Raw genomic sequence first — 55,396 nt, 5'->3', positions numbered from 1 at the left:
CGGGGCCCCATCGCCCAGGGGCGTCTCAAAGAACGAAGGGGTTGTCGATGGGAGACGGAATGGCGGGGGGCGCCTCGGTCACCGGGCTCGGAGCCACCACGCCACTGGGCGGGGACGTGGCCTCCACATGGGCCGGCCTGCTGGAAGGGCGCTCCGGCGTCACCCTGATCGAGGAGGACTGGGCCGAAGGCCTGCCCGTGCGGATCGCCGGGCGGATGCGGGTGGATCCCGGCGAGGTGCTGGGCCGGGTGCGGGCCCGGCGGCTGGACCGCTGCCAGCAGGCCGCGCTCGTCGCCGCGGGGGAGGCCTGGGCGGACGCCGGCTCCCCGGGCGTCGAGCCTGAGCGGCTTGCCGTGGTCATCGGCACGGGAGTCGGCGGGGTGCTGACCACACTCGCCCAGGACGACGTCCTCGAGTCTTCTGGCGCGCGGAAGGTCTCGCCGTACACGGTCCCCATGCTGATGCCGAACGGGCCCACGGCCGTGGTGAGCATCGAGTTCGGCGCCAAGGGTGGGGCTCACACGCCGGTGAGCGCCTGCGCCTCCGGAGCCGAGGCCATCGCGATGGGCCTCGATCTCATCCGTCTCGGCCGCGCCGACGTAGTGATCGCGGGTGGCGCCGAGGCGTGCGTGCACCCGCTCACCCTCGCCGGGTTCGCCCAGGCCAGGGCCCTGTCCACGCGCAACGACGCCCCGCAGGAGGCCTCCCGGCCCTTCGACACCGGGCGCGACGGTTTCGTCCTCGGCGAGGGGGCGGCGCTCGTGGTCCTGGAACGCGAGGATTTCGCCACGGCTCGTGGAGCCCGCCCGCACGCCACGCTGGCCGGCGCGGGCACCACATCCGACGCCCACCACATCACCGCCGGCGACGCGGGCGGGCAGGTGCGCGCGATGCGGCTGGCCCTGGCCTCGGCGGGGCTGGACGCGCTCGACATCGGGCATGTGAACGCCCATGCCACCTCGACCCCGACCGGCGACCTGACGGAGACCCGTTCGATCACCGAGGCGCTGGGGACGCATGCCGCGGTCACCGCCATCAAGTCGATGACCGGGCACCTGTGCGGGGCCGCCGGCGCGATGGGCGCCATCGCCACGATCCTCGCCATCCGCGACGGCGTGATCCCCGCCACCCGCAACCTGGACGACCTGGATACTCAGGTGAAGCTCGACATCGTCACCGGGCGGACGCGCCATGGCCGGTGGGCGGCGGCGGTGGCCAACTCCTTCGGCTTTGGCGGCCACAACGCGTCCCTGGTGTTCACCGCGGCCGCCGCGTGAGCCGTGGGCGGTCGACTTGGCGATGCCCGCTCGTCTGCCCAGCTCGGTGAGGGGCAGGCCGGCGCGGATGTGCCCCCATCAGGAAGCCCGCCCGGAGAACCCCGGGCAGGCTTCCTGATGCCCCCCCCTGATCACATGGCCGCGCGGGCGGAGCCCTCCCCCGGGCGATCGGCGCCGTCGGGCTCCTCAGCTGCCTTCCTGCACCTGGAAGATCTCATCGGCGACCAGCCCGTGGGCCTCACGGTGCACCGCCGCGGCTGCCTCCGCCGAGGGCGCCTCGACCAGGCAGAAGATCTTGCCCTGCCTCTCGTCGACCCAGTACCGCAGGTAGCTGACGTCGTGCTGCGCCTGCTTCTGCAGGTCTGCCTTGTGCGCCTGGGCGACGTCGGCCATCGCGACGCCCTCGGCGATGTTGTGAACGTCCATGTAGAGCGGCATGCCGGCCTCCTGTTTTCGTGGTGAGTCCCGTCAACCGTAAGGACGGGGGCCGGGGGGCCGGATCGGGAGCGGTTCCCTATATTCCGCCGCGCGTTGCCTAGATTTACGCGTCGGCCAGGCCGAGCCGGACGGCCTGGCCGACGGCGGCGTTGCGGCTGGGCGCGCCCAGCTTGGCGAGGATCGCCGAGACGTGGTGGCCGACCGTCTTAACCGAGATGAACAACTTCGCAGCAATCTCGGCGTTGGTGTGCTGCGCGCAGACCAGGGCGAGCACCTCCCGCTCGCGCCGGGTCAGCCCGGAGGGATGCTCCCGCGTGGCCGCGCGCGGCCCGGCCGGGAGCGACCGGACGCCGAGCCTGCGCAACCCCTGCCTGACGATGCGCGCCGCGGGGAAGGCGCCGAGGCCGGTGAGGATCCTCAGGGCATCGCGCAACTCCGGTTCCCCGGCCGCGCTGGAAAGGGCCAGCGCGGCGTCGTAGCGGCAGCCCAGCTCGGTCCAAGCCCGCGCCGCCTCGGCCAGGTCGCCGTCGAGCTCCAGCCGGTACGGCTCGGGAAACTCCCCCTGCGGCACGCGGAGGGACCCAGTCCGCAGCAGCCAGACCGCGACCGCGCCGCGGTCCCAGGCGTCGGACCGGGCTGCGACGTCATGGGCCAACTCCGCCTCGCGCCGTGCCTCGCCCGCCTTCCCCTCCAGCCAGTACGCCTCGGCGCGGGTCAGCCGGACCGGCACGATCTGCTGCGGCTCGCCGGTGCGGTCGGCCAGCACGGCCGCCTCGTCGAGGTGCTCCCAGACACCGGGCTCGCCGCGGCGGGCCAGGACCGAGCCGACCCTCCGCACCGTGCACAACCGGTTGGACGGGGACCGGCCCACCGTGGCGAGGATGCCAGCGCTTATCGCCAGCGACTCCTCCCAGCGCCCGGTGCGCTCCATGATGGTGGACTCCTCACTGCGCAGGCATGTCACGTATGTGGTGAGGTCGTGCTCGGCGCAGTAGGCGATGCCCTCCGTCAGGTACCGCTCGGCCTCGGCGAACTGCCGTCGGCCGTTGTGGAGGGCGGCCAGGTTCGTGAAAGCCCGGCCCGCTTGGTCCTGGTGCCGCCCGGCCAGCGCGATCTCCAGCGCGCGGCGCATCCCGCCCTCCCACTCGCCGCCCCGGACCCCGGCGCACGCGGCCTGGGTGTTGAGCGCGTCGCTGAGGACGTCGGTGGCGCCGAGCCGCTCGGCCAGCGCCTGCGCCCGCAGCGCCAGGCCCTCCGCCGCGTCGAGCTCGTACCGCAGCATCCGTTGGTTGGCGAAGGTGGCGTACGCCCACGCCAGCTCGACGCCGGGCCCGAGCGGCTCCAGAACCGACACGGCGTCCTCGGCGGCGGCCACCTCGCCGTGGCACATGTTCCACATGATGCGCGACAGCCGTCGCAGCGCGTCGCCCTCCCGCAGCCGGTCCCCCGCCTTGCGCCACTCCATCAGCGCGCGCTCGCACGCCTCGGCAGCGTCCTGCCACTGGTCCAGCAGCGCCGCCTCGTCGGCCAGCCCTTCGCACAGCTCAGCCAGGGTCGTGGCGTCCGCCTCGGCGGCGAAGCGCAGTGCCCGCCGGAACTGCGCCGCGGCCTCGCGGTGGGAGGCCAGCCACGCCGCGCGGCGGGCGGCGGCGGGCGCGTGGCGCAGGACCGCGGCGGCGTCACCCGCCGCCTCGGCGTGGAAGGCCATCCGGGCGTCATCGTCGCAGCCCAGGGAACCCAGCGCCGCCAGGACCAGGCCGTGGATCGCGCGGCCGCGGTGCGCGGGCACCGCCCCCTCCACCGCCAGCCGGGCGATCTCGTGACGAAACCGCAGCCATTCGCCGTCCCCGACTACCAGCCCGCACGCGAGCAACTCGTCCACGGCCGGGGCCAGGCACGGGGTCACCGACTCCAGCAGCCGCGACTCGACCCTCGTGCCGGTCAGCGCCGCGACGTCGAGCACCTCGCGGGCCGCGCCGCTCAGGCGCGCCGCGCGCGCCAGCACCGCGTCCCGTGCCGATCCGGGAACCTCGTGCATGCCGGCCTGCACGACTTCGGTCACGTAGAACGGGTTGCCGCCGGTCAGCCGGTGCAGCGCGGAGGCGTCGGCTTCGCTCCCGCCGGCCAGCACGCGCACCGCCTCCGCGGACAGGGGCGCCAGGCCGATGCGCCTCGTCGACCGCTGCGAGGCCAGATCGCCCAGGGCGAGGCGGAGCGGATCGGCCGCCGCCAGGCCGTCGTCCCGGTAGGTGGCGACGAGCAGCAGCGCGGTGCCGCGCAGCCGCCGGCCGAGGAAGCTCAGCAGGTCGAGGGTGGCCTCGTCGGCCCAGTGGACGTCCTCCATCACGACCACGTCCAGCACCCCTGGGTCGCCGACCTCGCGCAGCAGCCCCCGGAACAGCTCCTCACGGCCGGCACCGGCGCGGCACAGCTCCAGCAAGGGGCCGCCCAGCTGATCGGCCAGGTCGAACAGCGGCCCGAGCGGGCGCGGGGTGAACAGCCCGTCACAGGCCCCCCACGACCACCGCGCCTCCGGCAGATCCCGCTGGAACCGCTCGACCAGCGCCGACTTGCCGACCCCCGCCTCGCCCGCGACCAGGACCAGCCGTCCCTCACCACGCCGCGCCTCGGCCGCGTACTCGGCCAGCGACGCCAACGACGACTTCCGCTCCAGCAAGCGCATCTTCGTAGTATCCGCCACCGTCGCGGTGGCGGCCACGCCGTTCCTGCCCGTCGGTCTGCCGGTGCTGCTCGCGCTGGCGGGCCTCGTGCTGGTCCGCCGGCCCGCCGCGACCGTGACCGGTCCGATCGGGGAGGCCCGCCGATGCCCCTGCTCGCCATCGCCCTGCTGGCCGCCGGGACCTACGCGTTCCGGCTGGCCGGGCCGTGCTGGGGGACCGGCTGTGCGGGGTGCCCTGAGCTCCTCCGTCACGGCCGGCCGGTGATGACCGTACGGCCGCGGGTCCGGCGGGGCGGCTAAAGCGCGGCCCTTGCCATCGCCGCCTCGATCCCGTCGAAAAGGATGGCGAGCCCCACCTCGAAGACCTCCCTGGCCTCCTGCTCCAGATAGGGGACGGTCTCGTCCTGGACCCGGAAGGCGCCCTGCCGTTCCAGCCAGGTCACCATCGGGAACCGTTCGGCGAAGTCGGTCGCGACCTCCATCAGCACGGCCGACCGGGCATACCACCAGTCCTCGTCCGACACCCCCGTCGCCTTCGGGGCCTGCCGTGTCTCCGCGATCGTCTGCGCCGCCCCCCGGACGAAGTGGATCAGAGTTCCGACGACCCGCCGCAGCACCCCGGCTTCCAGCCCGGTCTCGTGAAGGATCCGGACAACCGTCTCGAGCATGCCGTACTCGTTGGGCCCGAGGACCGGCCGCGCCTGCGACACCTGGAGCACCCACGGATGCCGCAGGTAGAACGCCCACGTGTCCCTTGCCCAGGACGTCAGAGCCGCCCGCCAGCCGTCTTCGAGGTCGTAGCCGGCGGGCAGCTCCGCGAGGACCCGGTCGTGCATCACGTCGACCAGCTCACTCTTGCTGGGGACGTAGGTGTAGAGCGCCATGGCCGTACGGCCCAGCCGCTCCCCCACCGCCCGCATCGACAGGGCCGCCATCCCCTCCGCGTCGGCGATGGCGATCGCCGCCTCGACGATCATGTCCACGCTCAGGCCCGGCTTGGGCCCCGGGCCCGTCCGCACGTCCGCCGACCCCGGGGCCCGCCAGAGCAGAGCCATGGAACGGCGCGCGTCGCCCTGTCCGGCGTAAACCACCAAGTTGAATCTCCTTACGGCATAAACTAACGTGGTCCAGCTATCTCTTTACACTCTAAAGATATCGGGAGAGACGCCGGTGACCAGTGCTGAGTGCCCCCCTGCCGCGAGCCGTACGCGATCTGATGAAGCCGAGCGCACGATGGCCGGACAGCGGGCCGCGGCGGACAGCCACGACGTCATCGAGGTCCGCGGCGCCAGGGAGAACAACCTGGCCGACGTCTCGCTGGACATCCCGAAGCGCCGGCTGACCGTCTTCACGGGGGTCTCCGGGTCCGGGAAGTCCTCTCTCGTCTTCGGGACCATCGCCGCCGAGTCGCAGCGTCTGATCAACGAGACCTACACGGCCTTCATCCAGTCGTTCATGCCGAGCCTCGGCCGGCCCGACGTCGACTCCCTGCGCAATCTGAGCGCGGCGATCGTCGTCGACCAGGAGCGGATGGGCGCCAACTCCCGATCCACGGTCGGCACGGCGACCGACGCCCACACGATGCTGCGGATCATCTTCAGCCGGCTCGGCACGCCCCACGTCGGCACGTCGTCGGCGTTCAGCTTCAACAATCCCGAGGGCATGTGCCCGGAGTGCGAGGGGCTCGGCCGCGTCTCGGCCATCGACGTCGACGAGCTCGTGGACGTCGAGCGCTCTCTCAACGACGGAGCGATCACCGTCCCCGGGTTCACCGTGGACTCGTGGTACTGGCAGAACCTGGCGCACTCCGGCTTCGTCGACCCCGACGTGAAGCTGAAGGACTTCACTCCCGCCCAGTGGGAGGACTTCCTCCACAAACCCGCCACCAAGATCAAGCTGGGCACGATGAACACCACGTACGAGGGGCTCGTGGTCAAGGTGCAGCGGGTCTACCTGTCCAAGGACAGGGAGTCGATGCAGCCCCACATCCGGGCGTTCGTGGACCGGGCCGTGACGTTCACCGCCTGCCCCGCGTGCGGCGGCGCCAGGCTCAACCCCGCCGCGCTGTCCTCGACGATCGACGGCCGGAACATCGCACAGTGCTCGGCCATGCAGATCAGCGACCTGGCCGACTTCGTCCGCGGCATCGGCGACCCGTCGGTGGGGCCGCTGCTCGGCGCCCTGCGCAACACCCTCGACTCGCTCGTCGAGATCGGCCTGGGCTACCTGAGCCTCGATCGTGAGTCCGGAACGCTGTCCGGAGGCGAGGCTCAGCGGGTCAAGATGGTGCGGCATCTCGGGTCGAGCCTGACGGACGTCACCTACGTCTTCGACGAACCGACGGTCGGCCTGCACCCGCACGACATCCAGCGGATGAACGACCTGCTGCTGCGCCTGCGCGACAAGGGGAACACGGTCCTGGTCGTCGAGCACAAGCCCGAGGTCATCGAGATCGCCGACCACGTCGTGGATCTCGGCCCCGGCGCGGGCCCGTCCGGGGGGCAGGTGTGCTACACGGGCGACGTGGCCGGGCTGCGGACCTCCGGCACCCTTACCGGGCGGCACCTCGGCCACCGGGCGAGACTCCGGGATCAGGTGCGGCAGCCGTTCGGACACCTGCCGATCAGGGGCGCCGCGCTGCACAACCTGAAGGACGTGAGCGTCGACATCCCGCTGGGCGTGCTGACCGTGGTCACCGGCGTCGCGGGATCGGGCAAGAGCTCGCTGATCCATGGCTCGCTCTCCCGCCGCGAGGGAGTGGTCGTGGTGGACCAGTCCGCGATCCGGGGATCTCGCCGGAGCAACCCGGCCACCTACACCGGGCTGCTCGACCCGATCCGGACGGCCTTCGCCAAGGCCAACGGCGTCAAGGCGGCCCTGTTCAGCGCGAACTCCGAGGGCGCCTGCCCCAACTGCAAGGGAATCGGGCTGGTCTACACCGACCTGGCCATGATGGCGGGGGTCGCGTCCGTCTGTGAGCAGTGCGAGGGCAAGCGCTTCACCCCCGAGGTGCTCACGTACAAGCTGCGCGGCAAGGACATCAGCGAGGTCCTGGCGATGCCGGTGACCGAGGCCCGCGCGTTCTTCACCTCCGGTCAGGCACGCGCAATCCTCGACCGGCTCGCCGACGTCGGCCTGGGTTACCTCGGTCTGGGCCAGCCGCTCACCACGCTCTCCGGAGGCGAGCGGCAGCGGCTCAAGCTGGCCATCCACATGGCGGAGAAGGCCACGACGTACGTGCTGGACGAGCCGACCACCGGCCTGCACCTGGCCGATGTGGACAAGCTCCTGGCGTTGCTGGACCGGCTGGTGGACGACGGCAACACGGTCATCGTCATCGAGCATCACCAGGCCGTGATGGCCCACGCCGACTGGCTCATCGACCTCGGCCCGGGAGCCGGGCACGAGGGCGGCAGGGTCGTCTTCACCGGCACACCCGCCGACCTGGTGTCGTCCGGGGCCTCGCTCACCGCCCGGCATCTGCGCGAATATCTCAAGGAGACCGCGGCGTAGTCCGCCGCCCGCCGTCCGTGGCCTCCGCGCAAGCGGTCCCATGGGGGGGAGACCGGCCCGGCGACGCTCGGGCCGGTGCGGTAAGTTCCGGGTGGGGGCCCGGTCCAGTGCCTTCCCCGGACGAGATGTGCGCCGTACCCGGCCTGCCAAGACGACGCACTTTCGGAGGGGCATGTACGGGGACGTCATCTCGGGGGCTCCGGTGCCCCGCCCGCTGGACGTGCGGTGGATCCACGGGTCCCCGTCGGCCAAGCACAACACCGACCCCGACATCCAGGTGCATCACTACGACGAGCACACGGTGATCCTGCGGCAGAACAAGGCGATCAACTATGAGGCGCCCTTCATGTTCCTGCTGTTCGGGAACGACAAAGCCGTCCTCATCGACACCGGCGCCACCGAATCGGCCGAGTTCTTCCCGCTGCGCCAGGTCGTCGACCAACTGATCGAGCACTGGCTCGCCGAGCACCCCCGGGACGGATACGGCCTTCTCGTCCTGCACACCCACCCGCACGGCGACCATGTCGCGGGCGACGCCCAGTTCACCGGCCGCCCCGGCACCTTGGTGATCGACGCGGCACTGGGCAGCGCGTGGGACTACTTCGGGTTCTCCGGCGGCCCGGACGGGGTGGCCCATGTGGACCTGGGCGGCCGAATGCTCGAATGCCTCCCCACACCCGGGCACCACGAGGCGGCCGTCACCTTCTACGACCCCGGCACCGGGCTGCTGCTCACCGGCGACACGGTCTACCCCGGCCGTCTGTACGTCCAGGACTGGCCGGCCTTCCGCCGCACCATCGACCGGCTGATCGCCTTCGCCGGCACCCGGCCGGTCACCCATGTCCTGGGCTGCCACATCGAGATGACGACCGAGCCCGGCGTCGACTACCCCATCCGCACGACCTACCAGCCGGACGAACCGCCCCTGCAGATGACCGTGGACCAGCTCCGGGACATCCGCGCGGCGATCGACGAGATCGACCGGAACGGCGGCACGCCCGGCCGCCACGTCTTCCCGGACGTCATCATCTGCCTCGGCACCTCCTGAGCCGGAACGCTGGCGGAGTACGCCGGGAACCGTACGCCGGACGACCTGGCACCTTGGACGGCGAGCCAGTCGTGAACACGCCCGGATCGCTGACGACCGGAGTCCCGGAAAGTTCTTCAATGAAGTCCGGGAGGGGGTGTCGGATCGGGGCGGTGGTGTTCGTAGGAGGGGTGAGGCCGCCCGCAAGGGGGGCGGCGCCGAGGCAAAGGAACCGCGATCATGAAGCTGACGACCGTGACTCAGGTCACCATCGATGGGGTGATGCAGGGAAACGGCGGTGCGTCGGATGAGGACCGCAGGAACGGATTCGAGCGCGGCGGATGGGCTCGGGGGGCGGGTGACGACGAGACCAGGACGTTCATCACGCAGACCTACCAGCGCGCAGAGGCGTTCCTGTTCGGCCGGCGCACCTACGAGTTGTTCACCTCCTGGGGATCAATCGGCCAGATGCGCGCACATCCCATCGGCGTGGCCTTGAACGAGGCCCCCAAGTACGTTGCCTCGACCACGCTCACCGCGCCGCGTTGGGGGGACACGACCGTTCTCCGCGGTGACCTCGCGGCGGCCATCAGTGAGCTGAAGGCCAAGCCCGGGGGTGAGCTGCAGGTGCACGGCAGTGGCATCCTGACCCGGTGGCTGCTGGAGAACGATCTGGTCGACGAGATGATTTTGATCGTGATCCCGGTGATCCTCGGCCAGGGCGCGAGACTGTTCCCGGAGACCGGTCCAGACCTTGCGCTCGACCTGGTCGAGTCGCGGGTCGACTCCAAGGGCGTGACGATCCAGGTCTACCGGCCGGCCGGGCGCCCGCGGTATGCAACGGCCTGAAGTCCCTACCACCGAACCACGCTGTCTCGACACCACAGGAGATGATCTTCAGATGCGGTACCTGGTTTCCGTGATCGATGACAAGAGCAATCCCGGCAGCACGGACAGGCAGCCTGCCATCAGCGCCTTCAACGAACGACTGATCGCCGAGGGCTACTGGGTCTTCTCCGGCGGACTCGCGGACACCGACGCGGCCACAGTCATCGACAACCGGGGCGAGCAGGCGGTGTTCAGCGACGGGCCTTTCGTGGAGTCCAAGGAGTACCTCGCCGGCGTCTGGGTGTGGGAGGCCCCCGATCTCGATGTGGCGCTCAAGCTCGCCGCCGAGGCGTCGAAGGTCTGCGATCGGAAGATCGAGGTGCGGCCGTTCCAGTGAGCGACGTCGAGGAGGCGATCACCCGGGCCCACCACGACGAGTGGGCCCGGGTGGTGGCCGCACTGACCAGGCGCTTCGGTGACCTCGACATCGCCGAGGAGGCAGCGGCCGAGGCGTTCACGACCGCCGTCGAGCGGTGGCCGGCCGACGGCCTGCCCCCCAACCCGGGCGCGTGGCTGACCACCACCGCCAACCACAAGGCCATCGACCGGATCCGGCGTGAGAACAAGCGCGACGACAAGCACCGGGAGGCTCAGATGCTGCACGACAACACCCCACTCGAGCCGCTGGGCGCCATCGACGACGACCGGCTCCGGCTGATCTTCACCTGCTGTCACCCGGCGCTGGCGGTCGAAGCCCGCGTGGCGCTGACCCTGCGCATGGTCGGCGGCCTGACCGTGCCCGAGATCGCCCGTGCCTTCCTGGTGCAGGGGACCACCATGGAGCGGCGCATCACCCGCGCGAAAGCCAAGATCAAGGCGGCTCGCATCCCCTATCGGATGCCGTCCGCCGAGGATCTGCCGGCGCGCGTCTCCGGCGTCCTGGCCGTCCTGTTCCTCGTCTTCAACGAGGGCTACCTGGCCAGCGGCCCCGACACCGATCCCGTACGACACGACCTGACCACCGAGGCGATCCGGCTCACCCGCCTGATCCGCACGCTCCTGCCGCAGGACGGAGAAGTGGCCGGCCTGCTGGCGCTGATGCTGCTCACCGAGGCCCGCCGCCCCGCCCGGGTCTCGGCCGGCGGCGAACTGGTCCCCCTGGCCGAGCAGGACCGCGGCGCCTGGGACGCGGAACTGATCGCCGAAGGTCATCGGCTGGTGCGCGAGCGCCTGACCGCTGCCGCCGCCGGGGTGGCTCCGGGCCGCTATCAGATCCTCGCCGCGATCAACGCGGTGCACACCTCCGCCCGCGACATCCGCGACACCGACTGGTCGCAAGTCCTCGCCCTCTACGACCAGCTCGTCCGCCTCGACCCCTCGCCGATCATCGCCCTCAACCGGGCCATCGCCGTGGCCGAGCTCGACGGGCCGGAGGTGGCACTGGCCATCGTTGACCGCCTCGCCGAGGCGTTGGCCGGCTATCACGCCTACCACGCCACCCGCGCCGACCTGCTGCGCCGGCTGGGCCAAAGTCAGCAGTCACGCCCAGCCTACGACCGGGCCATCGAGCTGGCCGGCAACACCGGCGAGACCGCCTACCTCACCCGCCGCCGCGACCAACTGCACTAGCGCCCGCGTTTGAAGAGCGCAGTGATACAGCGATGAAAGGCGACGCGGAACGCTGCTCTATGGCCGCGACCGGCGGTGAGGCGAGGGCTGGTGTCACCCCTTGCGTGCCACGCCGCAGATCGCGTCGACCTGTGAGGGATCGCCGCCGCCCGCGTCGCCGAGCTCGGGCCGCCATTGCGTGGTGGCGACCAGGCCGGGTTCGATGAGTTCGAGGCCGGTGAAGAATCGGGCGATCTGGTCGGGACGCCTCAGATGGTAGGAGCTGGCGGAGTTGGCGTTGTAGGCCGCGATCGCCTCGTTCAGCGCCTGATTGGTGTCGGTGCCGTCGCTGAGCGCCAGGTAACTGCCTGCTGGTGCGGCCTCCAGCAGCCGGTGAACGATGGTCTCGGGCTGGTCGGAGTCGGGGATCTGCCCGAGGACGCCCAGCATCATCAGCGCGATCGGCTGGCTGAGGTCCAGTGTCCGGGCTGCCTCGGCCAGAATGCGGTCGGGGTCGCGTACGTCGGCGTCGATGTAGTCGCAGACGCCCTGGGGGGTGGTGGTCAGCAGGGCCTGGGCGTGCACCAGTACCAGCGGGTCGTTGTCGACGTAGACGATGCGCGACTCGGGGGCCACCCGTTGGGCGACCTCGTGGGTGTTGTCGACGGTGGGCAGGCCGGTGCCGATGTCCAGGAACTGGCGGATGCCCACCTCGCCCGCCAGGAACCGGACCGCCCTGGCCAGGAAGTAGCGCTGAAGGCGCGCGATGCGGGCGATGCCGGGGAACATCTGCAAGATCGTGTCGCCGACCTGCCGGTCGGCGACATAGTTGTCCTTGCCGCCGAGCAAGTAGTTCCAGACCCTGGCTGAGTGCGGCAGGTGCGATTGGATCTTGTCGGCCCAGGGCTCTGGCGGGGTGCTCACTCCTCGAGCATCACAGAACGCGTCCTCGGCCGCCGGTGGATCGGGGATCACGGCGGTGACATTGTGATCACAGACATCATCCGCCCGCCGGGGACGGGAGCCCTGGCGCGTGGGCCGTACGGCATGCGGGGTATGGCCTGCCGTACTCAGAACGTGCCTTACTCAGGGTAAACGGGGGGCGAGATGACCCGGTGTCTGGTGACGGGGGCGACGGGCTACATCGGCGGGCGGCTCGTGCCTGAGCTGCTGCGCGCGGGGTACGGCGTGCGGTGCATGGCCCGCTCCCCCGGCAGGCTGCGCGACCACGCCTGGCACGCCCGCGTGGAGATCGGCCAGGCGGACGCCCTGGTCCCCGAACAGACCAGAGCCGCGCTGGAGAGCGTGGACGTCGCCTATTACCTGATCCACACGATGGGCTCGGGGCGCGACTTCGCCGGAAAGGACCGCGCGGCGGCCACCGTGTTCGCCTCTGCCGCGAAGGACGCGGGTGTGCGCCGCATCGTCTACCTCGGCGGCCTTACTCCGGCCGACAAGCCGTCCCCGCACATGCGGTCGCGGGGCGAGGTGGCGCGGATCCTCCTCGACTCGGACGTCCCGACGGCCGTGCTGCGCGCCGCGATGATCATAGGGTCGGGGTCGGTGTCGTTCGAGATGCTCCGCTACCTCACCGAGCGGCTGCCGGTCATGACCACGCCCCGGTGGGTGCGCACGCGGACCCAGCCGATCGCGATCCGGGACGTGCTGCGCTACCTCGTCGCCTGCGCGGAGCTGCCGCCCGAGGTGAGCCGCGGCTTCGACATCGGCGGTCCCGACGTCCTGTCCTATGGGGAAATGATGCAGGGGTACGCCGATGCCGCCGGCCTGCCTCCCCGCGTCATCATTCCCGTTCCGCTGCTCACTCCCCGGCTGTCGAGCTATTGGGTCGGGCTGGTGACGCCCGTGCCGGCCGGTGTCGCGCGGCCGCTGGTGGAGTCGCTCCGTAACGAGGCCGTCTGCCGGGAGCATGACATCGCCCGGCACGTGCCCGACCCGCCCGAGGGGCTCATCGGGTTCCGCCAGGCGGTCGACCTGGCCCTGCGCCGGATCAAGGAGGCGGACGTCGCGACCCGGTGGTCGTCGGCCTCCACTCCCGGCGCCCCGAGTGATCCCCTGCCCACCGACCCCGACTGGGCGGGCGGCAGCCTCTACGTCGACGAGCGCAGCAGGCCCGTCAACGCGGCCCCGGAGGAGCTGTGGCGGGTGATCGAGGGCATCGGCGGCGACAACGGGTGGTATTCGCTGCCCGTCGCCTGGCGGGTCCGCGGCCTGCTCGACCGGCTCATGGGCGGCGTCGGCCTGCGCCGGGGCCGTCGCGACCCCCACAGGCTCCGGGTCGGCGACGCGCTCGACTTCTGGCGGGTGGAGGAGATCGTCCCGGGCAGCCTGCTGCGGCTGCGCGCCGAGATGCGGCTGCCCGGCCTGGCTTGGCTGGAGCTCACCTGCCGGAAGGAGAACGGCAGGACGGTGTACGGCCAGCGGGCGATCTTCCATCCGCGTGGCCTGCTCGGCCATCTCTACTGGTGGGGCATCTCCCCGCTCCATGGGCTGATCTTCGGCCGCATGCCCGGCAACGTCGCCAGGGCCGCCGCGCGTGGCGGCCGTTGAGGAGCGACGCACCCAGGGCGCAGCAGCCGCCGAAGCCTCGGACCCATGGCAGCCAGCACGGCGTCAAGGACCAGCCCGCCGTCCTCGGCTCGTTCGCGCCGGCCAGGCCGGTTTGGTCTACTTAGCGGCGCTGTTCACCCAGAACGCCCTGGGCTTCCAGCGGTGGAGGCGGTTGCCCGATGGCGAAGCTACTTTTCGCGATGACCGGGACGGCGTACTGGACACTCAAGGACGGCACCAGGTATGCGACGGGTTACAGGGCCGAGGAGTTCGCGGCCCCGTACAAGGCGCTCACCGAGGCCGGTCACCAGATCGTGGTCGCCACCCCCAACGGAGTGGTCCCGACCGTGGACATGATGAGTTTGCGCCCCGAAATGGCCGGCAGCGCTCAGATCGCTCTCGATCTGGAGGCGATCATCCGCTCTGCAGAGGTGCTGCGGCGGCCGATCCGATTGGCGGACGCCCGCCTGGAGGATTACGACGCCGTCTACTTCCCGGGCGGCCACGGCCCCATGGAAGACCTGTGCGTCGACGCGGACGCCGGCCCGAGGTGGCATACCTTGTTGGACATGGCAAACCGGTGGTGGCCGCCGGCGATCGGAACATCGCCTGCCGGGTCGGCTCAGCCGAGAGCGACCATCACGGGGGTGAACAGGTGGTCCCGGTCACCGGGAAGGGGCGCACCGTGGACCATGATGGCGGTCGTGAACCGGTGGCTGAGGCCGTGCGCTTCGGCCCAAGTGGCCAGTTCCGGCCACCGGTCGTCCGCGTCGAGGCGCAAAGGGCCCTCGACGGCGGCGGCCAGATCCGAGATCAGCGCGAGCGCGGTGCCGCTGTCCTGGGCGATCACCGGTCCGAGGACGGCGCCGTCTCCATTGCGCCAGGCCCCGCCGAAGCCGGCGACGCCGGACGGGCCGTCCACCACGCGGAATTCCTCGGAGAACGACGGCAGCCGGGTCAGCAGCGCCGTACGGTCAGCGCCGAAGGCGGCCAGATCGAGGGCGAGCACCTCGGGGAGGTCTACGGCGGTCATCGGACGTGAGACCGGCCGCGGGGAGCCGCCGCCGGGCGGGCGGAACGGCCCGCCGTACGTGTGGCACCGGCCGATAGTGCGGAAGCCCAGCCGCTCGTAGAGGGGCCGGCCGTAGTCGGTGGCGGTGAGCCAGACGGTGGTGGTCCCGGCCTCAGCCAGCGCGTGCCGCATCAACCGGCCGCCGAGACCCTGGCGCTCGTGCCGCCGGGCCACGAGCATCATGCTTATGGCGGCGACCGCCCGGCCGTACCGGGTCGCCACTACGGTGCCGGCCAGCCCGCCCTCGGGATCGTCGATCCCGTAGACCGCGCCCACCTCGAACAGCAGCCGCCACTTGTGCTCCTCGGGAAGCCAGTCGCGGTCCTGTGACAGGCGCAGGCAGGCCGGAAGGTCCTCGGCGCCGAGCCGCCGGATCGGCATGCTCCGGGCGGACGGCTGGCCGGCCTGGGTGTGGCTTGCGTTCGGCATGGGCGGTGACGTTAGCGATCTCACGAATCGCACGTCCATCGGTTTTCCGCCGCCGACTCCGAATGGAGGTGCCGTTAACCAACGTGTCATAGGCCGCCAAACCTGGAAGCTCCCTAGGCTTCTGTAATGCCGACGCGCCTGGCACCGCCGATGGCGGATCAGCCGCAGGTAGTTCGGCCCGGACGGGCGCAGCGTCAGCACCGAGCGGGCCAGGCTCGGATGCTCGAACAACAGCCCGGTGTAGGCGTACATCACCTCGATCAGCTCGCTGTGCCACCGGTCGCCCGCGTCCGGATCGGGCAGCCGAAGACCGGCCAGCAGTTCGTCCAGGATCGCGCCGTGCAACTCGGCCATGTTCTGCACGTACACGTACAGCGAGGCCGGACCCGTGTCGAGCTCGGCCGCCAGTCGACGCATCGTCACCCGCCCCAGACCCCCCTCGCGCATGATTCACACCGCCACGGCGATCACCTGGGGCTGCCACGGGTGGACACATGTCAATGGCCACGGGCGATGACGGCTGTCGCAACTCATCCCCTCATATTCGGAGATAGCGTGATTCCCATGAATCGAGAGCTGACTGTGATGGCCGTGCACGCTCACCCTGACGACGAAGTGCTCGGCACCGGTGGCATCCTGGCCCGCTACGCGGAGGAGGGCGTCCGCACCGTCCTCGTCACCTGCACGAACGGCGAGCAGGGCGACGGGCCTGGCGGGGTGAAGCCGGGCGAGCCGGGGCATGACGACAGCGCTGTGGCCGAGCGGAGGCTCGCCGAGCTGCGCGAGTCCGTGGACCATCTGGGCGTGGCGCATCTGGAGCTGCTCGGGTACCGCGACTCCGGCATGGACGGCTGGGACGGCAACGGCCACCCCGACGCCTTCGCCAACATCCCCGTGGAGAAGGCCGCGGCACGGCTGGGCGAGCTGATCGAGCGCTACCGGCCCCAGGTGGTGGTGACCTACGACGAGAACGGCGGCTACGGCCACCCGGACCACATCCAGGCGCATCGGATCGCCGTGGCGGCGACCGAGGCGACGGGCATCCCCGACAAGCTCTACTACACCGCCGTGCCCCGGGCCGCCATCAGGGAGATGTTCGAGGTGATGCGCTCGTCTGGGATGGACGTGGGCGGCGTGGACCTGCCTGAGGACTTCGGCACCCCCGACGAGCTCATCACCAGCGTCGTGGATGTCTCACCGTACGTCGAGAGAAAGGTCAAGGCCCTGAAGGCGCACGAGAGCCAGGGCGAGAACATCTTCCTGCTGCGCATGCCCGACGAGGTCCAGCAGCGGGCCTTCTCGTTCGAGGCGTTCACGCGCCACTTCTCCCGGGTCGCCGCGCCCGACCACGAGGACGACCTGTTCGCCGGGCTGAGGGACTAGCGGCCAGAAACCCGTTCGATCGAAGCCGGCCCCGGGTCGTCATCGCGCTAGTCGTCAAGATCGCGCTGGTCGTCAAGCTCGCCTACGACCAGTTCGCGTAGTGGCCACGAGCGAACCTCATCAGGGCAGCGCCTACCGAGATCCGGTCAGCCGCGGGGGCGCCAGGATCAGACCGTCGACCGTGACCGGGAGCAACCGGGCCGCCACGCCGGATTCGCCCTGCAACCGCACGGGCCCGTTTAAAGTCATGATCACCGTGGCGGGGAAAGGATTGGACGGGATGATGCTCGGGCTTGTAGCTTGCAGTTGACCGTGACACCGCCCGAGGAGGTGAGACCCATGAACGCTGTATCGATGTGGGTGCTCCCCCTTCCCGCCACGGTCGGGCGATTGACGTAGGTGTCGCCGGGAGCGCCTCGCCAACAAGGCACTCCCGAAAGGCAACACCTATGCACTCTCTGCAGTTCACCGCCGAGCCGTCGTCGAACGATATGGTCGAGCGCGACTTCACCGTGGGCGACGTCCCCGGACTCCGGTCGCCGGCCTCCGGCGCCGATCGGGCGCCCCTCACGTTCGACGTGATCATTGCCGGGTGCGGGCCGACTGGTGCGATGCTGGCCGCCGAACTGCGGCTGCACGATGTGCGGGTACTCGTTCTGGAGAAGGAAACCGAGCCCGTGTCGTTCGTCCGCATAGTCGGTCTGCATATCCGCAGCATCGAGCTGATGGCAATGCGCGGACTGCTCGAGCGCATTCTCGAACACGGAAGACAGCGTCCGGCCGGCGGTTTCTTCGCCGCCATCACCAAACCCGCCCCCGAGGGCTTGGATTCCGCGCACGCCTATCTGCTGGGCATCCCGCAGCCGGTCATCGTTCACCTGCTCGAAGAACATGCGATCGAACTGGGCGCGCAGGTCCGGCGCGGTTGTGCGGTCGCCGGTTTCCAGCAGGACGACGAGGGCGTGACCGTCGAGCTGTCCGACGGGAAACAGCTGCGTTCGCGCTACCTCATCGGCTGTGACGGCGCGCGCAGTACGGTGCGCAAACTGCTCGGCGTCGGCTTCCCCGGCGAGCCCTCACGGACCGACACACTCATGGGCGAGATGAAAGTGGGTGTACCGCAGGAGGAGATCGCCGCCAAGGTAACCGAAATCAGCGAGACCCATCAGCGATTCTGGCTCAGGCCCTTCGGCGAAGGGGTCTATAGCGTCGTAGTCCCCGCCGCGGGAGTCAGCGACCGCGCGGAACCGCCCACCCTCGAAGATTTCAAACAACAGTTGCGCACCATCGCCGGAACCGATTTCGGCGTGCACTCCCCGCGCTGGTTGTCCCGCTTCGGGGATGCCACCCGGCTGGCCGAACGTTACCGGGTCGGGCGGGTGCTGCTGGCCGGCGATGCGGCGCACATCCATCCACCCATCGGCGGTCAGGGCCTCAACCTGGGCGTTCAGGACGCATTCAACCTTGGCTGGAAACTGGCCGCACAGATCCGCGGCTGGGCGCCGGAAACACTGCTGGACACCTACCAGGCCGAACGTCATCCGGTCGCCGAGGACGTGCTGGACAACACCCGCGCCCAGATGGAACTGCTGTCCACCGAACCGGGCCCGCAGGCCGTGCGCAGGCTGCTCACCGAACTGATGGACTTCGACGAGGTGAACCGCTATCTGATCGAGAAGATCACCGCGATCGGCATCCGCTACGACTTCGGCGAAGGCCCCGACCTGCTCGGCCGCCGCCTGCGCGACATCGACGTGAAAAAGGGCCACCTCTACGGTCTGCTGCATCGCGGCCGCGGCCTGCTGCTGGACCGCACCGAACGCCTGACCGTCAGCGGCTGGTCAGACCGGGTCGATTACCTCGCGGATCCCACTGCGGGACTGGATGTTCCGTGCGTCCTGCTACGCCCCGACGGCTACGTCGCCTGGATCGGCGACGATCAGCAGGACCTGGACGAACACCTCTCCCGCTGGTTCGGCAAGCCTGCCAACTGACTTCGCCTGCAACCGAAAAGGCCCGTGAGGATGATCGGAACGGCCAGTAGCGACTGACATCGGAAGGCTGGAGACAGCATCAGCCGTGGTCCTCTGGCGGACGCCCGCGCTGCTGGAGGCGCCGTCCCACATCCGCTCACTCTCTGGGTGCCTCGGGTCGGGTAGATGCGATCATGACCGGAATGGACACTCGTTTCCTTGGTATCGCTGATCTGGTCGAGGCCCCGTCCGTGGCGGTCGTAGTCGACGTCATGCGTGCTTTCACCGTGGCTGCCTGGGCCTTTGCCCAGGGGGCGGAAAAGATCGTTCTTGCTGAGTCGCTGGACGAAGCCCTGGCGCTCAAGGCTCGCCACCCGGATTGGGTGGCGCTCAAAGACGGTCCGCCCGCGCCCGGGTTCGACACCGTCAACTCGCCGGGCCTGCTGCGGTCTATTGACCTTGGCGGACGGACCGTTGTGCAGAAAACCACGGCAGGGACAGTCGGCGCCCTTGCGGTCAAGGAGGCGTCGCTGGTGCTGTGCGCCGGCTTCGTGGTGGCGGAGGCAACGGCTCGGCTCTTGCGGACGCGCAAGAGCGACAGTGTCACGTTCGTGGTCACTGGCGAAGATGGGCGGGCCGATGAAGATCTGGCGTGTGCTCAATACATCGCTCGGAGGGTCACCGAGGCTGGGACGGATGCTGCTGAGTTCCTCCGCCGCGCTGCCGAGTCGCGCGCCGCCGCCGAACTGGCGGACGGGGTGCGCCAAGGAGTCCATCCTGATGACGTTGCGCTCTGTCTTGAGGTCGACCGGTTTCCCTTTGCCATGGTGGCGACCTTGGAAGGCTCGCTCATGGTCCTGCGTCCACGGGCGATGCCTTCACCGACTGACAAGGACCCGGTCTGATCGCTGGTGAGGTCTACTTTCAGCATGCGAGAGCGAGCACCCTGTCGGGTATGCGGTATCAACTGCATGTCCCGATGACGGTGGTTCGGGGCGGCGGCAGGCGGCTGACCCGAGTTATTGCGGCGGCGGCCTGGCGGAGCCGGATGATCTCCTCGTGCTGTGCGGCGAGCCGGGCCAGGGCCTGGGTGAAGTGAATCCGCGGAGCGTCGCGACTACGGCTATCGAGGGGTTCTCGCCGGCTTGGCGGCTGCCGAAGCGGCTATCGCCGTGACGGGCGATCCAGCACTGTGAAGCGTAGGTGGGTGGCGTAGGGAGACTCGATCACCCGCGTCCGCTCCAGCCGGATCGGCGCGACCTCCAGGTGCTCGAACAGCCGGACGCCGTCCCCCAGCAACACGGGGACGAGATGGATCTGGATCTCGTCGACGACCCCGGCCTCGATGGCCTGCCGGCCTATGTCCGCGCCGCCGCCGAGGGCGATGTTCCCGTCCCCGGCGGCCTTGCGGGCCAGTGTCACAGCGCTTTCGACTCCGTCGGTCACGAACGTGAACGGCCCTGCGGGCTTGGCCCACTCGGAGGGGACGTGGTGGGTGACCACGAAACACGGGAGCCCGCCCGGCGGGTCCCCGCCCCACGCCTCGGAGACGTCGAACATCCGCCGGCCCACCACGAAAGCTCCGGTGTCCGCGAACAGCTCATCGAGCACCGCGCGGTCGGGCCCGATCGCCGCGAACCCGTCCGCGTCGCCGCCGTGCACCCAGTAGTGCAGGATCTCGCCTCCCACGCCCAGCCCCTGCCCGGGCCGGTCCTCTGGCCCCGCGACGAAACCGTCCAAAGACATCGAGATCGAGAAAATGACCTTGCCCATGAGGTCTCCTCCTGCCCGCATCCGTCCACCGAAGATCCTCCAGAGCAGGCCAGACTTCAAGACCGTTCACGAGCCCGCTTCCCCAGGGCCCTCCCTGCACCGGCACATCGGCGCGGTGCGGTCAGCAGCATTCCTGGCCGAGCCAGGCTTGGCGCCCTTCTTTGACGGCGACGGCGGCGACGGCCAGTCCGATCAGCGGATCCAGCCACCACCACCCGAACGCGGCGTTGGCGGCCAAGCCGGCCAGGACAGCCCCCGCCAGATAGGCGCACAGCAGGTTCTGGGCGCCTTCCCCGGCGGTGGCGCCGGAGCCCAGGCGCGCACCGAGGCGTTTCTTGGCGACACCGAGCAGCGGCATGAGCACCACGCTGAGCGCGGTCAGCGTGATGCCGGGCACGCTGGAGGCGGCCTCCTGACCGGTGACCAGCTTATGTATGGCCTCGATCGTGACGTAGGGAGCCAGCAGCCAGAACGAGACCGCCACGGCTTTTCGCGCCCGGCCTTCGGAGGTGTGCGACAGGGTGCGCGAGCCGGTGAAGCGCCAGATGACGATGACGCTGGCCAACCCCTCGACCGCCGACGACAGCGCCCAGCCGATCAGGGCGATGGAGGCGGCCGCCACGCCGGCGGCGATGCCCGCGGCGCCTTCGATGGTCATCCAGATCAGGCTGATCCAGGACAGCGTTCTGGCCCAGTGGGCTGCCCGGAGCCAGTTCTCATCACGTCCCGATGCGTCCCTCGGGGCGGTCCTCGGGATGGCGGCTGGTGCGGAGGCGCAGCAGATGTCCGGGCAGCCGCCGGTTTTGGCCCCGGTTTTGGCCCCGGTTGTAGGGGCGTCGGCGGGGGTGGTGTGGTGCAGGGCAGGGGATGGCTCGCTCATCACCGCGTCTCGCTCTCGTCCTCGTTTTGTGGTGGTGCTTTCCGGTGCTTTCCGCGTCTGCTCTCATCTGGGCGCGCCCATGGCGGGACGGATGGCCGGGGTGCGGCTGTGGTTGCTCTGGCGGCCCGTCATGCCGGTTGGCGGCGGCGAGGGAGCGGAGGTTCGGGGCGGTGCGCGGGGCCATGGGGGTCGGCGCAGTGGGCGCCCCCGGCGGCGGTGGCGGGTGCCGCCGTTGCCGGGGCGAGGGTGAGCAACTCGGCGGGGGCGTGGTCGACCTGCAAGGTGGTGTGCCGGATGCCGTAGTCGTGGTGGACCAGGTGTTCGACGGCCTGCCGTACGGCGTGGCAGTCGGCTCCGGTGGTTACCAGGACGTGGGCGGACATTGCGGGGTAGCCGGAGGTGACCTCCCAGATATGCAGGTCGTGCACTTCTGCGACATCCGCCAGGGCGGCGGCTTTGCGGCCGAGCTCGGCGGGGTTGACTCCCACGGGGGCGGCCTCCATGAAGACGCGGCCGGCCTCGCGGACCAGGCCCCACCCGGCCTTGAGCATCAACACCGCCACCACCAGGGCGGCGATGGCGTCGGCGCGGGCCCAGCCGGTCAACACGATGACCGCGCCGGCCACAGTGGTGGCGATGAAGGCGTACAGGTCGTTGAGGATGTGCTGGAAGGCGCCTTCGACGTTGAGACTTGTCCGGTTGGCCCGGCTGAGCAGCCAGCTGGCGGCGAAGTTGACCACCACTCCGGCCAGCCCGGTGGCCACCAGATATCCGCCCTGCACGGACGGGGGCGCGACCAGGCGGTTAACGCCTTCGTAGAGGAAGTAGACGGCCAGTAGCAGCAAGGTGATGCCGTTTGCCTGGGCGGAGACGATCTCGGCTCGTTTGAGCCCGTAGGTGAACCCCCCTTGAGGCGGCCGGGCCGCGATCCGCACCGCCACCAGGGCGAACACGATCGCGCAGGCGTCGGTCAGCATGTGTCCGGCATCGGAGATCAGCGCCAGAGAGCGGGCGATGAGGCCCACCATCACCTCGGCCGCCATGAAACCGACGATCAACGCCAGCGCACCGGCCAGGCAGCGACGGTTGGCCTCCGCGCTGATCACATGCCCGTGCCCGTGGGCCTTCTCCTGTCCGGGCTTGTGCTCGTGACTGTGTTCCCCGTGTTCGCGGGCGGGGGTGTGGAGGGCCGGGTGATCAGTCATCACGGTCTCCTCGCTCGTGCCTGATGTGGACGATGGCCACGTCGAACAGCATCCGTACATGAGAGTCGGCGAGCCGGTAGTACGACATCCGCCCGCTGCGGCGTACTTTCACCACCCGATTGGTGCGCAGGAGCCGTAGCGCGTGCGAGGCGGCCGACATGCTGTGCCTGCTCGCCGCCGCCAGGTCGCAGACGCACATCTCTCCCCCCTCCAGAAGTGCCGCGATCAACCGCAGCCGTCCCGGATCGGCAAGCAAGCCGAAGATCCGCGCGAGATCCTCAACCGCGTCCTCGTCCGGCAGTGCCTGACGGACACTGGCTACCCGTTCGGCATCCACTATCCGTACTGCGCAGTCATCCGGTGTCCACGGCACGACACTTGAATATTCGTTCATACGTGGGAGTATTTCAACCTCGCCTTCCGCCCCCTCGGGACACTCGTGGCAGGTCCGGAGCCCCTTGTCCGTCAGCGAGCCCATGGACCGGCAATCAATACTTGCCCGGTTGCTCACATGTGTAAGCCTGAGGGTAACTGGATAACTACGGAGCGTAAGGTTCGTCGATCCAGTCCCGGAGGTTCCCATGGCATCCGACCCCGATCCCCACCCCGGCCACCCCGCGCCGTCCCGCACCGAGGCATGCTGCCCCGGCGAGAGCGCCGCCCCGCAGGCTGACCAGCACGCCGGCCACGCACCCGATCAGGGCGACCGCTGTGGCTGCACCGGCCACGGGCACGGTCACTCCCCCGGCCACGGGCACGGCGACAGCTCCTGCCATTCCCACCACCCCTAGTGCCGGACGAAGTGACGAGGAACGCGATGGGCGACGGACAAGGCAACTCACACAATCACGACGGCCACGGCCACGACGGCCACGACCACGGGAGCCATGGGCATCCGCATAGTCAGGGGCAGGCGAACGGTCACGGGGACGGCACCGTCGGCATACTCGACGACCTGGCCCACCTGGACCACCTGAACGACCTCAACCATCTCGACCCCCCCCGGCCACTTCGATGAGGCGTCCATGGGGCCGGCGCACCGGGATCCGCCAAGCGCGGCCGGCCTGCTGTCCCCCGCGGACATCCGCAATCAGGTGTTCACGGTGGTGCGCCTACGGGAGGGCTACGACCTGGCCGAGGTCGACCGGTTCCTCGGCAGGGTGGAGGCCGCCTTGATCAGGCTGCTGCGAGACAACGAGGAACTGCGGGCGCGCGCCGCCGCGGCCGAGCACAGCGTCGGATGCGGAGCGCAGCTGTCGCCGACCATGGCCGCAGACAGCGCCGTTCAGCTCGTCGATGTCGCCAGAGCGGCGGCAGAGCGGACGCTGGCCCTCGCTCATCAGGAAGCCCAGGCCGTGCTGGCGCAGGCACGAGGCACGGCCGAGGAGGTGCAGCAGGCCGCCCTGAACAAAGCCGTGGGGCTCCGAGAGGCGGTTGCCGGCATCCCCTATCAGGAGCTCGACAGCCGGATTCAGGTCTTGCACACCTTCATCGCCAACTTCGGTAGCGGGCTCAAGGACACCCTCGACGGGCAGATCAACCGGCTCCACACCCTGCTCGACGAACTCCACGACCGCGCGGGCGACTCCCACGACCACGGCGACGACTCCCACGAGCACGAGTCCCGCGACCGCGGCCCGGTCGGCCAGCCCGCTGAGGGGCTTCATCCGGCCTCGGGCTGACGGTTGCCGGCACGGGGGCCGCGCTGGAGGTCCCCATCTGTTCCCCCTGAGCCGGCGGATTCAGGTGCCGGCCAATGGTGTGGCCCCAGCCTTTCCGCACTCCCGCCCAAACCAACAGGAGGTATTCAGGCATGCCATCATCGGCTGTCGTCTTGGCCGCATGGCCGGTGCTGGACATCCAGCCGCCCCGCCAGGAGGCAATGGGGGCGGTGCTGCTGGTCTGCATCTCTACCCTCGTCGGGGCCTTCCTCGCCCGTCGCAGCTCCAAGCGGATGAGCCTGTGGCTGGCCATCGCCTCGGCGATGATCCTAGTCACGGCCTTGGTCGACCTGGCGCCCGACGCCTGGGACGAGGCGGCCGAGGCCGGCGTCCCGCCCTGGGCGCTGGCGCTGTCGGCCGGCTTCGGTTTCCTGGTCATCACCTACTTCACCCGCCGGGGCTGCGCCTGCCCTGAGGACGAGCCGCCCCGCGCCGCCCTGCACGCCCCCGGCCTGCACCGCCGCCTCAAACAGGGCATGGACGCCGCGGTGTTCGGCGGCATGGGCACCGCCGCCGCACTCACCCTGCACCGCGCCATCGAAGGCGCCGCCCTGGCCCTGACCGCGTCCGTCGTGGTCATCATCGCCCTGATCGTCCACTCGGCCAGCGAGGGCCTGGCCCTGGCCGTGCTGCTCGACATCGCCAAACAACGCCTGACCCCCTGGCTGGTCGTGGCCTGCCTCAGCCCGACCGTGGGCGTGGTGACCGCCACCCTCAGCCCTCTCCCCGACCGGCTCGTCCCGATCCTGCTCGCCATGGTCATGGGCGTGCTGTGCCGGACCGCGATCGTCGGAATGAAACTCGCCGCGAGCAAGCAGGAGGGCGGACGGCTGTCCCGCCGGCAGATCGCCATCGCCGCGAGCGCAGCAGCCGGCGCCGGCATCCTGCTCGCCACCGCCCACACCCTCGGCGGCGAGGAAAACCCCCCGAAAGCCGCCGCCGGCGGCGGGGCCCTGCCTGCCGTACTGGACGCGGCGCTGGAGGCGGCACCGCTCGCCCCGGGAGCTGCGGTGGCCGGGTCCCTGCCCCTCAGGCGGCAGGACCGCCGCATCGCACCCGGCCCCTCCTCGAGCCCGCACCCCACCTCGTCCGCACGCGCGCCGGGCGTCGGGCACCGCCCGGACCGGGCAGCGGTCCGGACCTCAGGGACAGGGGCGCCCCCGCTCAGCCGGGCGGAGCTGAGCCAGGCGGTCAGCTCCGGCCGGCTCAGCCTGGCCGAGATCTTCCAGCGCGCCGATCCGGTCACCGAGCACACCCCGATCCGGCGCATCCTGCGCGCTCTGCCAGGCTCCAGCCCGCACACCGTGCACGCCCTCATCACCGCCACCGGCGTCGGTGCCAAAGAGCAGATCGCCGACCTCAGCGACCGGCAACGCCGTTCACTGCTCACGGCTCTCAGCCACCGCGATGCGACCGCCCCCGCAGCCCGCGCCCATCAGCCGGCAGCTGACGGCAGCTGACCCCCCGGCATCGCAGGAGGAGCCGGCGCGGCATTGTCCGGCGCCGGCTCCTCGTCTCGGAGGTGCGGCGTCTGGTTCGGCGTGTGGTTCAGCGGGTGAGGAGGTCTCGGCGGGTTTGCCGCTGGCGCCGTAGCCGCACAGGTCGGGGCAGATCACGGTGTGGTCTGCTGCGAGGTCGGCGGCGACGTGCCGCCACATCAGATGATGTCTCCGGGAAGCCGTGCAGCCGCAGCGGCCGCCTCGCACCCCGCCCCGCCTGCTCGTCACCGAAGGGCCGGGGCACGCGCTACGCGCGGAGGCGGACGCGGTGGAAAAGATCATTCGCTCCGAGACGAGCAGACGGCCCCCCTTGTCCAGGGCACACAGCGCCCCAGGAAAGATCCGTTATCGTACGTCGCGTATCCCGAGAATGTATGCCGCAGTAAGCGCAACGGCACGATCTTCGTCATGTGACAGATCTGCGAGGGCTCGTGACGCTGTGGTTCCCGGGATACCCGCGAGCGCCTGTGTCAGCCGTCGACGTGCAGACGATTCAACGGCGCCGTGGACGAGGCGATCAACGAGCCTGGTAGCGATCTGATCCGCCAACGCGGGACGACCCGCCAGCGCGCTCAGTGCATCGGCTGCATCGACGTCATTCGTCCCCTCGACGACCATATCGATGAGCGTCGGGACCGCGTCGGGCACTCCACGTGCCCCGAGTGCCAGAGCCGCATACCTGCGGACCACGATGTCGGGGTTCGTGAGGGCGTCCTGCAGCAGCGCGGTCGCCTCACCGCTCGGAATCTCGGCGATGGACTGGACGGCACGTTTGCGCACCTCGGCTACTGGTGAGCCGAGGCCCTCCCCCAGCAGCGCCAATCCGTCATCGCCCGATTGCGCCAAAGCCCATCGAAGGGCTCCGGCGACGTTCGGGTCCGTCTCGCTCAGCGCTGCCTCGACCAGCGCTTCAACTGGCACCGGAACCTTTCCGACTGAGAACAAGGCCGCGCGCTGGCGCTTGCCAGCGCTCTTTGACCCCAACGCCTGGAGGAGTGCGATGATCTGGAGGACGTCCTCCCAGCCTGCGGGTTCCGCGGCACCGATCCGACGCAGTCGCGTGAGCAACTCGGTCTCAGCTGCGATGCGTTCTCGCGTCTGGCGGATGAGGTCGTCGACGAGCTCTGAGGGCGTGAAGCCGGGATCATCGAACGCGCGCCTGACTTCACGCAGCGACAGCCCCAATGACCGCAGGCTCTCGATATGGAAGATTCGCCGGATGTCCTCGCTGGAGTACTCTCGATAGCCGGCATCGCTACGACCCGTTGGCCGCACCAGGCCGAGCGAGTCGTAATGCCTGAGCATGCGGGCGCTGACCCCGGACCGCCGTGCCACATCACCAATCAACACTGACCATCACTCCTCCTTGCTGGTGCTGCCGAGGGCCACGACGCGCTTCGCCTCCTCGATCGCGAACCTGAACCCGGCATCCGGGTCGCGCAACAGCCGTTCCGTGGCGATCGCGTGCGCGCGCACCCGTGGATTGAGATCCGTCATCGCAGCGCGCAGCGCTGGCACAATCACCTCACCGAGCGCGATCAGCGCCCGGCTGAGGCTAAGCTGCGTCTCACGTTCGCCGCGCCCGAGCTGTGTCGACAACACTGCGGCCAACTCGGGCTCTTCACCTTCGGGCACGAGCACGACCGCTGCCCGCCAAGCGCTCCGCGCCACCTCATCGTCGGCGTCGGACAGAAGCGCCCGGGTGATCGCCGGCCACGCTTGCCGATCCCCGATCTTGGACAGCGTGTGCAACGCCTGGCTTCGTGCCTGCGCACGCTCCGAGCGGACTTCCTTGAGAAGCTCTGGGACCGTCATTGATGCCGAGTGGCGAGTGAGTGCCCACGTCAGCATGTCGCGCACATAGAATTCGGGCTCGATCGCGCATCGTTCGATGAGCTTGTCGATGAACCGCGGGTCAGGGGTCGTGCCGACCGCTAGCGCTGCCCGCAGCCGCACTGACGAGCTGCTGTCCTCCAGCCCCTGGAAAGCTCGAATCGTATCCGTGTCCTGTTTCGGCATGGCCATCGGGACCACCTCCTGGCAACAGTGAAAACCTTGTCACCGTGTCAAGGTCAAGTGGGGCGTCCTGGGTGAGCGGGATCGCACCAGCTTGGTGCCCAACTGGGCGTGCCGCCAGCTGAAAGGTCCCGGACCGCGGGCCACCGGGAGAGACCGCATGTCCAGGCCGCAGCCGTTCCAGGTGATGGGCCCCGTGTCTCCGATATGCCCGCCGACCTGCCACGATGACTGTGGTAGACCAGTTGAACGGACAAGGATGGCCAATTGCGGTCACATCCGCATGAAGAGCCGTCGGCTGAGGAGAGGCCATGGCCAAGCTGCTGGCGGTCAACGTGGGCATGCCCCGCGACGTTTCCTGGCGCGGCAGGACGGTCCACACCGGTGTGTGGAAGCGGCCTGTGACCGGCCCGCGCATGGTGCGCCGGTTGAACATCGACGGGGACGGCCAGGGGGACCTGGCCGGGCACGGCGGCGAGCAGCGGGCGGTCCTGGTCTACCAGCTCGACTCCTATCGATACTGGCGGAGGCAGCTGAACCGCGACGATCTCGGCTACGGACAGTTCGGGGAGAACTTCACCGTCGACGGGCTGCCGGATGACGAGGTGTGCGTCGGGGACCGATTCCGGATCGGTGAGGCGGTTTTCGAGGTCACTCAGCCGCGTGTCACCTGTTATCGCGTGGGCCTGCGGCTTGGTGAGCCGCGGATGGCCTCTCTGCTCGTGGCCCACCGGCGTCCCGGCTTCTACCTCAGGGTCCTCACCGAAGGTCACGTGGAGGCGGGAGACGACATCGTCAAGATCGCCGATGGGCCGGAGGGCATGACCGTCGCGGAGATCGACGCCCTGCTGTACCTGCCGGGGCACCCCCGCGAGCAGCTCGTCCGGGCGCTCCGCATTCCCGCGCTCAGCCCTGGCTGGCAGACCTCTTTCCGGGCTCTGCTCGACCAGGCCGACGGCGCTTCGGGGCGAGCTCCCGGCAACGCGGGGCTGACGTCGGCCGCCGGTCCGCCCCCGGCCTGGGAGGGGTTCCGGCCGCTGCGGGTGACCCGGATCGACGCCGAGAGCGCGAGCGTGTTCTCGCTGGTTCTGTCCGACGTCGACGGCGCGCCCCTGCCGGCCGCCCTGGCCGGGCAGTTCATCACCGTACGGCTGCGCCCGGCCGGCAGCGCGTCCCCTCTCGTCCGCAGTTATTCGATGTCCGGCCCCCCGGGATCCGCGCGATATCGGATCAGCGTGAAGCACGAACCGCACGGCGCCGCGAGCACTCACCTGCGCATCCGGGTGCGCATCGGCGATGTGCTGGACGTCGCCGCGCCACGAGGCGCCTTCACCCTGAAGGCCGGCGACAACCCGGTCCTGCTGGTGTCCGCCGGGATCGGCGCCACACCCGTCCTCGCCATGCTGCACGAACTGGCCGGCACGCGTTCCCCACGGGAGGTGTGGTGGCTGCACGGGGCACGCGACGGTACGGAGCACCCCTTCGCCCGGGAGACCCGTGACCTGCTGGCGAGGTTGCCGAACGCACGCGAGCACGTCTGCTACAGCCGCCCGGCGCCCGGCGACCGCCAGGGCGTCGACTACCAAACCGCCGGGCGGCTGTCCCTCGACCTGTTCCGCCGGCTCGGTGTTCCCCGCAGGGCCGACATCTACCTGTGCGGCCCGCCGTCCTTCATGGAACACCTTCCGGCCGCCCTCGCCTCCTCCGATCTGGCCCCGGCGGGAGTGCACACCGAGGTCTTCGGGGCCGGACCCGCCATGACGCCCGGGCTGACCGACGCGCCGCGTCGGCCGGCGCATCCGCCCGCGGGCCAGCCCGGCGAGGGACCGACGGTCTCGTTCGCCCGCAGCGGCCTCACGGTCGCCTGGGACCCCGCCTACGGGAGCCTGCTCGAACTCGCGGAGGCGTGCGACGTGCCGACCCGCTGGTCGTGCCGTACGGGCGTCTGTCACAACTGCGAAAGCGGCCTGCTGTCGGGAACCGTCGCGTATTCCCCCGAGCCGATCGACGCGCCGGCGCAGGGCAACGTCTTGATCTGCTGCTCCCGGCCTCAAGACGCCATCGCACTGGACCTTTGACCCTTCGGTGAATGGGCGAAGCGATGAGGGAGAACGAAGCGCAGTGCGAGGTGACCGCTGAGAGGGGGCCGCCGACCGCCGCGCAGGTGCTGTTCTACCCGGTCACCGATGATCTGCCCGCGTCGTCGCTCAACGAGAGCGGCCGGGCCGGGGCCGTACGGCGAGCGGGCGCAGAGCGGCGAGCGCGAGCGCGAGCAGAGCCGTGGGCAACGCGGGCGCGGCGGCAAGCGCGTGGAGGACCAGCCACCCTCCTCCGGCGGCGCCCGCGACCAGGCCCGCGAGCAGGACGACGCGGTCCCAGAGCACCCGCCCACCGGTGACCAGACCCGCCAGCACCCCGGTCAGCGTGCCCGTGAAGAAGGTCGTGGACAGCCCGGGAATGCCGAACGTCCGGACCGCCGCGCTCTGCGCGCCCATCGCGAAGGCGGCGACGACCGCCAGCACGAGACGCTCGTCCCCCGCCGGTCGGCCCCCGGCGGCCGCCCAGGCACCGAGGAACAGTGCGAAGAGCACCAGCTCGCACCCCAGGACGACGGCCACCCGCACCGCCCACCCCGGGTGGCCGCGCGCCGACGGCCCGACGATCCGGCCGCCCGCGAGCACGCCTGCGGCGAAACCGGCGATCGCGCCCGCCGCGCCCGCCGCGAGCGCGGCGTCGGGACGCCCGGCCGACAGTCCCAGCAGCACGAGGTTGCCCGTCATGACGCTGGTGAAGACCCCGCCGAGCCCGATGAAACTGATCGCGTTGGTGGCGCCCGTCGCCACCGTCAGCGCTGTGGCCAGGACCAGCGGCCCCAGATGGGCCCGCCCGGTCCGGGAGGCCGCCCCTGCCGGCATCCCGCCTCCCCGTGAATTCCCCAGACGCATCCGCCGTTCGCTCGCCCGGCCGCTATGAACGCGCCCGCCGCCCGACCGTCCCCTTGCAAGCCGTACCCCACCCGAGCGGGTGCCGATCCGGCGGGTTGCTGATCCCCCGGCGGCGGGCCTTGGCTTACTCGGCCGGTGCCTTGCCGGCAAGGGTGCCCGCGTTGCCCGCGGGCGCCCCCGGCTGGACCGCGCTGCGCGCGAAGACCAGCGTGCTGATCAGGGCAAGAACCGCGATCACCGACGCGCTGACGAACGCCGACGAAGTGCCGCGCGCCAACGCCTGCGCCGCACTGCCGCCCTTGGCCGCGGCCTGGTGGTAAACGGTGACAAGCACCGCGAGGCCGAGGGACCAACTGCTCCACTGCAGTGTCTGGAACACCCCGGCGCCGGCCCCGGAATCCTCACGGCGCACTCCGGACAAAGACGTGACGCTCAGCGCGACGGTGGTGAGCCCGGCCCCGATGCCGAGCAGCACCAGCGGGCCGAGGACACCGGCCAGGTAGCTGCTGCCGCTGGACAGCTGGGTGAGCCACAGCAACGCGGCAGTGACGAACGCGATACCAGCCGCCATCACCGGGCGAGTGCCCCACCGCTTGATCAGCCTGCCGACCAGCCGGACCACGCCCATCAGCACGACGGTCATGGGCAGGAACCCGAAACCCGACGCCAGCGGACCGTAGCCGAAGCCTTCCTGTAAGTACTGGGCAAGGAAGTAGATGACCGCGAAAATGGTGCACGGCACCAGCAGCGTGTTCACGTACGCGGCGGCCCTGCGCCGGTCGGCGAACAGCCGCAGTGGCATGATTGGCTGCCCGGCCCGCGCTTCGATCAGGGTGAAGCCGGCGAGCAGCAGCACCGCGGCGACGAAGACGGCGATGGTGACCGGGTCGCCCCAGCCGGAGGTCGCGGTGCGGTTCACCCCGTAGGCCAGCCCGGCCACGCCGGCGGTCGCGCTGATCGCGCCGGCGAGGTCGAACCGGCCGCGGTGCGTCTCCGTCTCGTGCACGAAGACCGGTGTGAGGGCGAGGATCGCCGCGCCGATGGGCACGTTCACGAAGAACACCCAGCGCCAGGAGCCGGCCGAGGCCAGCACGCCGCCGACGAGCAGGCCGAGCGCGAGGCTGGCGCTGGACACCACGGCGAACACGCTGAGCGCCTTGGTCCGGCGGGGGCCGTCCTCGTAGTTGGCCATGATCAGCGCCAGCACGTTCGGCGAGGCCATCGCGCCGCCAAGGCCCTGCAGCACACGGACCGCGACCAGCCACCACGACTCGGTGGCCAGGCCACCGAGCAGCGACGCGGCGGTGAACAGCAGCACGCCGAAGGCGAACATCCGGCGCCGGCCAAGCAGGTCGCCCGCGCGGCCGCCGAGCAGCAGCAACCCGCCGAACGCGAGGGTGTAGCCGTTGAACACCCATGCCAGGCCCGTCTGCGAGAAGTGCAGTTGTGCCTGGATGCCCGGCAGGGCGATGTTGACGATGGTGGTGTCGATACCGACCATCAGTTGGCAGGCGAGCACCACGGCAAGCACGATCGCCGACCGTCTGCCGCCAGGAGTGATGGTCCGCTCGGTCATGTGAGCCTCTTCTGCAGGCAACGGGCAAGGTGCCCCAGGCGTGGCCACGTCCTGGTCAAGCCGACGCCACCGGCTTGCTACCCGGGTTGCGTCAGGCGTGCACTACGATATGGGCGACCCGCCCACTTTGTAAACGGGCGACCCGCCCACTTCTCGGAGGTCGATGATGGCCGCGGACCGCGCGAGGGGGTTGCGCTCGGACGCCCAACGCAACGCCGAGCGTTTGCTGGAGGTGGCGACGCACGTCTTCGCGGAGCAGGGGCCAGAGGCACCGGTAAGCGAGATCGCGCGAGCCGCGGGCGTGGGCACGGCCACGTTGTACCGCAGGTTCCCCACCAGGCAAGCCCTGCTCGCGGCGGTGTACGCCGGGCACGTCCAGGCGCTGGCCGCCCGCGCCGACGAGCTCGCCGTCTCCTCCGAAGACCCGTTGCGGGCACTGGTCGGCTGGCTGCACGAGTTCGCCGGTCTGCTCACCGAGCACCGCGGGATGAAGGGTCTGATCACCGGCCGCTACGAGGGCGACGCCGAGCTGTTCCGGAGCTGCCGGCGCAGCTTGTCGCTGGCCGTCGATTCGCTGCTGCGGCCCGCGCAGCAGGCCCGCGCCATCCGCCCGGACGTCGACGCCGAGCGCACGTTGACCTTGATCAACGCTGTGGTGCTGGCCGCGGGCCAGGCCGGTAACAACCAGGACGAGACCAACCACCTGATCGACCTGGTGATCTCCGGGTTCCGGTACGACGACCGCAACTGACCCCGCTGTGGACGCCTCAACGCTGTCGCCCGCGAGATGTCTGCTTGACACCGGGCCGGCCCGGCTCTCCTACGGCCAGGCCCGCGCCCTACTCGACGAGCACCCTGCGGTGCGCGGGCCGGGGACGGGGTGACCTGCACGAATACCGCCACTTCTCCCTGACGCACCTCGGCGGGCAGGGCGCGTCGCTGCGGATGCTGACGGCAAAGTCCCGGCACAAGAAGCCGGAGCCGCTACTTCCAGCCCTCCCCGGAGGCCATCGCCGAACTCATCAGCCTGATCGCGCCGGGGAACGCGCGTCGGTGACAGCAGCCAGCGGCTACTGGGCCGTGCTCACCAGGCCAGGCCGCCCGCTGTAGCTCGTCGGTGGCCCCTGCCTGCTCTCACACGGGAGACCACCCGCCTCACCTTGCGCCAGCGCCTACTCGGCCCGGTCATTCAATGGGCCGTTGCGATGAGGCGTCGCAGTGCGGCGTGGGCGGGTGGGCCCCATGTGGGCTTGCCGCCTGGGCGGCTACGGACGCCGGCGTCTCCGATGAGGATGCCGGTGAGGGCGCGTACCACCGCCCATCCGCGGGCGCGGAGCAGGGTCGCGGCGTCCGGGGCCGGCTGGTAGGCGGCATGGAAGCGGTCGGCGGTGTCGTCTGGCAGCAGAATCCAGGCGGCAGCGAGGTCGTAAGCCGGGTCGCCCGCGAAGAGGTCGCCGAAGTCGATCACGCCGCAGATGGTGCCGTCCGCGGTGAGGACGTTGGCCGGATGCAGATCGCCGTGGAGCCACAGGGCTGGGCCCGCCCAGTCGGGCGCGGCGGCGGCGTCTTCCCAGACCGCGCGGACGGCGTCCGGGTCGGGGATGAGCCCCAGTTCGGTGGCCGAGGCGAGCTGCTTGGCGAAACCCTCGGAGTGGTCGGCCAGCGGCCCTCCGCGATCCCGGCCGGTGGGCGCCTCATCGGGGGCAGGTTGGTGAAGTGCCGTCAGGAAGGCGGCCAGGGTGGTGGCCGCCTCCGCGGCGCGTGTGACGGGGGCGCGGTCGGCCGGCTCGCCCGGCACCCAGGTGGTGACGATCCAGGGGCGCGGAAACCGTGCGGAGGGCTCGCCGAGACGCTGCGGGACGGGAACCGGCAGAGGAAGGCGTGGGGCAAGAGCGGGCAGCCAAGTGTGCTCCTTGCGCAGCAACGCGTCCGCAGACTCCCGCCGCCTGGCCATTGATCATGTTGAGCCAGGTCCGGCCGCCGCGGCGGCCGAAGTACTTGGGGTGGGCCGTGCGTACGCCGAAGGCGCAGGGACGACGAAACAGCTTCTCCGACAACCCCGGCCACCTCCGCCACGCCGACCAACCGGGACAGGACGTAGCGGAGGTAATCCACTTCACGGAGGATGATCTCGACTGATCCCAGGTCAGGGCATATCCGTTGGATCTTTCGTCGTTGCTACGAGGACCCCCGCCCAGCACGCGACGGTCATGGCGCTCGTCTGGCCCTCCTGCTCAACGCGGTCTTCTTCCCACTCGCCGTATGAAACGCCCCGTACCGGGCCGCCTGCTCATCCGTCAGGAACTCGACCGCCACAACAGCTCTCCGAAGATCGACAACAACGACCCACGAAGGCTCCAACGCTCAATCACCCCAGGTCAAAGCATCAATATGACCCGACACATCTGGACACATCTGGGCGGTATCTCACTCTTGACGCATCCGACCGAATGGATTGACGCACAGCCGGGTCATCGCCGGACGCCGCCGTGATGTAGTCCGTTCAGGAGGAGGGCGAGCAGGCGGTCGGCTTGAGCTGAGCTGTCCGGGGTGTCCTGGGCGGCCCAGGCGATAGCGCCGACCATCTTCAGCACATCCGCGTCGTCCGCATCGGCGACGATCACGCCTGATTGGCGCGCCCGCGCCAGCAACGCAGCCCCCACCGCGAACATCTCCGCATGCCAGGTCGATACCAGGCCGTTCCCGCGGTCGAGCGCCGAGTTCATCACCGCGGCCGCCAGACCTCGATAGGTCAAGGCATGCATGAGTGCAGCATGCAACCAAGTGGACAACGCGTCGAATTCGTCCCCAGCCGTCAGCAGCGCGCGACCAAGGTCGACCAACTCGGCTATCTGCTCGGCGAGTACCGCCTCTATGAGATCCAGCCGAGTGGGGAAATGCCGATACAGCGTTCCGCTGGCCACCCCTGCCCGCCGAGCGATCTCGTCCAGGGAGGCGTCCACACCGAACTCGGCGAACGCGATTTTCGCCTGCTCGACCAACTGCTCGTAGTTACGTCGGGCGTCTGCCCGCCTCGGCCGCCCGGCGCGCGACCGCGACTCGTGACCTACCAGTGCGATCACCACACCCTTGCGAACCGGGGACACAGTCCGTTACCGTGCCCATCTAACCGGACTGTGCCTCATGTTACTGGCATGACTCACCCAAAGCATGGAGGGCCACCCCAATGGCGCTGTCGGAACAAGACCGGATCGACATCAACGACCTGATCAATCTCCACGGTCACCTCACGGACGCGGGCAAGCTGGACCAAGCGGGTGAGCTGTTCACCTCAGATGCCACCTATGACCTGGACGACTTCGGCCGCGGCTCGTTGCATGGGACCGCGGCAATCCATGAGGCCGCGCTCGCATTGGGCGACGCCAACCCGGTCGGCCATCACGTCACCAACATCGTGATCACTGGGATCGACGATCGCTCGGCGCGGGTCCAATCCAAAGGAATCGGCATCAAGGCCGACGGAACGGCCGGCAGTGTTGTCTACGACGACATCGTCACGCGCCAACCCGACGGCTGGAAGATCAGCTACCGCAAGGTGACTGCCAGGCGAGCGGCACTCGGCCAGCAAGAACTTGGTCCGCGTGAAGTTCTGGAGCGTTTCCGCCAAGCCGCTATCAGCCAGTCCGCCGATGACATGAGCCGCGTGTACGCAGTCGACGCGGTCCATGAATTCCCGTTCACACGCCCAGGCCTGCCGTCCCGGCTTGAAGGCCGGGACGAAATCGTGAACTGGATCGCCGCAGGGTGGAAAGCCCACCCGCTGGAGTATGAGCGTTACCGTACTCTTGCCATCTACGACACCAGCGACCCGGAAACGATCATCGTCGAGCAGGAAGCCCTCGGGACCAGCGCATCCACCGGCGAGTTCGCGCTTCCCAACATCGTTGTCCTCACCGCCCGCAACGGGCAGGTCGCCCATCTGCGCGACTACGTCAACATCCTGGCAGCCACAGCCGCCATGGGACGCGATATGTAAACGCGCCACCGCGCCACATCACCATCGTCGAATCCGGCCACGCCACGGACCTGGCCGGGTAACCTGCTGGACCGGTACGCCGACGCCCGCTGCCCAGGGCGAAAGCGTCTGGATGACCGCTTGGCCCCTGCAAGGCATCCTGTTCGTGCTGCACACCGGCATCGCTTGGGAGCATCTGCCACAGGAACTCGGCCACGGCTCGGGCATAACATGCCGGCAGCGGCAACCCGGACGCGGCGACCGTCCGTTCGGCCCACGACGAGTCCCCCGGCCAGGTGCCGTTGAACTGCCTGTACAGGTCTGGAGCGCGGGCGGCTCTTCCGGTCAATCCGTGGGCCGGCGAGCCAGGTTCGCCTCGCGGGCGACCGCCCAGGCGTCCGCCACCGGACCCAGGTGCCCGAGCTTGTCAGGGTTGATCACCGCGTGGATCGTCTGGATCCGTCCGTCGAGTATGTCGAGCGTCAAGGTGTTGAGGACCTTGTCATCCCGGTCGCGGGAGATCGCGCCCGGCTGGCCGTTCACCTGGTGCGGCTCCACGACACCGCCGATCTGGAGGAACGGCGGGACGATCGCCGCCAGCACCCGGGCCACGTTTTCGGCCCCGAAGACGCCCGTGCCCCATTGCGGGGCCTTGCCGCCGCTGTCGCCGACCATTCGGGGAACCACGGCCCGACGTACTCTTCCCGCCGGAGACGGGCCGACCGCAGAACGTCGATCGAGATCCGGGTAACTACGGCCGAGAGGAAGGCCTTGGTCGATGCGGCTTGTGTCCGGGAGGCCTCCCAGCGCAGCCACGTCTCCTGGACCGCGTCCTCGGCCCCGCTCACGCTGCCGAGGATCCGGTAGGCGATCGCGAACAGCAGCGGCCGCAGCTCCTGGAATTCCTCAGCCCGGGTCACGCCAGCCCTTCCCGGAAGCCCTTGCGCCACGAGGGGTAGCGCAGCTCCCAGCCGAGCTCCCGCTTGGCCTTGGCGTTGGAGAAGCCGCGCCCCTCGGTCATCATCGTCACCACCACTTCCCCGGCCAGTATCCGGGCCAGCCACTTGGGAACCCGCATCGGCCGCTTCGCGCCCGCGCACGCTGCCAGGTGGGGCAGCCACTCGCTGGCCGGGGCCGGTTCGTCGTCGACGATGTTGAACACCCCCCTCGCCTCCTGCTCCACGGCCAGGATGGTGGCGCTCGCCGCGTCGTCGAGATGCACCCACGAGCCGTAGCCGGTGCCGCCCCCGACCAGTGGGAACTGCCGCTTGCGCACGAGCTCCACCTGGTCCTCGGTGGCACCCGGCCCATAGAACCCGCCGTACCGCAGGACCGCACCGCCAGCCCTGACGACCACGTCCTCGACGTGGCGGAGCGCCTCCATCCCCGTGTGCGCAGCCGTCCCCTCGTGCAGGTCCAGCGGGTCCTCCTCGGTCTTCACCCATCCGCCCTCGCGGATTCCGTTCCAGTTGGCGTAGCCCTGCGCGACGAAGTGCGATACGCCGGTCGCCTCGGCCGCAGCCAGCAGGTGATCAGTCCCCTCGGTGCGCAGCCGGATGGTGGGGACGGACCACCGGTCAAAGTGCTTCAGGTCGGGCTTGCCAGCGTGAGCGGGACTAATTCCGGTCATCTGGTGCACGATCACGTCCGGCCGGGCCTTGGCCACCGCTTCACCGACCGACACCGCATCCAGCCCGTCCATCACGACGCCATCCGCGCCCATCTCGGCCACCAGGCCCAGCTTGGCCGTGCTCGTCGTCGTAGCCGTCACCTGGTGGCCGCGCGCCAGGAGCTGCGGCACCAGCCGCCGCCCCAAAACCCCGGTCCCGCCCGCCACGAACACCCGCATGACCATCACCTACCTGATTCCAGAGCCTGTCTCTGAGACCTGAGACGAGACAGCCCGGCCGTCTGTGACATGGAATGACGATTGGTGACGGCCTTCTTTAGGCCCCTGATTGAGGGTGACGATGTCACGGCTTTCTCCCGGTGGCCGCTGCGTTCAGGGCCGATCGGGCGGCGATCACGGCGGGGTGCTCTTTGGTACCCCGCCGGTAGGCCAGACGGGTCCTGCGCCGGGTCGGCAGTGCTGTCAACACGACATTCGCCGGGTGCGTGAGCAGGCCGAGTTCTGGGACGAGTGCGACGCCCTGGCCCGCGGCCACGAGGGCGAGAACGGTGCCGAAGTCGTCGGCGTGGTGACGGACCCGCGGGGTGAACCCGGCCGCCTGGCAGGCGCGGACGGTCATCGTGTGGCAGAGCGTGCCGGGTGTGCCGACGATCCAGGGCGCGTCGCGGCGGGTCTCCAGCGGCCCGCCGCTCAGGGCGGCCAGATAGACGGTCTCCTCCAGCAGCGGCTCGCTGTCCAGGGCCGGATCGGGTTCGGCGGGCACGTAGTCGTAGTCCTGGACCAGTGCGACATCCAGCGTCTCGGCGCGCAGGGCGGCCGGGACGGTCGCCGGGTCCAGTTCGGTCACCATCAACTCCAGCCCTGGATGATCGCGGCTCAGCGCGACGAGCGCAGGGGACAGGATCGTCCGGACGGCCGTTGGAAAGGCCCCGATCCGCAGCGTCCCGGTGAGCTCGGCGCGGGAGGCGGCGAGATCGGCCGTAGCCTGTTCCAGCACCGCGAGGATCTTCTCGGTGTGCTCGACCAGGGTGAGCGCGGCGGGAGTCAGTGCGACGCGGCGGCCGGTCCGCTCGAGCAGGGGCACCCCCGCCTCGCGCTCCAGCGCCGCCAATTGCTGGGATACGGCCGAGGGCGTGTAGGCGAGCGCTTCGGCGACGGCGGCGATCGTCCCCCTGTGGGCCAGTTCGCGGAGCAACCGCAGCTTACGCACATCGAGCATAAGCTCAGGTTACGGTTAACTGAAGAAACGTGAACTGGACCTGAGGTGTCGGTGCCGCCAGGTTGGGGACCATGACGCTCACCGGTCTCTTCGTCCCGCTCATCACACCGTTCACCGCCCGGGGAAATCTCGCCACCGAAGCACTGGAGGGGCTGGCCCACTCGGTACTCGACGACGGCGCGACCGGGATCGTCGCGCTCGGCACGACCGCGGAGACCGCGACCCTGACGCCCGAGGAGCGCCGCCGGGTCCTGGATATCTGCGTCCGCGTCTGCGGGGAACGCGACGCACACCTGATCGCCGGGGCCGGATCCAACTCCACGGCCGGCTCAATCGAGGCACTTGCCACCCTCGGCTCACAGATCACCGCCGCCCTCACCGTCGTCCCCTACTACACCCGCCCGTCCGAGGCGGGAGTGCTCGCCCACTTCCGCCGTCTGGCCGCCATCAGCCCGGTGCCGCTGATCATCTACAACATCCCCTACCGCACCGGCCGGATCCTCGGCCCCGAAACCCTGCGCCAACTCGCCAAACTGCCGAACGTCATCGGCTTCAAGCACGCGGTCGGCGGCATCGACGACACCACGATCGCCCTGATGAGCACGCTCCCGCCCGACGTCGCGGTTCTGGCAGGCGACGACCTCTACGCCGCTGCGATGCTGGCGCTCGGCGCCTCCGGCGCAATCCTCGCTTCCGCCCACCTACAGACCACATCCTTCTCCACCCTCATCGACACCTGGCGCGACGGCCCGATCGACAAGGCACGTCTCCTCGGCCACCGTCTCGCCGTCCTCTCCTCGGCCCTGTTCGCCGAGCCCAACCCCGTTGTCATCAAGGCGGTCCTCGCAGCCCAGGGCCGCATCCCCAGCCCCGCCGTACGCCTGCCCCTGCTCCCCGGGAGCAACACCGCGACCTCGGCAGCGCTCCACGCTCTCGAATCCCTCTCCTGATGTCCGAGCGAGGGAGGCGTCGTAGCACCCCCTCATCTCCGGGCAACTCCGCAGCAACTCACCAAAGGGACCCTGCCCGGCGACCCGGCCACGGTCGAGGACGACGACCTGATCGGCCCGCTCCAGCACGGCCCGCCGGTGCGACACCACCAGCAGCGTCCCGGGGCCGGTGCCGTCGCGGGCCGCGTCCGCGATCCGGCTCCACAACAGCGTTTCGGTCTCCACGTCCAGCGCGGACGACAGATCGTCGACCACGAGCAGGTCCGGCGCGCGGACCAGCGCCCGGGCGGCCGTCGCCCGCTGAACCTGCCCACCGGACAGCCGTACGCCACGAGGCCCCACGACCGTCTCCAGGCCCTCCGGCATGCCCGCCAGGTCCTCATCCAACGCCGCCAGTTTCAGCGCGCGGTCAAGATGGTCGGCAGGCCAGCCGAGCAGCAGATTCTCCCGCAGCGACGCCGACAGCAGCCGTGGAACCTGGCTCGCGTACGCCACGCGGTCCGGCACCAGGAACGTTCCCGGGTCGTCGACGAGCGCGCCGTTCCAGCTAATCGTCCCGGCGTCCACCGGCACCAGACCGAGCAGGGCGCGAAGCAGAGTCGTCTTGCCCGAGCCGACAGCGCCGGTGACCACCGTGAACGACCCCCGCCTCATCCGCAGATCGACCCCGTGCAGGCCGCGGCCGCTCCCACCGAAGCGCACGGTCAGCCCGCGCGCCTCGAGCACCTCCAGCGCGTCGCCGCGGTCCGGTGGCGACGCGCTCACCGGAGACGGTTCCCGATGGAACCAGACGCCGGTGTTCCGCGACAGGTCGCGGGCGTCCTCGTGTGAGGCCATCAGCCGGCCGAGCCGTTCCGTGGCGACCGCGGCCTGCGGCAGGCGATAGAGGATGCCCCCGATGGTGCGCGGCAGCGCCGTCAGCCAACTGACATAGCTGGTGAACAGCGCGAGATCACCCACCGTGAAGCCGCCCCTGCGCATCCCCGACGCCGCGAGCAGCAGGACGAGCCCGACGCTGATCTCGACGGTCGCGCCCGTCGCCGCGTCCAGCAGGTCCGTCGCCAGCCGGTCCTTCACGGCCGCGTCACGCCGTCTCCGGTTGTGCGCACGCAGGCGCTCCAACGCCGCCTCTTCCGCGCCGGCGGTCTTGATCGCCAGCACGCCGCCGAACACCTCGCCGATGTACGCGGTGACGGCCGCGCCGAGCACCCGGGCACGCACGTGCAGCCGCCGGATCACCTCCCTCATCGACCGGCTGAGCACGCCGATCGCGATCATGGGGACCACCAGCACCAGCGTGATCACGGGGTCGATCGACGCCATGATGACCAAGGCGGCCACGCCGAAGAGCGTTGCGCCGGCCAGACCGACCGACTCATCGGTGAGCTCCACCACGTCACTCACGTCATCACGGAACCTCGCGACCGACTCGCCCGGCGAGTGCGGCAGCCGGGTCGCGGCGGGCCCCCGCGCCGTCAGGATCGACCGCAGCACGTTGGCGCGAAGGAGCGTCGCCGCGGCGTCCCACCAGTAGACGCCATACGACCACGCGACGACGAGCACCACACCGCGGACCACCTCCACGCCCACAAACGCCGCGCACAGCCACAACGCCTGCTCCAGACCGGCCACGCGATGCCCGCTGATCACATCGAACAGCCGCTGCAGCAGCAGCCCCCCACCGAGCGGGATGACACTGACCGGCATCCACAACAGAGCCCCGATCAGATAACGGCGCAGGTCGAACCGGGCAAGACGGATGCCGACCAGCAACACGGGCCTCATCTGGGCACCCCCGCCATCTCCAGCATGCGAGAGAACCGGCTGCCCGGATCCGCCACCAACTCCTCGCGACAGCCGTACTCGACGACCCTGCCGTCAGCGATCACCGCGATCTTGTCCACCCGTGACAGGGACGAGAGCCGATGCGAAATGATCACACCGGTCCGGCCGGTGAGCAGCCGGTCCACGCAACGCTCGATACTCCGCTCGGTGGCCGGATCGAGCCGGCTGGCCGCCTCGTCCAGCACGACCAGCCCCGGGTCGGCCAGCAACGCCCGCGCGAACGCGAGCAACTGCGCCTCACCGGCCGAGACGCCACTCGCCGCGCCGCCGCTTTCCGTGACATCCGTGACACCGCCCAACTCGGTGTCGAGCCCATCGGGCAGACCCGCCAGCCAGTCGCCCAGACCGACCTCCGCGAGGATGGCGCACAACCGGCGATCATCGGCCAGCGGCCGGAAAAGCGTGAGATTGTCCCGGACACTCGCCGCGAACAGCTGCACATCCTGGGTGACCACGCACATCCGCCGCCGCGCCGACCCGGGATCGACGTCACGCAGGTCCAGCCCGCCCACCCGGACGACGCCCTCCGCCGGGTCGTACAGGCGCAGCACCATCCGCGCGATCGTCGTCTTCCCGCTGCCCGTACGGCCCACCAGCCCGAGCGTCTCACCCGGCGCCAACGTGAACCTGACGTCTGACAGCACCCGCTCACCGTCGCCGGGATACGCGAAACCCACCCCGTCGAGCTCCAGACCGAGCGGCCCCGTCGCCGGCAGCTCACGCGCGACGGCCGGCTCGGGCAACGTGCACCGCTCCGCCAGCAGCCCACCGATACGGACGATGCCCGCCAGCGCCGTCTGATACCGCCTCAGCTGATCGATCAGCCGCTCGAACGGCGTGCGCACCATCAGCGTGTACTGGAACAGCAGCACGGCCGTGCCGACCGACAGCGTTCCCGACTGCCGGGACCACGCGGCGAGCCCCAGCACGATGGCCGTCCCGGCCGCGAACGCCACGCTCGTCCCCGCCAGAAGGCCGCTCCCGATTCGCGCGGCCCGGAACTCGGCGTGATACCACGCGGACCCAGCCTCATAGAAGCGGTACACCGCGTGCTCCCCCGCCCCGTTGGCGCGGAGGTCCTCCGCGCCGGCCAACCGCTCCTCCAGGTTGCCGAAAAGCGCCGCGCTCGCCGCCCGCGAATGAGCCGCGGACGGTACGGCAAGCCGCTGCGCGCGGGCCACGCCCCAGCCGATCAGCAGGCAGTAGACCAGCAGGACGCCGCCGAGCCGCGGGTCGACGGCGAACACGACGACGAGCACACCGGCGACAAGCAGGAAGCTCGCCACCACGTCCAGCAGGAACGCCACGACGAACTCCGCCACGGCCACGACATCGCCGTCCACCCGCTCGATCATCTCCCCCGGCGTACGCCTGCCGTGGTAGGCCATGTCCAGGCCCAGCGCGTGCTCCGCCAGCCTCTCCCGCAGCCGGTTCGTCCCGTCCCACGCGAGCCGGCTCGCGAGCCACGCCGTCACCATCCGGGCGCCCTGCCCGGCCACCGCCACCGCGAGATAGCCGAGCGCGATCACCACGAGATGGCGGGTCGCCGCTCCGCCGATCGCGCCGTCGACGAAACGGCGGGTCAGCTGGGGCGCCAGCAGCGGAAGCACCGTCGCGGCGACGATGGCGGCCGCGAGAGCGACCGCGGACCGGCGTCCAGGCCGGAGGTGACGCAGCAGGGAGCCCCAGGTCTCCCCTGGCTCACCGGGCTCCGTCATCGACGCTGCCGATCTCGTCGATGACACCGGCGGCGAAGATCAGCCGCTCGGTCAGGCTGGTCTTACCGGCGTCTACATGCGCCGAAATCCCCAAGGTCAACGTTCGCACGAAGCGTCATGCCCTTCAGATAGACGGAAGCTCTCTTCTGGGTGGCCATGAACGCTTCGCGCATTTCCCCGTCTCCTAGATCGACCGGCTGTTTCCGCAGTACAACAGACGGTCGTCCCGGAGGACAACCGATTTATCGCCCGCTCAGCCCCAGGTCGCCCCCGCCGGCTCCTTGATGGTGGCGTTGAGGCGGTTGAAGAAGTTCGTCGTGGCGACCCAGAGGATCAGAGCCGAGAGCCCCTCCTCGTCGTAATGGTCGGCGACCTCGTCCCAGAGCTCGTCCGGCACCGCGTCACCCTGCCGGTCGCTGAGCCGGGTGACGGCCTCGGCGAGCGCCAGCGCCGCCCGTTCGGCGTCGCTGAAGTAGGGCGCCTCCCGCCAGGCCGCCACCGACCACAGCCGCTCATCCGTCTCACCCGCCTTCTTGGCGTTGCGCGCACCCGAGTCGACGCAGGCGCTGCAGCCGTTGATCTGGCTCACCCTCATGTGGACGAGCTCCAGCGTTTGCTGCGGCACACCGCCCTTGTTCACCGCCTTGTAGAGGTTCTGGATGCCCTTCATCGCGTCGGGCAGCACCATCGCGGGGTTCTTCATCCGTGCCTTCATGATCTTGCTCTCCTTCGGGAGTTCTTCAGGTGCCGGTGCGCGTCACACCGGCGCGGTTTCGCTCGTCACTCCTCTGACGGAACGCGACGGAAGAATGTGACCGATGAACGAGAAAGAAATCCTGGCCGAGCGGTTCCAGGGGCACCGGACCCATCTGCGAGCGGTGGCCTACCGGATGCTCGGCTCTCTGACCGAGGCCGACGACGCCGTCCAGGAGGCCTGGCTACGGCTCAACCGCTCCGACACGAGCGACGTGGGCAACCTCGCCGGATGGCTCACCACGGTCGTCGGGCGGGTATGCCTCGACATGCTCCGCTCGCGCACCTCACGGCGCGAGGACCCCCTGGACGCGCACCTGCCCGACCCGATCCTGAGCCCCCTCCACGGGACGGATCCCGAACATGAGGCCCTGGTGGCCGACTCGGTCGGTCTCGCGCTGCTCGTGGTGCTGGAAACGCTGACTCCCGCGGAACGCCTCGCATTCGTGCTGCACGACATGTTCGCCCTGCCCTTCGAGGAGGTCGCACCCATCGTCGGCCGCTCTCCGGCCGCGACCAGGCAACTGGCGAGCCGGGCACGCCGCAGAGTTCAGGGAGCGGCCCCGGTGCCCGACACCGATCTGGCCCGCCAGCGGGAAGTCGTCGACGCCTTCCTCACGGCCGCCCGCGGAGGGGACTTCGATGGGCTGGTAGCCGTACTCGACCCCGACATCGTCCTCCGGGTCGACGACGGCGCCGTGCCCGCGGCCGGCAGCCTGCGGGAGGTTCGCGGTGCGGCCGCCGTGGCCGGGCAGGCGCTCAGCTTCCAGCGAATGGCGCCCTTCGCCCGACCGGCGCTCGTCAACGGTGCCCTCGGATTGATCACGGCGCTCGAGGGGCGGCTGGTGGCGGTCATGGGCCTCACCATCGCCGATGGGAAGATCGTCGCCATGGACATCCTCGCCGACGCCGACCGCCTCACCCGGCTCGACCTGGCCGTCCTCGACGACTGACCGGCCTGCCCATACCGCGCCGGGGACGGTACCCGAGCACGGGCCGCTCACGTACGCCTCCGGGCCGGTGCCTCCGCGGATGGCTTTGAGGGGTTGGATAGTGATTTGTCCTTCACCGTGCGCCTTTACAACGTAGATTTCTATTAGGATCGCGGGTGATGAACGCCCCTGCCATACCTGAGCGGCTTCCCGACGAGCAGGCCGCGCCCGACCCCTACTTCGTGTACCTCGACGCTCTGCAGAGCCCCGAGTCCAAGCGCACGATGCGCGGCTGCCTCGACCGCATCGCCCGGCTCATCACCGGTGACCCCGAAGCCACGGGGGCCGGCCAGCCGTGGGGGCTGCTCCGCTACGAGCACACGGTGCGGCTGCGGACGCTGATGCGCGAGCAGGGGTGGTCCGCGGCGCACGTCAACAAGCATCTGGTGGCCCTGCGCCGGGTCCTGCAGGAGGCCTGGCGGCTCGGGCTCATGACCGGCGAGGAGTTCCAGCGGGCCGCCGACCTGCCGTCGTACAAGCACACGCGGGTCCCCGTGGGGCAGCACGTCCCGCCGGAGGTCCTCGAGGCCGCGCTGGAACAATGCGAGGACGACCACTCCCCCGCCGGCAGGCGCGACGGCGCGATGCTCGCGGTCCTCTACTCCACCGGATGCCGCAGAGCCGAACTGGCCGCGCTGAAACTGAGCGACTTCGACCGGCCCGCCAGATCTCTCCGGGTCCGGGGCAAGGGCGACAAGGAGCGCCTGGTCTACCTCACCGCCGAGGCGGTGGAGCGCGTGGAGCTCTGGCTGTCCGAGCGCGGGCGCGAGGCCGGGCCGCTGTTCTGCCCGATCAACAAGGCCGGGAGGCTCCGGTTGTCCCACATGACCGGCCAGGCGATCGCGGACATCGTCTCCCGCCGCCTCACGCAGGCGGGAGCGGCGAAGAGGACGCCGCACGACTTCCGCCGCACCTTCATCGGCGAACTACTCGACGCGGGCGTGGATCTCGCGACGACGCAGGCCCTGGTCGGCCACGCCTCCCCCGCGACGACCGCCCGCTATGACCGGCGTCCCGAACGCCGCCGCCGCGAGGCGGTCGACCGCCTCAAGATGCCCGGGACCGCTCGGCCGCGCTGATCCGGTAGAGGACATGGCGGCGCAGCGGGCTGCCTTCCGGCAGCACCGGGTGCTCGAAATCGCCCTCCGCGTCACGCGTCATGCCGATGCGGCGCATCACCGCCTGCGAGCGGAGGTTGCCCGTGGCCGTGAAAGACACGATCTCCGACAGACCGAGCCTCCCGAACCCGTCGTCCTGTACGGCTCTCGCGGCCTCGCTCGCATAGCCGTACCCCCAGGCGGACCGGGCGAGCCGCCAGCCGATCTCCACGGCGGGCGTGAAGTGCGCGGTGAACCGGGGGATCGACAGGCCTGTGAACCCGATGAACGTCCCGGCCGTCTCGACCGCCCACAGCCCGAATCCGCGCTCGTCGAACCTTGCCTCCGCCTGCTCGATGAAGGCGTCGCTTTCGGCCCGCGAGAGCAGGGCCGGGAAGTGCTCCATCACCGCGGGGTCGGCGTTCAGCGCCGCGAACGGCTCCCTGTCGCTGCTCCGCCACCGTCTCAGCAGGAGCCGCTCCGTCCTGATGACCATCGTCCGCCTCTCTCTCATGCCGCATCGCTCACACAGCGGCAGCTCCCTCGGCGAGGGCGAGCCGCGAACTCCGGAGGCCCGGACGACCTCAATGACCCGGACGAGGGGTGAACCGATGACGACGGGGCTGCGCATGCGGTACGGCACCACCGACGTCCTGCGCGATCTGACGTGGCCTCAGTAGGCGTATATCGACTTCGCTTTGATCTGGTAGTTCGCACCCCACGTGGTGCACAAGGTGGTCACACCGGAATAGTGATGGACGGTGCCGCGCGCCTTGATCCGCCACCCCGGGTACGCGATGAAGCCTCCGCCCGACTTGTACAGGCCGCCGTTGCCGCCGACACGGTAACCGACCAGGTAGTAGTGGTAACCGCGGGGTGACCGCAGATATGGGCAGCCGTCCCTGCGCTGGTAGGTGCCGTAGAACGTCCCCGCACGGGACGCCTGCGTCTCCGGAACCGCAGCGGCCGTCACGGTGGTGCTCACCAGCAGGGTCAGCGCGCCGACGGCAAGGGCAGTAATCCTTCTCGTCACGAATCGCTCCTCATCCAATGAGATGACGCGAGGCCGCGCCAAGTCTGACACGCCCCAGTTGACATCCGGAAGGGATCAGCGAAGCGGCCCGCATGTATCGCCTCTGGAAGGCCCCTGGCGGATCACCAGGTCACCGCGCCCGGCGATGTAGGGCCTTCCCGGCCGCCACCGCGCCCACTGCCGACGCTGGAACAGGACCCCACAATGACGAACGCCCCGCGAGACACTGGGTCTCGCGGGGCGTCCCACGTTAGGACCGATGTGGCGGTCGCCTCCTCGGCGAGATGCACAACACGGCTCCAGCCGAACGGTATTCCGTGAAGGCGGTAATTGCGGCCCGGGGGACACAAACCACATCGGTCACACTGAGCCTAACGGACTCCAGGGAGTGCTTATTCCAACGCCCCGGAATCATGCCCGTTCTCTCACGCGTGCCGCGCTTGGCGAAGCCGTACAAAAGGGAAGATGCGGACTTGCCCGAGCCGCGCACCGTGACAGGTGCCGGCGCGGCCTAGGGTGGGGCTGCAACGCCCCTTCGGAGGAGAGCCCGTGCTTTACCGCACCGCCAAGATCGTCAGTGTTCCCATGATGCACCTGCTGTGGCGGCCCAGAATCGAGGGCCGCGAGCACGTTCCGGCGCACGGCCCGGCGATCCTCGCGTCGAACCACCTTTCGGTGCTCGACTCCTTCGTCCTCCCGGCGTTGCTTCCCCGGCCGGTGCGGTTCGTGGCCAAGAACGAATACTTCACCGGCAACCGGCTGACCGCCCTGTGGATGCGTGGCATGGGCACGATGCCGATCGACCGGGAGAACGCCTCCGCCGCGCAGGCCATGCTCGACACGGCCGTCGACGTGCTGAAGTCCGGCGAACTGTTCGGGATCTATCCGGAGGGGACCCGCTCCCCCGACGGCCGCCTCTACCGCGGCAAGATCGGCGTCGCGTGGCTGACCCTGACCACGGGGGCCCCGGTGATCCCCGTGGCGATGCTCGGCACCGAGAAGGTCCTGCCGCCGGGGAGATCGGTGCCGCGGCTGCACCGCATCGGCATACGGCTCGGCGCTCCGATGACCTTCACCGGCGACGCCGCCAGCGCCCGGGACCGCCGCGACGTCACCGACCGGGTGATGGAGGCCATCCGCGGCCTGTCCGGGCAGGACTACGTCCCGAAATACGCCGCCAGCGTCAAGGGCGCCGCGTGACCGTCTTCACCGGGTGGGGGTGACGATTCACCCGCGCTAGGCTCTGCGGTGTCCAACGCTCTCATACCGGCTGTCACGCCGGACTCATGAGATCGCTGAGCCGACACAAGGACACCGGGGGGTGCGCGTGCCTCGAGGACGAACAGTCGCGGTCACGTCGGCCGTCGCCGTGCTGGTGGTGGGGGCCGCCGCCGGAGGCGCTTACTACGTGCTGCACACGCGCGGCACGCCGCAGGAGACCGCTCAGCGGTTCACCGCGGCCTGGACGCGCGGCGACCTCGCGGCCATGAAGGCCGAGCTCGCGACGCCGTCCCCCGGTTTCGACGCCGCGTACGCCGAGCTGACCAAGAACCTCGGGGCCACCGGGGTCGCCGTGAGCGGCCTGCGTGTGAGCGCGCCGGTGAACGACCGGGCCACCGCGGCCTACTCCGCCACCGCCACGCTCAAGAACGTCGGCGACTGGACCTACCAGGGCGAGCTGAAGCTCATGGTCAAGGACCACTACTGGAAGGTCGACTGGTCGCCCCAGGCCGTCCACCCCGCGCTGACCGGCGCCGAGCACCTGGCCCTCAAGACCAGCTGGCCGCAGCGTGCCGCGATCACGGACGCGAACGGCGACCGCATCGACGGCGGGGACGTGGGCGGCTCGGTGCAGCAGCTCGTCGGCTACCTCGACAAGGCCACCGCGAAGGACGTCAAGAGGCTCGGGGCCGCCTACCACGTCGGCGACACCGTGGGCGCGGGTGAGGGCCTCCAGCAGACCTTCCAGAAGCAGCTCGCCGGCACCCCCACCACCGAGATCCAGGTCGTCGGCTCCGAGAAGAAGACCCTGCACACCATCGAGGGCTCCCCCGGCAAGGATGTGCGGACCAGCCTGGACCTGCGGGTGCAGCGGGCGGCCGCCGACGCGGTGCGCGACCTGAAGAAGATCGCCTCTCTGGTCGCCATCCGGCCCTCCTCGGGCGAGATCCTCGCCGTCGCGAACAACCAGGGCGGCTTCAACCGGGCGCTGGCGGGCCAGTATCCGCCGGGCTCCACCTTCAAGACGATCACCGCTGCCGGATTGCTCGCAGAAGGGCTCTCCCCCTCTGACAAGGTCTCCTGCCCCGCGAAGGCGAACGTCGGCGGACTGGACATCCGCAACTCCGACCACGAGTCGTTCGGCTCGCTGACGTTCCTCGACTCCTACGCCCACTCGTGCAACACGACCTTCGCCCCGCTGGCCGCGTCCAAGCTCGGCGCGCGGAAGCTCTACGACCTGGCCACCGGCTTCGGCTTCAACCAGCCCCTGAACATCGGGGTTTCGGCGGCCAAGGGCAGCATGCCGAAGGCCACCAGCGACGCCGAACTCGCCTCCGAGGCGTTCGGCCAGGCCAGGATCCTCGCCAGCCCGCTCGTGATGGCGACGGTGGCCGCGGCCGTGGCCGACGGAAGCTGGCGGCCCCCCACGCTGGTGCCCGACCTCAAGCAGAATGCCTCCCCCAAGGAACTGCCCAGCGGCGTCGCCGAACCGCTGCGCCAGATGATGAGGGCCGTCGTCACCAAGGGCACCGCCCACGCCGCCGGGCTGCCCTCCGGGACCGCCGGCAAGACCGGGACGGCCGAGTTCGTGAGCAACAGTAAGATCGAGACCCACGCCTGGTTCATCGGCTTCCGCGGTGACCTCGCGTTCGCGGTCGTGGTGGAGGCCGGGGGCATGGGCGGCGAGGTCGCCGCCCCCGTCGCCGCTCACTTCCTCAAGTCCCTCAGCTGACCTCGGCCGCTGACCTCGGCCGCTGACCTCGGCCGCTGACCTCGGCCGGGCGGCCGTGACGCCTCGCCGTCGCAGGTTGCGCCGACGCCACCGGTTATGAAGAGAGGTCCGCGTGTCGACGCTGTCCGCCATGAGCGGCTCGGAAACGGTGAGGGGCCTACAGGAGAGGGCGGCCCGGGCTCTTCCGGCCGAGCACATCAAGGATGTCGACGGGTGGTGGCTGCGCCATGCCCCCGGCTGTGCCTGGTGGGTGGGAACGGTGCTGCCACACGGCAATGCCAGGGGCGAACTGCTGTCCAGGGTCGTTGGGGCGGAGGAGTTCTATGCCGGTCACGGCGCGGCCCCGCGGTTTCAGATCAGCCCCGGAGCGTGTCCGGAAGGGCTCGACACAGTCCTGCAAGAGCGTGGCTACCGCCGTCAGAGCTTGGTGTCGTTGCAGGTGGTGCCGATCGCGCGGGTCCTGGAACAGTCGCCGGCCGGCTCACCGCGGGTTCGGTTGGACGACCGCCCGACACGCGCATGGTTCGAAACCTGGCACGCCGTGCACGGGGGCGACTCACGTTCCGAGTGGGACCTGCTCGGCCGCGTGGAGCAGCCGTCCGCCTACGCCTGCGCGGTGATCGGGGATGACGTCCTCGCGGTGGGCCGCGCCGTCGCCGACACCGGGTGGGCGGGAGTCTTCGGCATGGCCACGCTTCCCGAGGCGCGGGGCAAAGGCGCGGCCCGCGACGTGCTCGCCGCGCTTGCCGGCTGGGCCGGCGCACACCAAGCCGGCCGCATGTATCTGCAGGTGGAGCGCGACAACATCCCGGCTCTCCGGCTGTACCAGCGGATGGGCTTCACCGAGATATGCGGTTACCACTACCGCACCGCGAGGTGAGCCTCAGGCCAGTAAAGATGGCGGACCTCCGCATGATCACGGCCGGAGTTCCGGCAGGTCAACCACCATGTCCAGGAATCGTGCATGATCACGCCGGAGTTCACCCATCCGCGACGAGATCGACCCCGCGTACGCGACCTCCCGCGGAGCTGCGGAACTTAGATCAACAGGCACGGCGCCGCGTCCGGAAGACGCTGCGAACGCATGAGCGCCGACGGTTCCACCGCGAGGACGTGGCGGTCGGGGGGCTCGTACGACCCGGTGCCCGCCCCGACGTTCAGTATGGTCCGGGCATCGCCGAGCGCAGCCCAAATCCGCGCAGCGATGCGCGGTTCAGTGCGCCGTGTCACGGTGTAGGTGGCTCCGATGGTGTCGTACAACTGCGCGCTGGACATTGACACTGCCTTTCCGGCTGTCACCCACCGTCCCCGCACCGTGGCTGTGGCCTGGGTAGCGTGTCACTGCGCGGGACGTCGCTTGATCGCTATTTCACCAACTTGCCAACCTGCCGAACGAGTCACTGAGCGTTGATCAACAACGGCGATCAGGAGTTCAGCGACGCGCCCTCCGTACCGCCTCGCCGTAGGCACCCGACCCGTCCCGGCAGACGATCTCCACTCCGATCACCCTAGCGATCGACAGTCAGACTGCGCGGTGTCTTTCTGCCGTATTCCGGCCGCCCCTAGAAGGCACGAGCCGTCATAGAACTCCTTACGGTATAAGGTATTGTTCGGGCGGGGATAGCTTACGCCGTACAGAGATGTGGGCCGAGATCGGCCGCAGCCCTTGGGAGGACATCGATGCCAGCCGCGACGCTTCACGACGGAGGCGTGATCGAGATCGAGATCCGCGGAGCGGGACCAGTCGTTCTGCTTCCGGTGAACCCCAAGCCTGGCGACGACGGCCCTCAGGCCGAGGAAATGCGCAAATGGGGCGCCGACCCCTCACTCGGCCATTCCCTCGTGGCCGGACTGAGTGACAGGTTCAGAGTCGTCGCCTTCGACTACGAGGGACACGTCCTGGCCGCGCCGAAGGCCGACACGCTCACTCCGGAGACGGTCGCCCGTGACCTGCTCGCCGTAGCCGACGCGGCCGGCGCCGACCACTTCGCCTACTACGGATACTCCTGGCTGGCCATGATCGGCATGCAGCTCGCCATCCGCACGGATCGCCTCACAGCGCTCGCTATGGGCGGTTTCCCACCCGTCGGCGGGCCGTACGCCGCGATGCTCAGCGTCACGACCGCAACGCACCAGATGTCCGCCGAGGCGCGGAACCCCTCATCCGCTGAGCCAGTGGAGGCGGGCGATTGGGACAACGCGCCCGTGTCCATGTCGCAGGACCAGACCCGCCAGTTCGTCACGCTCTACCAGGCACTTCAGCACTTCGACGACCGGGCCGCCCAGAGCCGCATCACCTCCCCCAGGTTGTGCTTCGCCGGATCAGCCGACAGGATCGACTACGGCCCCAGGTGGGGGAACACGCAAGTGGACATCGCCGGACCGATCCTGGAGCACCGCAACGACATCGAGGACCTCGGCTGGGATGTGCGCGTCCTCGACGGTCTCGATCACATGCGGGCGATGCAGGCGAACCAGGTCCTCCCCGTCATCCGCCCATGGCTGGCGTCGAAGCTCTCCGCCCTCGCGAACTGACGCCACCCGACATCCCGCCCGCCGATACCCCTCAGGGATGGGCGAGCTCCAGGACGACGATGCCCGCCAGAACGGTCGCGCTGGCCGTAACGCGCAGGTAGCCGAAGCCTTCCCGGAAGATCAGCGTGCCGATGAGCGCGGCCATGACGATGCTCGTCTCGCGCAGGGCGGCGATGGTCGCCAGGTTCCCACGGGCCTGGGCCCAGACCACGAGCCCGTACGCCACCACGGACAGCAGGCCGCCGGTCAGGCCGCGCCCGGATACGGGTCTCAGCTGCCCGATCAGGGAGCGGCCTCGCCGCGCCCACGCGATCAACGGCAGAACGGGCCCCTGGCAGAGGAAGAGCCACGCGATGTAGCCGGTGACCGTTCCCGAATGCCGCACCCCCGTGCCGTCGACGACCGTGTACAGGGCGATCATCATTCCGGTCCCGACGGCGGCCGCGAGCGCCGGCAGTTGCGCCCGGCCGGGTATCCCGTCCGCCAGCGCCAGGCCGGCCAGGCCGCACGAGATCACCACCACCCCGGCGACGTCCCGGCCCGGCAGAGCCTGGCCGAGCACGGTCGTGGACACCACCGCCACCAGCAGCGGTGACGTGCCGCGGGCCATGGGGTACATCTGGCCGAAATCGCCGAGCTGGTAGGCCCGCAGCAGCAGAACCTGGTACACGACCTGCAACACGGCGGACGCCGCGATGTACGGCCACGCCGCCGGGTCCGGCATGGGCATCAGCAAGACCATCACGGCGCCGCATCCGGTGTAGGCGAGGTTGATCAAGGTGAAGCCGGCCAGCTTGTCCTTGATGCCGTGTGCGAGCCCGTTCCAGACGACGTGCAGGAGCGCCGCGGCCAGGACCACGGCAGGTACGGCGGCCGCGCCCGCACCCGATGACACGACCCCGGGCATACGGCTCCCCACTGACGCTGTGAAACGAGCCTCCATCTAACCGGCATCCAGGCGGGGCGCGCCTCGTCGACACCGCCCGCACAGTGCGCCTGGCGTCGGGCCGCGCGCTGGACTACGACTACGTCATCTAGGCGGTCGGCGACGCCGCCGCACCGTCGGGCCAGCCGCCGCGGATGAGCTGGCGGCCCGCGTCCCGAGCAGCCGACCTCCGCTGCGCGGGTGGTCCCGTCCCCGTGACGAAGCAGCATGTATGCCGAGCGGTTCACCTTGTTGCGGCCGCTGCTGTTCACGATCGTCTACGGATACTCGGCTCGGTAACCGAATCCGACGACGGCTGTAGGGGGTCCCGGTAGTCCTGGCCGAAAAACCAACGGATATCGCTGACCTGCGCTAACGCGGAATCTCAGATTGCAGTCGCACTTCATGGTGGCCGACAACATCCGTCACTGCAGGTAGCCGTGTCAGCTATCGGCGGGTGTTTGTGCCCCTGGTTGTCCTCGAGGAGTTGATGTGTGCGGGTGAGGAATGCCTGGCGGACCTCTTCTGGGTGCAGTATCTGGAGTGGTCGGCCGAGGCTGAGCAGGTAGCGGGCCAGGCCGTCGGCGTCTGGCCCGCCGATGTCGATAATCGTGGCGTCATCGCCGTCCGGGTGGTGGACGCCGACCGTTAGTGGTACCAGCCTGCGGGCCTCATCGGCCGGTACGGTCAGGCGGATGGTCACCCGCACCGGGTAGGGCCTCAGCGCGACGCCCGTGCTGACCATCTGTGCCGGATCTGGCGGGTCGGACAGGGCAGTGGCCTGCCCGGTGGCTGTGGCATCGATGATGCGATCGGTACGGAAGGTGCGCCAGTCCTGCCGCGTCAGGTCGTAGGCGAGGAGATACCAGCGGCGGCCGGTGTAGATGAGCCGGTAGGGGTCCACTCGGCGGGTGGACGTCGTTCCGGCCCGGTCGCGGTAGGTCAACTGGGTGCGTTCGCCTCGCCGGCACGCGGTGGCCAGGTCGAGCAGCAGCGCGGGGGAGATCTGGCTTTCGTCGGGTCGTGCGGTGTGGGTGAACGCGGCGTCCAGCTCGCCGAGCCGGTCGGCGATCCTGGCCGGCAGCACCTGCCGTAGTTTCAGCAGCGCCGACAGGGCTGCCTGGTCGCTGCCGGAGACTCCGCTGAAGGCGGCGGTGCGCAGCCCGACAGCGACCGCGAGGGCCTCCTCCTCGTCAAGGATCAGTGGCGGAATGCTGGTTCCAGGCCCGAGGTGGTAGCCGCCCCATGGGCCCATCTCCGATTCGATGCCGTAGCCGAGTTCACGTAGCCGGGCGATGTCCCGGCGAACCGTCCGTTCGGTGATCTCCAGCTGGGCGGAAAGATCAGCGGACGTCCAGG

50 protein-coding genes, 6 pseudogenes and 1 riboswitch (1 of these 57 running past the window's edge) are annotated in these 55,396 nt (G+C 69.8%); of the genes and pseudogenes, 25 read left to right on the top strand and 31 right to left on the bottom strand.

Going from position 1 to position 55,396, the window contains the following annotated elements; translation table 11 throughout:
* Positions 1 to 47: 47 nt before the first annotated feature.
* Positions 48 to 1,277, top strand: a complete 1,230-nt coding sequence (locus N5079_RS09340; protein ID WP_261583194.1) for a beta-ketoacyl-[acyl-carrier-protein] synthase family protein — start codon at positions 48 to 50, stop codon at positions 1,275 to 1,277.
* 186 nt (positions 1,278 to 1,463) lie between these two features.
* Here the strand turns inward: N5079_RS09340 and N5079_RS09335 are convergent, their stop codons facing one another.
* Positions 1,464 to 1,715, bottom strand: a complete 252-nt coding sequence (locus N5079_RS09335) for a DUF4242 domain-containing protein (protein ID WP_261583193.1) — start codon at positions 1,713 to 1,715, stop codon at positions 1,464 to 1,466.
* Between the two features lie 103 nt (positions 1,716 to 1,818).
* Complete coding sequence (locus N5079_RS35330) at positions 1,819 to 4,398, bottom strand: helix-turn-helix transcriptional regulator (protein WP_315967805.1); 2,580 nt, start codon at positions 4,396 to 4,398, stop codon at positions 1,819 to 1,821.
* Positions 4,399 to 4,539: 141 nt separating this feature from the next.
* On the opposite strand from N5079_RS35330, the gene N5079_RS09320 reads away from it, so the two are divergent.
* Entirely contained in the window at positions 4,540 to 4,695 is a 156-nt protein-coding gene (locus N5079_RS09320; protein ID WP_261583192.1) for a hypothetical protein, read from the top strand.
* Here the strand turns inward: N5079_RS09320 and N5079_RS09315 are convergent.
* Positions 4,692 to 5,489: a TetR/AcrR family transcriptional regulator gene (locus tag N5079_RS09315; protein ID WP_261583191.1), complete on the bottom strand. Its 798-nt coding sequence runs from the start codon at positions 5,487 to 5,489 to the stop codon at positions 4,692 to 4,694. The genes N5079_RS09320 and N5079_RS09315 overlap by 4 nt on opposite strands.
* Positions 5,490 to 5,628: 139 nt before the next feature.
* Between N5079_RS09315 and N5079_RS09310 the strand changes: the two genes are divergently transcribed.
* The 5 genes from N5079_RS09310 to N5079_RS09290 all read left to right on the top strand — a co-directional run bounded on the left by N5079_RS09310 (position 5,629) and on the right by N5079_RS09290 (position 11,392).
* Complete coding sequence (locus N5079_RS09310) at positions 5,629 to 7,908, top strand: excinuclease ABC subunit UvrA (protein ID WP_261583190.1); 2,280 nt, start codon at positions 5,629 to 5,631, stop codon at positions 7,906 to 7,908.
* Between the two features lie 91 nt (positions 7,909 to 7,999).
* Positions 8,000 to 8,069: riboswitch (guanidine-III (ykkC-III) riboswitch) on the top strand.
* Positions 8,070 to 8,080: 11 nt separating this feature from the next.
* Positions 8,081 to 8,956 carry an MBL fold metallo-hydrolase gene (locus N5079_RS09305; protein ID WP_261583189.1) on the top strand — a complete coding sequence of 292 codons (876 nt, stop codon included), beginning with the start codon at positions 8,081 to 8,083 and terminating at the stop codon, positions 8,954 to 8,956.
* Between the two features lie 219 nt (positions 8,957 to 9,175).
* The gene (locus N5079_RS09300) at positions 9,176 to 9,784 is read left to right on the top strand and encodes a dihydrofolate reductase family protein (RefSeq protein ID WP_261583188.1); all 609 of its coding nucleotides are present in this window, start codon (positions 9,176 to 9,178) and stop codon (positions 9,782 to 9,784) included.
* Between the two features lie 52 nt (positions 9,785 to 9,836).
* Positions 9,837 to 10,160 carry a YciI family protein gene (locus N5079_RS09295; RefSeq protein WP_261583187.1) on the top strand — a complete coding sequence of 108 codons (324 nt, stop codon included), beginning with the start codon at positions 9,837 to 9,839 and terminating at the stop codon, positions 10,158 to 10,160.
* On the top strand, positions 10,157 to 11,392 hold the full coding sequence (locus N5079_RS09290) for an RNA polymerase sigma factor (protein WP_261583186.1): 1,236 nt from the start codon (positions 10,157 to 10,159) through the stop codon (positions 11,390 to 11,392). The genes N5079_RS09295 and N5079_RS09290 overlap by 4 nt, the downstream gene beginning before the upstream one ends.
* 93 nt (positions 11,393 to 11,485) lie before the next feature.
* Here the strand turns inward: N5079_RS09290 and N5079_RS09285 are convergent, their stop codons facing one another.
* Complete coding sequence (locus N5079_RS09285; RefSeq protein ID WP_261583185.1) at positions 11,486 to 12,295, bottom strand: SAM-dependent methyltransferase; 810 nt, start codon at positions 12,293 to 12,295, stop codon at positions 11,486 to 11,488.
* 183 nt (positions 12,296 to 12,478) lie between these two features.
* Here N5079_RS09285 and N5079_RS09280 point away from each other — a divergent pair, with 183 nt between their 5' ends.
* Together N5079_RS09280 and N5079_RS35480 are read left to right on the top strand one after the other, a co-directional pair.
* On the top strand, positions 12,479 to 13,939 hold the full coding sequence (locus N5079_RS09280) for an SDR family oxidoreductase (protein WP_261583184.1): 1,461 nt from the start codon (positions 12,479 to 12,481) through the stop codon (positions 13,937 to 13,939).
* A 179-nt stretch (positions 13,940 to 14,118) separates the two neighbouring features.
* Positions 14,119 to 14,397 (top strand): annotated as a pseudogene (locus N5079_RS35480) (type 1 glutamine amidotransferase domain-containing protein); the annotation flags it as partial.
* 164 nt (positions 14,398 to 14,561) lie between these two features.
* On the opposite strand, the gene N5079_RS09275 reads toward N5079_RS35480, so the two are convergent.
* Positions 14,562 to 15,887, bottom strand: coding sequence for a GNAT family N-acetyltransferase (locus tag N5079_RS09275; protein ID WP_261583183.1), 1,326 nt, complete (start codon positions 15,885 to 15,887; stop codon positions 14,562 to 14,564).
* 117 nt (positions 15,888 to 16,004) lie between these two features.
* On the opposite strand from N5079_RS09275, the gene N5079_RS09270 reads away from it, so the two are divergent.
* The 3 genes from N5079_RS09270 (at position 16,005) to N5079_RS09260 (ending at position 19,701) form a co-directional block, all read left to right on the top strand.
* Positions 16,005 to 16,823 (top strand): PIG-L family deacetylase, encoded by an 819-nt coding sequence (locus tag N5079_RS09270; protein WP_261583182.1) that lies wholly within the window; start codon positions 16,005 to 16,007, stop codon positions 16,821 to 16,823.
* Positions 16,824 to 17,272: 449 nt separating this feature from the next.
* Positions 17,273 to 18,817: a rifampin monooxygenase gene (rox, locus tag N5079_RS09265; RefSeq protein WP_261583181.1), complete on the top strand. Its 1,545-nt coding sequence runs from the start codon at positions 17,273 to 17,275 to the stop codon at positions 18,815 to 18,817.
* 182 nt (positions 18,818 to 18,999) lie between these two features.
* Positions 19,000 to 19,701, top strand: a complete 702-nt coding sequence (locus tag N5079_RS09260; RefSeq protein ID WP_261583180.1) for a 2-phosphosulfolactate phosphatase — start codon at positions 19,000 to 19,002, stop codon at positions 19,699 to 19,701.
* 259 nt (positions 19,702 to 19,960) lie between these two features.
* Here N5079_RS09260 and N5079_RS09255 read toward each other — a convergent pair whose 3' ends face one another.
* From N5079_RS09255 to N5079_RS09230, 6 genes are all read right to left on the bottom strand, one after another.
* Positions 19,961 to 20,569 (bottom strand): dihydrofolate reductase family protein, encoded by a 609-nt coding sequence (locus tag N5079_RS09255; RefSeq protein WP_261583179.1) that lies wholly within the window; start codon positions 20,567 to 20,569, stop codon positions 19,961 to 19,963.
* A gap of 121 nt (positions 20,570 to 20,690) precedes the next feature.
* Complete coding sequence (locus N5079_RS09250; protein ID WP_261583178.1) at positions 20,691 to 21,227, bottom strand: cation transporter; 537 nt, start codon at positions 21,225 to 21,227, stop codon at positions 20,691 to 20,693.
* A gap of 350 nt (positions 21,228 to 21,577) precedes the next feature.
* Positions 21,578 to 22,654, bottom strand: a complete 1,077-nt coding sequence (locus N5079_RS09245) for a cation diffusion facilitator family transporter (protein WP_261583177.1) — start codon at positions 22,652 to 22,654, stop codon at positions 21,578 to 21,580.
* Positions 22,647 to 22,991 carry a metalloregulator ArsR/SmtB family transcription factor gene (locus N5079_RS09240; RefSeq protein ID WP_315967804.1) on the bottom strand — a complete coding sequence of 115 codons (345 nt, stop codon included), beginning with the start codon at positions 22,989 to 22,991 and terminating at the stop codon, positions 22,647 to 22,649. Before N5079_RS09240 ends, N5079_RS09245 begins: the two co-directional genes overlap by 8 nt.
* A gap of 202 nt (positions 22,992 to 23,193) precedes the next feature.
* Positions 23,194 to 23,430, bottom strand: coding sequence for a hypothetical protein (locus N5079_RS09235; protein WP_261583176.1), 237 nt, complete (start codon positions 23,428 to 23,430; stop codon positions 23,194 to 23,196).
* 62 nt (positions 23,431 to 23,492) lie between these two features.
* Complete coding sequence (locus tag N5079_RS09230; RefSeq protein WP_261583175.1) at positions 23,493 to 23,645, bottom strand: hypothetical protein; 153 nt, start codon at positions 23,643 to 23,645, stop codon at positions 23,493 to 23,495.
* A gap of 34 nt (positions 23,646 to 23,679) precedes the next feature.
* On the opposite strand from N5079_RS09230, the gene N5079_RS09225 reads away from it, so the two are divergent.
* On the top strand, positions 23,680 to 24,336 hold the full coding sequence (locus N5079_RS09225) for a DivIVA domain-containing protein (RefSeq protein ID WP_261583174.1): 657 nt from the start codon (positions 23,680 to 23,682) through the stop codon (positions 24,334 to 24,336).
* A 131-nt stretch (positions 24,337 to 24,467) separates the two neighbouring features.
* The gene (locus N5079_RS09220; RefSeq protein ID WP_261583173.1) at positions 24,468 to 25,835 is read left to right on the top strand and encodes a ZIP family metal transporter; all 1,368 of its coding nucleotides are present in this window, start codon (positions 24,468 to 24,470) and stop codon (positions 25,833 to 25,835) included.
* 102 nt (positions 25,836 to 25,937) lie between these two features.
* Here the strand turns inward: N5079_RS09220 and N5079_RS09215 are convergent.
* The 3 genes and pseudogenes from N5079_RS09215 to N5079_RS09205 form a co-directional block, all read right to left on the bottom strand.
* Positions 25,938 to 26,064, bottom strand: a pseudogene (locus N5079_RS09215) (alpha/beta fold hydrolase); the annotation flags it as partial.
* 155 nt (positions 26,065 to 26,219) lie between these two features.
* Positions 26,220 to 27,224 (bottom strand): HEAT repeat domain-containing protein, encoded by a 1,005-nt coding sequence (locus tag N5079_RS09210; protein WP_261583172.1) that lies wholly within the window; start codon positions 27,222 to 27,224, stop codon positions 26,220 to 26,222.
* 6 nt (positions 27,225 to 27,230) lie between these two features.
* On the bottom strand, positions 27,231 to 27,899 hold the full coding sequence (locus N5079_RS09205; protein WP_410007759.1) for a HEAT repeat domain-containing protein: 669 nt from the start codon (positions 27,897 to 27,899) through the stop codon (positions 27,231 to 27,233).
* Positions 27,900 to 28,201: 302 nt separating this feature from the next.
* On the opposite strand from N5079_RS09205, the gene N5079_RS09200 reads away from it, so the two are divergent.
* Positions 28,202 to 29,968, top strand: coding sequence for an MOSC and FAD-binding oxidoreductase domain-containing protein (locus tag N5079_RS09200; protein ID WP_261583171.1), 1,767 nt, complete (start codon positions 28,202 to 28,204; stop codon positions 29,966 to 29,968).
* Positions 29,969 to 30,097: 129 nt separating this feature from the next.
* On the opposite strand, the gene N5079_RS09195 is transcribed toward N5079_RS09200, so the two are convergent.
* Together N5079_RS09195 and N5079_RS09190 are read right to left on the bottom strand one after the other, a co-directional pair.
* On the bottom strand, positions 30,098 to 30,805 hold the full coding sequence (locus N5079_RS09195; protein ID WP_261583170.1) for a DUF1275 family protein: 708 nt from the start codon (positions 30,803 to 30,805) through the stop codon (positions 30,098 to 30,100).
* A gap of 154 nt (positions 30,806 to 30,959) precedes the next feature.
* The gene (locus N5079_RS09190) at positions 30,960 to 32,411 is read right to left on the bottom strand and encodes an MFS transporter (RefSeq protein WP_261583169.1); all 1,452 of its coding nucleotides are present in this window, start codon (positions 32,409 to 32,411) and stop codon (positions 30,960 to 30,962) included.
* Between the two features lie 166 nt (positions 32,412 to 32,577).
* Between N5079_RS09190 and N5079_RS09185 the strand changes: the two genes are divergently transcribed.
* Positions 32,578 to 33,162, top strand: coding sequence for a TetR/AcrR family transcriptional regulator (locus tag N5079_RS09185; RefSeq protein ID WP_261583168.1), 585 nt, complete (start codon positions 32,578 to 32,580; stop codon positions 33,160 to 33,162).
* Between the two features lie 438 nt (positions 33,163 to 33,600).
* On the opposite strand, the gene N5079_RS09180 is transcribed toward N5079_RS09185, so the two are convergent.
* Both N5079_RS09180 and N5079_RS09175 read right to left on the bottom strand, forming a co-directional pair.
* The gene (locus N5079_RS09180; RefSeq protein ID WP_261583167.1) at positions 33,601 to 34,365 is read right to left on the bottom strand and encodes a phosphotransferase; all 765 of its coding nucleotides are present in this window, start codon (positions 34,363 to 34,365) and stop codon (positions 33,601 to 33,603) included.
* A gap of 517 nt (positions 34,366 to 34,882) precedes the next feature.
* Entirely contained in the window at positions 34,883 to 35,494 is a 612-nt protein-coding gene (locus tag N5079_RS09175; RefSeq protein ID WP_261583166.1) for a TetR/AcrR family transcriptional regulator, read from the bottom strand.
* Positions 35,495 to 35,598: 104 nt separating this feature from the next.
* Here N5079_RS09175 and N5079_RS09170 point away from each other — a divergent pair, with 104 nt between their 5' ends.
* Positions 35,599 to 36,408 (top strand): nuclear transport factor 2 family protein, encoded by an 810-nt coding sequence (locus tag N5079_RS09170; RefSeq protein ID WP_261583165.1) that lies wholly within the window; start codon positions 35,599 to 35,601, stop codon positions 36,406 to 36,408.
* 96 nt (positions 36,409 to 36,504) lie between these two features.
* Positions 36,505 to 36,631: pseudogene (locus tag N5079_RS09165) on the top strand (transposase); the annotation flags it as partial.
* Positions 36,632 to 36,732: 101 nt separating this feature from the next.
* Here the strand turns inward: N5079_RS09165 and N5079_RS35325 are convergent.
* The 4 genes and pseudogenes from N5079_RS35325 to N5079_RS09150 form a co-directional block, all read right to left on the bottom strand.
* A complete protein-coding gene (locus N5079_RS35325) occupies positions 36,733 to 37,062 on the bottom strand; it encodes a hypothetical protein (RefSeq protein WP_315967807.1) in 330 nt (109 codons plus the stop codon).
* Between the two features lie 98 nt (positions 37,063 to 37,160).
* A pseudogene (locus N5079_RS35320) lies at positions 37,161 to 37,235 on the bottom strand (hypothetical protein); the annotation flags it as partial.
* Positions 37,236 to 37,303: 68 nt separating this feature from the next.
* Positions 37,304 to 38,236: an NAD-dependent epimerase/dehydratase family protein gene (locus N5079_RS09155; RefSeq protein WP_261583164.1), complete on the bottom strand. Its 933-nt coding sequence runs from the start codon at positions 38,234 to 38,236 to the stop codon at positions 37,304 to 37,306.
* 124 nt (positions 38,237 to 38,360) lie between these two features.
* Positions 38,361 to 39,236 (bottom strand): LysR family transcriptional regulator, encoded by an 876-nt coding sequence (locus tag N5079_RS09150; RefSeq protein ID WP_261583163.1) that lies wholly within the window; start codon positions 39,234 to 39,236, stop codon positions 38,361 to 38,363.
* Positions 39,237 to 39,307: 71 nt separating this feature from the next.
* Here N5079_RS09150 and dapA point away from each other — a divergent pair, with 71 nt between their 5' ends.
* Positions 39,308 to 40,186 carry a 4-hydroxy-tetrahydrodipicolinate synthase gene (gene dapA / locus N5079_RS09145; RefSeq protein ID WP_261583162.1) on the top strand — a complete coding sequence of 293 codons (879 nt, stop codon included), beginning with the start codon at positions 39,308 to 39,310 and terminating at the stop codon, positions 40,184 to 40,186.
* A 255-nt stretch (positions 40,187 to 40,441) separates the two neighbouring features.
* Here dapA and N5079_RS09140 read toward each other — a convergent pair.
* From N5079_RS09140 to N5079_RS09125, 4 genes and pseudogenes are all read right to left on the bottom strand, one after another.
* Positions 40,442 to 41,893: pseudogene (locus N5079_RS09140) on the bottom strand (ABC transporter transmembrane domain-containing protein); the annotation flags it as partial.
* Between the two features lie 74 nt (positions 41,894 to 41,967).
* Positions 41,968 to 43,749: an ABC transporter ATP-binding protein gene (locus N5079_RS09135; protein ID WP_261583161.1), complete on the bottom strand. Its 1,782-nt coding sequence runs from the start codon at positions 43,747 to 43,749 to the stop codon at positions 41,968 to 41,970.
* Positions 43,742 to 43,858 (bottom strand): annotated as a pseudogene (locus tag N5079_RS09130) (GTP-binding protein); the annotation flags it as partial. The gene N5079_RS09135 and the pseudogene N5079_RS09130, both read right to left, overlap by 8 nt.
* A gap of 144 nt (positions 43,859 to 44,002) precedes the next feature.
* Entirely contained in the window at positions 44,003 to 44,464 is a 462-nt protein-coding gene (locus N5079_RS09125; protein WP_261583160.1) for a carboxymuconolactone decarboxylase family protein, read from the bottom strand.
* Between the two features lie 103 nt (positions 44,465 to 44,567).
* Here N5079_RS09125 and N5079_RS09120 point away from each other — a divergent pair, with 103 nt between their 5' ends.
* Both N5079_RS09120 and N5079_RS09115 read left to right on the top strand, forming a co-directional pair.
* A complete protein-coding gene (locus tag N5079_RS09120; protein ID WP_261583159.1) occupies positions 44,568 to 45,455 on the top strand; it encodes a sigma-70 family RNA polymerase sigma factor in 888 nt (295 codons plus the stop codon).
* Positions 45,456 to 45,613: 158 nt separating this feature from the next.
* A complete protein-coding gene (locus N5079_RS09115) occupies positions 45,614 to 46,573 on the top strand; it encodes a tyrosine-type recombinase/integrase (RefSeq protein WP_261583158.1) in 960 nt (319 codons plus the stop codon).
* Here the strand turns inward: N5079_RS09115 and N5079_RS09110 are convergent.
* Both N5079_RS09110 and N5079_RS09105 read right to left on the bottom strand, forming a co-directional pair.
* Positions 46,542 to 47,222: a GNAT family N-acetyltransferase gene (locus tag N5079_RS09110; protein ID WP_261583157.1), complete on the bottom strand. Its 681-nt coding sequence runs from the start codon at positions 47,220 to 47,222 to the stop codon at positions 46,542 to 46,544. The two genes, N5079_RS09115 and N5079_RS09110, sit on opposite strands and share 32 nt — an antisense overlap.
* A 42-nt stretch (positions 47,223 to 47,264) precedes the next feature.
* Positions 47,265 to 47,624 (bottom strand): hypothetical protein, encoded by a 360-nt coding sequence (locus N5079_RS09105; protein WP_261583156.1) that lies wholly within the window; start codon positions 47,622 to 47,624, stop codon positions 47,265 to 47,267.
* Positions 47,625 to 48,173: 549 nt separating this feature from the next.
* Between N5079_RS09105 and N5079_RS09100 the strand changes: the two genes are divergently transcribed.
* The 3 genes from N5079_RS09100 to N5079_RS09090 all read left to right on the top strand — a co-directional run bounded on the left by N5079_RS09100 (position 48,174) and on the right by N5079_RS09090 (position 51,457).
* The gene (locus N5079_RS09100; protein WP_261583155.1) at positions 48,174 to 48,824 is read left to right on the top strand and encodes a lysophospholipid acyltransferase family protein; all 651 of its coding nucleotides are present in this window, start codon (positions 48,174 to 48,176) and stop codon (positions 48,822 to 48,824) included.
* 121 nt (positions 48,825 to 48,945) lie between these two features.
* Positions 48,946 to 50,577 carry a penicillin-binding transpeptidase domain-containing protein gene (locus N5079_RS09095; RefSeq protein ID WP_261583154.1) on the top strand — a complete coding sequence of 544 codons (1,632 nt, stop codon included), beginning with the start codon at positions 48,946 to 48,948 and terminating at the stop codon, positions 50,575 to 50,577.
* A gap of 130 nt (positions 50,578 to 50,707) precedes the next feature.
* Entirely contained in the window at positions 50,708 to 51,457 is a 750-nt protein-coding gene (locus N5079_RS09090; RefSeq protein ID WP_261583153.1) for a GNAT family N-acetyltransferase, read from the top strand.
* A 158-nt stretch (positions 51,458 to 51,615) separates the two neighbouring features.
* Here the strand turns inward: N5079_RS09090 and N5079_RS09085 are convergent, their stop codons facing one another.
* Positions 51,616 to 51,852: a hypothetical protein gene (locus tag N5079_RS09085; protein WP_261583152.1), complete on the bottom strand. Its 237-nt coding sequence runs from the start codon at positions 51,850 to 51,852 to the stop codon at positions 51,616 to 51,618.
* Between the two features lie 405 nt (positions 51,853 to 52,257).
* Between N5079_RS09085 and N5079_RS09080 the strand changes: the two genes are divergently transcribed.
* On the top strand, positions 52,258 to 53,112 hold the full coding sequence (locus tag N5079_RS09080) for an alpha/beta fold hydrolase (RefSeq protein WP_261583151.1): 855 nt from the start codon (positions 52,258 to 52,260) through the stop codon (positions 53,110 to 53,112).
* 31 nt (positions 53,113 to 53,143) lie between these two features.
* On the opposite strand, the gene N5079_RS09075 is transcribed toward N5079_RS09080, so the two are convergent.
* Positions 53,144 to 54,019 (bottom strand): DMT family transporter, encoded by an 876-nt coding sequence (locus N5079_RS09075; protein WP_261583150.1) that lies wholly within the window; start codon positions 54,017 to 54,019, stop codon positions 53,144 to 53,146.
* Positions 54,020 to 54,440: 421 nt separating this feature from the next.
* Positions 54,441 to 55,396, bottom strand: partial view of a helix-turn-helix transcriptional regulator gene (locus N5079_RS09070; RefSeq protein ID WP_261583149.1) — the 3' portion only. The gene runs 58 nt beyond the window's last position; 956 of the gene's 1,014 nt are visible here — the last part of the coding sequence; the start codon falls outside the window, past its right edge; its stop codon occupies positions 54,441 to 54,443.

It is taken from the genome of Planotetraspora sp. A-T 1434, assembly GCF_025420585.1.
Lineage (GTDB): Bacteria > Actinomycetota > Actinomycetes > Streptosporangiales > Streptosporangiaceae > JAOEGB01.
Note: the sequence above shows the minus strand (reverse complement) of the source record. Positions and strands in the feature narration are given on the sequence as shown.

Excerpts from the sequence above, each read along its gene's own strand:
- N5079_RS09310 (WP_261583190.1), top strand. The coding sequence starts at position 5,629 with ATGGCCGGACAGCGGGCCGCGGCGGACAGCCACGACGTCATCGAGGTC.
- N5079_RS09270 (WP_261583182.1), top strand. The coding sequence starts at position 16,005 with ATGAATCGAGAGCTGACTGTGATGGCCGTGCACGCTCACCCTGACGAC.
- N5079_RS09125 (WP_261583160.1), bottom strand. The coding sequence starts at position 44,464 with ATGAAGGCACGGATGAAGAACCCCGCGATGGTGCTGCCCGACGCGATG.
- N5079_RS09280 (WP_261583184.1), top strand. The coding sequence starts at position 12,479 with ATGACCCGGTGTCTGGTGACGGGGGCGACGGGCTACATCGGCGGGCGG.
- N5079_RS09250 (WP_261583178.1), bottom strand. The coding sequence starts at position 21,227 with ATGACCATCGAAGGCGCCGCGGGCATCGCCGCCGGCGTGGCGGCCGCC.
- N5079_RS09205 (WP_410007759.1), bottom strand. The coding sequence starts at position 27,899 with ATGGCCATGCCGAAACAGGACACGGATACGATTCGAGCTTTCCAGGGG.
- N5079_RS09235 (WP_261583176.1), bottom strand. The coding sequence starts at position 23,430 with ATGGCAGGAGCTGTCGCCGTGCCCGTGGCCGGGGGAGTGACCGTGCCC.
- N5079_RS09225 (WP_261583174.1), top strand. The coding sequence starts at position 23,680 with ATGGGGCCGGCGCACCGGGATCCGCCAAGCGCGGCCGGCCTGCTGTCC.
- N5079_RS09320 (WP_261583192.1), top strand. The coding sequence starts at position 4,540 with ATGCCCCTGCTCGCCATCGCCCTGCTGGCCGCCGGGACCTACGCGTTC.
- N5079_RS09135 (WP_261583161.1), bottom strand. The coding sequence starts at position 43,749 with ATGACGGAGCCCGGTGAGCCAGGGGAGACCTGGGGCTCCCTGCTGCGT.
- N5079_RS09120 (WP_261583159.1), top strand. The coding sequence starts at position 44,568 with ATGAACGAGAAAGAAATCCTGGCCGAGCGGTTCCAGGGGCACCGGACC.
- N5079_RS09115 (WP_261583158.1), top strand. The coding sequence starts at position 45,614 with ATGAACGCCCCTGCCATACCTGAGCGGCTTCCCGACGAGCAGGCCGCG.
- N5079_RS09245 (WP_261583177.1), bottom strand. The coding sequence starts at position 22,654 with ATGACTGATCACCCGGCCCTCCACACCCCCGCCCGCGAACACGGGGAA.
- N5079_RS09255 (WP_261583179.1), bottom strand. The coding sequence starts at position 20,569 with ATGGGCAAGGTCATTTTCTCGATCTCGATGTCTTTGGACGGTTTCGTC.
- N5079_RS09195 (WP_261583170.1), bottom strand. The coding sequence starts at position 30,805 with ATGCCGGCAGGGGCGGCCTCCCGGACCGGGCGGGCCCATCTGGGGCCG.
- dapA (WP_261583162.1), top strand. The coding sequence starts at position 39,308 with ATGACGCTCACCGGTCTCTTCGTCCCGCTCATCACACCGTTCACCGCC.
- N5079_RS09075 (WP_261583150.1), bottom strand. The coding sequence starts at position 54,019 with ATGCCCGGGGTCGTGTCATCGGGTGCGGGCGCGGCCGCCGTACCTGCC.
- N5079_RS09260 (WP_261583180.1), top strand. The coding sequence starts at position 19,000 with ATGGACACTCGTTTCCTTGGTATCGCTGATCTGGTCGAGGCCCCGTCC.
- N5079_RS09155 (WP_261583164.1), bottom strand. The coding sequence starts at position 38,236 with ATGCGGGTGTTCGTGGCGGGCGGGACCGGGGTTTTGGGGCGGCGGCTG.
- N5079_RS09150 (WP_261583163.1), bottom strand. The coding sequence starts at position 39,236 with ATGCTCGATGTGCGTAAGCTGCGGTTGCTCCGCGAACTGGCCCACAGG.
- N5079_RS09110 (WP_261583157.1), bottom strand. The coding sequence starts at position 47,222 with ATGCGCAGCCCCGTCGTCATCGGTTCACCCCTCGTCCGGGTCATTGAG.
- N5079_RS09170 (WP_261583165.1), top strand. The coding sequence starts at position 35,599 with ATGGCGCTGTCGGAACAAGACCGGATCGACATCAACGACCTGATCAAT.
- N5079_RS09305 (WP_261583189.1), top strand. The coding sequence starts at position 8,081 with ATGTACGGGGACGTCATCTCGGGGGCTCCGGTGCCCCGCCCGCTGGAC.
- N5079_RS09200 (WP_261583171.1), top strand. The coding sequence starts at position 28,202 with ATGGCCAAGCTGCTGGCGGTCAACGTGGGCATGCCCCGCGACGTTTCC.
- N5079_RS09300 (WP_261583188.1), top strand. The coding sequence starts at position 9,176 with ATGAAGCTGACGACCGTGACTCAGGTCACCATCGATGGGGTGATGCAG.
- rox (WP_261583181.1), top strand. The coding sequence starts at position 17,273 with ATGCACTCTCTGCAGTTCACCGCCGAGCCGTCGTCGAACGATATGGTC.
- N5079_RS09295 (WP_261583187.1), top strand. The coding sequence starts at position 9,837 with ATGCGGTACCTGGTTTCCGTGATCGATGACAAGAGCAATCCCGGCAGC.
- N5079_RS09185 (WP_261583168.1), top strand. The coding sequence starts at position 32,578 with ATGGCCGCGGACCGCGCGAGGGGGTTGCGCTCGGACGCCCAACGCAAC.
- N5079_RS09080 (WP_261583151.1), top strand. The coding sequence starts at position 52,258 with ATGCCAGCCGCGACGCTTCACGACGGAGGCGTGATCGAGATCGAGATC.
- N5079_RS35325 (WP_315967807.1), bottom strand. The coding sequence starts at position 37,062 with ATGGTCGGCGACAGCGGCGGCAAGGCCCCGCAATGGGGCACGGGCGTC.
- N5079_RS09190 (WP_261583169.1), bottom strand. The coding sequence starts at position 32,411 with ATGACCGAGCGGACCATCACTCCTGGCGGCAGACGGTCGGCGATCGTG.
- N5079_RS09180 (WP_261583167.1), bottom strand. The coding sequence starts at position 34,365 with ATGGCCAGGCGGCGGGAGTCTGCGGACGCGTTGCTGCGCAAGGAGCAC.
- N5079_RS09335 (WP_261583193.1), bottom strand. The coding sequence starts at position 1,715 with ATGCCGCTCTACATGGACGTTCACAACATCGCCGAGGGCGTCGCGATG.
- N5079_RS09090 (WP_261583153.1), top strand. The coding sequence starts at position 50,708 with ATGAGCGGCTCGGAAACGGTGAGGGGCCTACAGGAGAGGGCGGCCCGG.
- N5079_RS09230 (WP_261583175.1), bottom strand. The coding sequence starts at position 23,645 with ATGGTTGAGGTCGTTCAGGTGGTCCAGGTGGGCCAGGTCGTCGAGTAT.
- N5079_RS09340 (WP_261583194.1), top strand. The coding sequence starts at position 48 with ATGGGAGACGGAATGGCGGGGGGCGCCTCGGTCACCGGGCTCGGAGCC.
- N5079_RS09220 (WP_261583173.1), top strand. The coding sequence starts at position 24,468 with ATGCCATCATCGGCTGTCGTCTTGGCCGCATGGCCGGTGCTGGACATC.
- N5079_RS35330 (WP_315967805.1), bottom strand. The coding sequence starts at position 4,398 with ATGCGCTTGCTGGAGCGGAAGTCGTCGTTGGCGTCGCTGGCCGAGTAC.
- N5079_RS09085 (WP_261583152.1), bottom strand. The coding sequence starts at position 51,852 with ATGTCCAGCGCGCAGTTGTACGACACCATCGGAGCCACCTACACCGTG.
- N5079_RS09275 (WP_261583183.1), bottom strand. The coding sequence starts at position 15,887 with ATGCGCGAGGGGGGTCTGGGGCGGGTGACGATGCGTCGACTGGCGGCC.